50 protein-coding genes, 1 tRNA gene and 1 other RNA gene are annotated in these 48,827 nt (G+C 63.8%); 33 read left to right on the plus strand and 19 right to left on the minus strand.

Features of this window, described 5'->3' with window-relative positions; translation table 11 throughout:
- Window positions 1-348 precede the first annotated feature (348 nt).
- Complete coding sequence (locus PVW51_RS21705; RefSeq protein ID WP_269365490.1) at window positions 349-840, plus strand: hypothetical protein; 492 nt, start codon at window positions 349-351, stop codon at window positions 838-840.
- Between the two features lie 139 nt (window positions 841-979).
- Here PVW51_RS21705 and PVW51_RS21710 read toward each other — a convergent pair whose 3' ends face one another.
- Genes PVW51_RS21710 through PVW51_RS21720 form a run of 3 tightly spaced genes read right to left on the minus strand, consistent with a single transcriptional unit; the run spans window position 980 to window position 3,503 of the window.
- The gene (locus tag PVW51_RS21710) at window positions 980-1,555 is read right to left on the minus strand and encodes a TadE/TadG family type IV pilus assembly protein (RefSeq protein WP_269365488.1); all 576 of its coding nucleotides are present in this window, start codon (window positions 1,553-1,555) and stop codon (window positions 980-982) included.
- Window positions 1,552-2,091: a TadE/TadG family type IV pilus assembly protein gene (locus PVW51_RS21715; RefSeq protein WP_274577446.1), complete on the minus strand. Its 540-nt coding sequence runs from the start codon at window positions 2,089-2,091 to the stop codon at window positions 1,552-1,554. The genes PVW51_RS21710 and PVW51_RS21715 overlap by 4 nt, the downstream gene beginning before the upstream one ends.
- Window positions 2,088-3,503, minus strand: coding sequence for a pilus assembly protein TadG-related protein (locus tag PVW51_RS21720; protein WP_269365484.1), 1,416 nt, complete (start codon window positions 3,501-3,503; stop codon window positions 2,088-2,090). The genes PVW51_RS21715 and PVW51_RS21720 overlap by 4 nt, the downstream gene beginning before the upstream one ends.
- Before the next feature lie 344 nt (window positions 3,504-3,847).
- Between PVW51_RS21720 and PVW51_RS21725 the strand changes: the two genes are divergently transcribed.
- The 8 genes from PVW51_RS21725 (at window position 3,848) to rpoD (ending at window position 15,038) form a co-directional block, all read left to right on the plus strand.
- Window positions 3,848-5,278 (plus strand): Glu/Leu/Phe/Val family dehydrogenase, encoded by a 1,431-nt coding sequence (locus PVW51_RS21725; RefSeq protein ID WP_269365481.1) that lies wholly within the window; start codon window positions 3,848-3,850, stop codon window positions 5,276-5,278.
- A gap of 157 nt (window positions 5,279-5,435) precedes the next feature.
- Window positions 5,436-6,689: a sarcosine oxidase subunit beta family protein gene (locus PVW51_RS21730; protein WP_269365480.1), complete on the plus strand. Its 1,254-nt coding sequence runs from the start codon at window positions 5,436-5,438 to the stop codon at window positions 6,687-6,689.
- A gap of 93 nt (window positions 6,690-6,782) precedes the next feature.
- Window positions 6,783-7,055 carry a sarcosine oxidase subunit delta gene (locus tag PVW51_RS21735; protein WP_269365478.1) on the plus strand — a complete coding sequence of 91 codons (273 nt, stop codon included), beginning with the start codon at window positions 6,783-6,785 and terminating at the stop codon, window positions 7,053-7,055.
- Window positions 7,052-9,985: a sarcosine oxidase subunit alpha family protein gene (locus tag PVW51_RS21740; protein ID WP_274577452.1), complete on the plus strand. Its 2,934-nt coding sequence runs from the start codon at window positions 7,052-7,054 to the stop codon at window positions 9,983-9,985. The genes PVW51_RS21735 and PVW51_RS21740 overlap by 4 nt, the downstream gene beginning before the upstream one ends.
- Window positions 9,978-10,520: a sarcosine oxidase subunit gamma gene (locus tag PVW51_RS21745; RefSeq protein ID WP_274577453.1), complete on the plus strand. Its 543-nt coding sequence runs from the start codon at window positions 9,978-9,980 to the stop codon at window positions 10,518-10,520. Before PVW51_RS21740 ends, PVW51_RS21745 begins: the two co-directional genes overlap by 8 nt.
- A gap of 31 nt (window positions 10,521-10,551) precedes the next feature.
- On the plus strand, window positions 10,552-10,854 hold the full coding sequence (locus PVW51_RS21750; RefSeq protein ID WP_269365474.1) for a hypothetical protein: 303 nt from the start codon (window positions 10,552-10,554) through the stop codon (window positions 10,852-10,854).
- A gap of 102 nt (window positions 10,855-10,956) precedes the next feature.
- On the plus strand, window positions 10,957-12,927 hold the full coding sequence (dnaG, locus tag PVW51_RS21755) for a DNA primase (RefSeq protein ID WP_274577454.1): 1,971 nt from the start codon (window positions 10,957-10,959) through the stop codon (window positions 12,925-12,927).
- A 128-nt stretch (window positions 12,928-13,055) separates the two neighbouring features.
- Window positions 13,056-15,038, plus strand: a complete 1,983-nt coding sequence (rpoD, locus tag PVW51_RS21760) for an RNA polymerase sigma factor RpoD (RefSeq protein WP_269365470.1) — start codon at window positions 13,056-13,058, stop codon at window positions 15,036-15,038.
- An 81-nt stretch (window positions 15,039-15,119) separates the two neighbouring features.
- On the opposite strand, the gene PVW51_RS21765 is transcribed toward rpoD, so the two are convergent.
- Window positions 15,120-15,989 carry an SDR family oxidoreductase gene (locus PVW51_RS21765; RefSeq protein WP_274577456.1) on the minus strand — a complete coding sequence of 290 codons (870 nt, stop codon included), beginning with the start codon at window positions 15,987-15,989 and terminating at the stop codon, window positions 15,120-15,122.
- Window positions 15,990-16,066: 77 nt separating this feature from the next.
- Between PVW51_RS21765 and PVW51_RS21770 the strand changes: the two genes are divergently transcribed.
- The 6 genes from PVW51_RS21770 to ribD all read left to right on the plus strand — a co-directional run bounded on the left by PVW51_RS21770 (window position 16,067) and on the right by ribD (window position 19,808).
- Entirely contained in the window at window positions 16,067-16,483 is a 417-nt protein-coding gene (locus PVW51_RS21770) for a winged helix-turn-helix transcriptional regulator (protein ID WP_269365467.1), read from the plus strand.
- Window positions 16,480-16,935 carry a thiol-disulfide oxidoreductase DCC family protein gene (locus PVW51_RS21775; RefSeq protein WP_274577458.1) on the plus strand — a complete coding sequence of 152 codons (456 nt, stop codon included), beginning with the start codon at window positions 16,480-16,482 and terminating at the stop codon, window positions 16,933-16,935. Before PVW51_RS21770 ends, PVW51_RS21775 begins: the two co-directional genes overlap by 4 nt.
- A 138-nt stretch (window positions 16,936-17,073) precedes the next feature.
- The gene (locus tag PVW51_RS21780; protein WP_274577460.1) at window positions 17,074-17,520 is read left to right on the plus strand and encodes a hypothetical protein; all 447 of its coding nucleotides are present in this window, start codon (window positions 17,074-17,076) and stop codon (window positions 17,518-17,520) included.
- A 62-nt stretch (window positions 17,521-17,582) separates the two neighbouring features.
- Window positions 17,583-18,005 carry a secondary thiamine-phosphate synthase enzyme YjbQ gene (locus PVW51_RS21785; RefSeq protein ID WP_274577461.1) on the plus strand — a complete coding sequence of 141 codons (423 nt, stop codon included), beginning with the start codon at window positions 17,583-17,585 and terminating at the stop codon, window positions 18,003-18,005.
- 235 nt (window positions 18,006-18,240) lie between these two features.
- Entirely contained in the window at window positions 18,241-18,708 is a 468-nt protein-coding gene (gene nrdR, locus PVW51_RS21790) for a transcriptional regulator NrdR (RefSeq protein ID WP_067289253.1), read from the plus strand.
- A 29-nt stretch (window positions 18,709-18,737) separates the two neighbouring features.
- Complete coding sequence (gene ribD / locus PVW51_RS21795; RefSeq protein ID WP_274577526.1) at window positions 18,738-19,808, plus strand: bifunctional diaminohydroxyphosphoribosylaminopyrimidine deaminase/5-amino-6-(5-phosphoribosylamino)uracil reductase RibD; 1,071 nt, start codon at window positions 18,738-18,740, stop codon at window positions 19,806-19,808.
- A 50-nt stretch (window positions 19,809-19,858) separates the two neighbouring features.
- On the opposite strand, the gene PVW51_RS21800 is transcribed toward ribD, so the two are convergent.
- The 3 genes from PVW51_RS21800 to PVW51_RS21810 form a co-directional block, all read right to left on the minus strand.
- Window positions 19,859-21,901 (minus strand): capsular polysaccharide biosynthesis protein, encoded by a 2,043-nt coding sequence (locus PVW51_RS21800; protein ID WP_274577466.1) that lies wholly within the window; start codon window positions 21,899-21,901, stop codon window positions 19,859-19,861.
- Between the two features lie 5 nt (window positions 21,902-21,906).
- On the minus strand, window positions 21,907-23,037 hold the full coding sequence (locus PVW51_RS21805) for a polysaccharide biosynthesis/export family protein (protein ID WP_269365461.1): 1,131 nt from the start codon (window positions 23,035-23,037) through the stop codon (window positions 21,907-21,909).
- A 115-nt stretch (window positions 23,038-23,152) separates the two neighbouring features.
- Complete coding sequence (locus PVW51_RS21810; RefSeq protein ID WP_274577469.1) at window positions 23,153-24,445, minus strand: capsule biosynthesis protein; 1,293 nt, start codon at window positions 24,443-24,445, stop codon at window positions 23,153-23,155.
- A 130-nt stretch (window positions 24,446-24,575) separates the two neighbouring features.
- Between PVW51_RS21810 and PVW51_RS21815 the strand changes: the two genes are divergently transcribed.
- The 6 genes from PVW51_RS21815 to PVW51_RS21840 all read left to right on the plus strand — a co-directional run bounded on the left by PVW51_RS21815 (window position 24,576) and on the right by PVW51_RS21840 (window position 28,297).
- A complete protein-coding gene (locus PVW51_RS21815; RefSeq protein ID WP_114273437.1) occupies window positions 24,576-25,169 on the plus strand; it encodes a riboflavin synthase in 594 nt (197 codons plus the stop codon).
- Window positions 25,166-25,732, plus strand: coding sequence for a hypothetical protein (locus PVW51_RS21820; protein ID WP_114273436.1), 567 nt, complete (start codon window positions 25,166-25,168; stop codon window positions 25,730-25,732). The genes PVW51_RS21815 and PVW51_RS21820 overlap by 4 nt, the downstream gene beginning before the upstream one ends.
- 164 nt (window positions 25,733-25,896) lie before the next feature.
- Window positions 25,897-27,021 (plus strand): 3,4-dihydroxy-2-butanone-4-phosphate synthase, encoded by a 1,125-nt coding sequence (gene ribB / locus PVW51_RS21825; RefSeq protein ID WP_269365454.1) that lies wholly within the window; start codon window positions 25,897-25,899, stop codon window positions 27,019-27,021.
- Window positions 27,022-27,024: 3 nt separating this feature from the next.
- Window positions 27,025-27,576, plus strand: a complete 552-nt coding sequence (locus PVW51_RS21830) for a 6,7-dimethyl-8-ribityllumazine synthase (protein ID WP_274577481.1) — start codon at window positions 27,025-27,027, stop codon at window positions 27,574-27,576.
- Entirely contained in the window at window positions 27,573-28,046 is a 474-nt protein-coding gene (nusB, locus tag PVW51_RS21835; RefSeq protein ID WP_274577483.1) for a transcription antitermination factor NusB, read from the plus strand. The genes PVW51_RS21830 and nusB overlap by 4 nt, the downstream gene beginning before the upstream one ends.
- A 113-nt stretch (window positions 28,047-28,159) precedes the next feature.
- Window positions 28,160-28,297: a hypothetical protein gene (locus PVW51_RS21840; protein ID WP_274577486.1), complete on the plus strand. Its 138-nt coding sequence runs from the start codon at window positions 28,160-28,162 to the stop codon at window positions 28,295-28,297.
- Between the two features lie 41 nt (window positions 28,298-28,338).
- Here the strand turns inward: PVW51_RS21840 and ssrS are convergent.
- From ssrS to PVW51_RS21850, 3 genes are all read right to left on the minus strand, one after another.
- Window positions 28,339-28,492: non-coding RNA, 6S RNA (ssrS, locus tag PVW51_RS24335), on the minus strand.
- A gap of 50 nt (window positions 28,493-28,542) precedes the next feature.
- A complete protein-coding gene (locus tag PVW51_RS21845; protein WP_274577488.1) occupies window positions 28,543-29,298 on the minus strand; it encodes a hypothetical protein in 756 nt (251 codons plus the stop codon).
- Complete coding sequence (locus PVW51_RS21850) at window positions 29,295-30,602, minus strand: hypothetical protein (RefSeq protein WP_274577490.1); 1,308 nt, start codon at window positions 30,600-30,602, stop codon at window positions 29,295-29,297. Before PVW51_RS21850 ends, PVW51_RS21845 begins: the two co-directional genes overlap by 4 nt.
- Before the next feature lie 115 nt (window positions 30,603-30,717).
- Here PVW51_RS21850 and PVW51_RS21855 point away from each other — a divergent pair, with 115 nt between their 5' ends.
- A complete protein-coding gene (locus tag PVW51_RS21855; RefSeq protein ID WP_269365444.1) occupies window positions 30,718-31,188 on the plus strand; it encodes an MmcB family DNA repair protein in 471 nt (156 codons plus the stop codon).
- A 30-nt stretch (window positions 31,189-31,218) separates the two neighbouring features.
- On the opposite strand, the gene PVW51_RS21860 is transcribed toward PVW51_RS21855, so the two are convergent.
- Window positions 31,219-31,416: a DUF6324 family protein gene (locus PVW51_RS21860; protein ID WP_274577495.1), complete on the minus strand. Its 198-nt coding sequence runs from the start codon at window positions 31,414-31,416 to the stop codon at window positions 31,219-31,221.
- A gap of 81 nt (window positions 31,417-31,497) precedes the next feature.
- Here PVW51_RS21860 and PVW51_RS21865 point away from each other — a divergent pair, with 81 nt between their 5' ends.
- Window positions 31,498-31,980, plus strand: a complete 483-nt coding sequence (locus PVW51_RS21865) for a GNAT family N-acetyltransferase (RefSeq protein ID WP_274577496.1) — start codon at window positions 31,498-31,500, stop codon at window positions 31,978-31,980.
- A gap of 68 nt (window positions 31,981-32,048) precedes the next feature.
- Window positions 32,049-32,125: transfer RNA gene (locus tag PVW51_RS21870), tRNA-His, on the plus strand.
- 123 nt (window positions 32,126-32,248) lie between these two features.
- On the opposite strand, the gene PVW51_RS21875 is transcribed toward PVW51_RS21870, so the two are convergent.
- The gene (locus PVW51_RS21875) at window positions 32,249-32,551 is read right to left on the minus strand and encodes a DUF6476 family protein (RefSeq protein ID WP_274577497.1); all 303 of its coding nucleotides are present in this window, start codon (window positions 32,549-32,551) and stop codon (window positions 32,249-32,251) included.
- On the opposite strand from PVW51_RS21875, the gene PVW51_RS21880 reads away from it, so the two are divergent.
- The 3 genes from PVW51_RS21880 (at window position 32,550) to PVW51_RS21890 (ending at window position 35,761) form a co-directional block, all read left to right on the plus strand.
- The gene (locus PVW51_RS21880; protein ID WP_274577500.1) at window positions 32,550-33,581 is read left to right on the plus strand and encodes an RluA family pseudouridine synthase; all 1,032 of its coding nucleotides are present in this window, start codon (window positions 32,550-32,552) and stop codon (window positions 33,579-33,581) included. The two genes, PVW51_RS21875 and PVW51_RS21880, sit on opposite strands and share 2 nt — an antisense overlap.
- A gap of 197 nt (window positions 33,582-33,778) precedes the next feature.
- Window positions 33,779-34,675 (plus strand): RNA polymerase sigma factor RpoH, encoded by an 897-nt coding sequence (gene rpoH, locus PVW51_RS21885; protein ID WP_114273427.1) that lies wholly within the window; start codon window positions 33,779-33,781, stop codon window positions 34,673-34,675.
- A 117-nt stretch (window positions 34,676-34,792) separates the two neighbouring features.
- Window positions 34,793-35,761, plus strand: a complete 969-nt coding sequence (locus PVW51_RS21890) for a Gfo/Idh/MocA family protein (protein ID WP_274577505.1) — start codon at window positions 34,793-34,795, stop codon at window positions 35,759-35,761.
- On the opposite strand, the gene PVW51_RS21895 is transcribed toward PVW51_RS21890, so the two are convergent.
- Complete coding sequence (locus PVW51_RS21895; protein ID WP_274577506.1) at window positions 35,762-36,937, minus strand: dipeptidase; 1,176 nt, start codon at window positions 36,935-36,937, stop codon at window positions 35,762-35,764.
- Between the two features lie 109 nt (window positions 36,938-37,046).
- Here PVW51_RS21895 and PVW51_RS21900 point away from each other — a divergent pair, with 109 nt between their 5' ends.
- Entirely contained in the window at window positions 37,047-37,316 is a 270-nt protein-coding gene (locus tag PVW51_RS21900) for a DksA/TraR family C4-type zinc finger protein (RefSeq protein ID WP_274577508.1), read from the plus strand.
- Here PVW51_RS21900 and PVW51_RS21905 read toward each other — a convergent pair.
- From PVW51_RS21905 to PVW51_RS21930, 6 genes are all read right to left on the minus strand, one after another.
- The gene (locus PVW51_RS21905) at window positions 37,219-37,560 is read right to left on the minus strand and encodes a hypothetical protein (protein WP_274577510.1); all 342 of its coding nucleotides are present in this window, start codon (window positions 37,558-37,560) and stop codon (window positions 37,219-37,221) included. The genes PVW51_RS21900 and PVW51_RS21905 overlap by 98 nt on opposite strands.
- A 19-nt stretch (window positions 37,561-37,579) precedes the next feature.
- A complete protein-coding gene (locus PVW51_RS21910) occupies window positions 37,580-39,400 on the minus strand; it encodes a M3 family oligoendopeptidase (protein WP_274577513.1) in 1,821 nt (606 codons plus the stop codon).
- 224 nt (window positions 39,401-39,624) lie between these two features.
- Window positions 39,625-41,223, minus strand: coding sequence for an ATP-dependent DNA ligase (locus tag PVW51_RS21915; protein WP_274577515.1), 1,599 nt, complete (start codon window positions 41,221-41,223; stop codon window positions 39,625-39,627).
- A complete protein-coding gene (locus PVW51_RS21920; protein ID WP_274577518.1) occupies window positions 41,220-42,233 on the minus strand; it encodes a ligase-associated DNA damage response exonuclease in 1,014 nt (337 codons plus the stop codon). The genes PVW51_RS21915 and PVW51_RS21920 overlap by 4 nt, the downstream gene beginning before the upstream one ends.
- Before the next feature lie 28 nt (window positions 42,234-42,261).
- A complete protein-coding gene (locus tag PVW51_RS21925; RefSeq protein ID WP_269365423.1) occupies window positions 42,262-43,209 on the minus strand; it encodes an alpha/beta fold hydrolase in 948 nt (315 codons plus the stop codon).
- Window positions 43,209-43,499, minus strand: a complete 291-nt coding sequence (locus PVW51_RS21930) for an SCP2 sterol-binding domain-containing protein (protein WP_269365422.1) — start codon at window positions 43,497-43,499, stop codon at window positions 43,209-43,211. The genes PVW51_RS21925 and PVW51_RS21930 overlap by 1 nt, the downstream gene beginning before the upstream one ends.
- Before the next feature lie 143 nt (window positions 43,500-43,642).
- Between PVW51_RS21930 and PVW51_RS21935 the strand changes: the two genes are divergently transcribed.
- From PVW51_RS21935 to PVW51_RS21955, 5 genes are all read left to right on the plus strand, one after another.
- Window positions 43,643-44,131, plus strand: a complete 489-nt coding sequence (locus PVW51_RS21935) for a tetratricopeptide repeat protein (RefSeq protein ID WP_274577522.1) — start codon at window positions 43,643-43,645, stop codon at window positions 44,129-44,131.
- A 13-nt stretch (window positions 44,132-44,144) separates the two neighbouring features.
- Window positions 44,145-47,066: a helicase-related protein gene (locus PVW51_RS21940; RefSeq protein ID WP_274577524.1), complete on the plus strand. Its 2,922-nt coding sequence runs from the start codon at window positions 44,145-44,147 to the stop codon at window positions 47,064-47,066.
- Complete coding sequence (locus PVW51_RS21945) at window positions 47,067-47,453, plus strand: RNA-binding S4 domain-containing protein (protein ID WP_269365415.1); 387 nt, start codon at window positions 47,067-47,069, stop codon at window positions 47,451-47,453.
- A 52-nt stretch (window positions 47,454-47,505) separates the two neighbouring features.
- Window positions 47,506-47,844 (plus strand): ferredoxin FdxA, encoded by a 339-nt coding sequence (gene fdxA, locus PVW51_RS21950; protein ID WP_269365413.1) that lies wholly within the window; start codon window positions 47,506-47,508, stop codon window positions 47,842-47,844.
- Between the two features lie 318 nt (window positions 47,845-48,162).
- Window positions 48,163-48,675 carry a CarD family transcriptional regulator gene (locus PVW51_RS21955; protein ID WP_067289183.1) on the plus strand — a complete coding sequence of 171 codons (513 nt, stop codon included), beginning with the start codon at window positions 48,163-48,165 and terminating at the stop codon, window positions 48,673-48,675.
- Window positions 48,676-48,827 lie beyond the last annotated feature (152 nt).

Below are 48,827 nucleotides of genomic sequence, written 5' to 3' on the forward strand. Positions count from 1 at the left end.
GTGCAAAATCGCCCTCCGGGGGGAGGTCGGGCGATGCCCGGCTGACGCCGGGCGGAGGCGCTTGGGGGTATGCACCGCGCCAATGGCACGGCAGTTTCGTCCGCTCACCTAACCTTGCCCCATACCACGCCCAAGGTCCGGTCTGGGTCGGAAATGCCTGGCATTCGTGTCGGAATTGCCTGGCACGGCCCACTGACAAGATTCAGAAAATTCGCAGTCAGGGGTCGGAGTTGATGTCGATGGGCGTACAAATGGGCCACCGGGGCTCAGGCCCGGGCCGCCGCTTTCGCTTTCCGTTTGCAACGCGCCGCAAATGCCTTAGGCAGAACCAAAGCCGAAGGAGCGCCCATGAAATTTGACGACAGCACCGAAGTACTGGCCACCGTGCAGGCCTCTGCCGGGCGGCGCGCCATGGGGATCTGCTGCCTGGGGCTGCTGGGCCTCCTGCTGATCTACATGGCTTTCATGCGTGCGCCGGCCCTGCACTGGCAGCTGTTTCTCATCCTTGTCGGCGCGGGGTCGCTGTGGGTTGCGGATGCCATGCGGCGCGCCACTGCAAGCAAGCTGGAGCTGACGCCGCTGGTCCTGCGCGATGCGGATGGCACCGTGATTGCCCGGGTCGATCAGATCACCGGGATCGACCGGGGATTCTTTGCCTTCAAACCGTCCAATGGCTTCCTGCTCAAACTGGGCGAGGGCGGGGCCCGCCACTGGCGGCCCGGGCTGTGGTGGCGCATGGGCCGCCGGGTCGGGATTGGCGGTATGACACCGGGCAGCCAGACCAAGTTCATGGCAGATGTGCTGGCCGCTCTGCTGGCACAAAAGGACCCGCAGGACTGAGGGTCCGGCGGGTCTGATGTAGCGCTGCGGCGCGGGGCCTGTGGCCTTTCAGTTCAAGTTGTATCGCCGATAGGTGCCGCGCCTTCGGCGTTCCCGGGACATTCCTGTCACAGGATGATTCAGTATAGGGTCGGGCGCCTTAGTTGCAGTATTCCCAGCAGACGCGGGGCGCATAGCGCGGGCGCGTGAAAACGAAGTTCTGGATCTCGCGCTCTTCCAGGCCGGTGGCGAAGGGCGGTACGTAATCGCTCCAGGTTTCGACCAGCAGGACACGTTCATTGTCCGGCATCACCGGCAGGCGGTTGTGCCAGTTCTGCACTTCGGCGTTGGTCAATGCAACAGCATTGCCGCGCGTCTGGGACCAGTCGGTGCGGTAGCTGTTGTTGTCCTCGTCGAACCAGATCGAAGTGACCCGCATCGCGGATTTGCCCTCGCTGAGGGAAAGGTACTCGAACAGGTTGTGCACACCGTCAAGGTAATCGTCATCCAGCGGCAGTGTCTCGCGGGAAATCGCGTCGCCCACGGTGAAAGCCGCCTTCTGGTTGATCCCGTACATGCGGAAGGCATCAAAGATCGAAAATGCGGCGAGGAAGGCCCAGAACATCACCGGCAGGACGATCATCGCCTCGATGGAGATCGACCCGTCCTGCTTGCGCAGGAAATCGCAACGCAGCAGGGCGTTCAGACGGAATTTGAGCAAGGTGGCACGCATCATTTCGGCTCCTGTACAAAGGCGGAGACCGCGATCAGCCGGGCCCGTCCGCTGCCGTCTGTCTCAAGCTCCTTGCCCAGGCCGGTGGTGGCGAAGACAGGCTTGAACTTCACGCAGGCCCGCAGGATCATGATCTCGTGTTCGCGGCCCAGGACAAACCCCCGGACCGGTGTGGCCGGTGCAGAGGTGTCCACGCAGTCCGGCGTCTGGTCAAAGGTGGCGAAGGCGCGGGGCAGCAGCGGGATCATCTCCAGCCGCAGCGTGCTGTCGCAATCCTCGATGAAGCCCGCATTGGCGCAGACGATCTGCTTGATCTGGTTGTGCGCGATCGGTGTGTTCGTGCTCAGCCGGATATAGCGGACGGCGATGTCCACACCCCGGTCGAGATACATCTGGCGCATGGAATAGAGGCCCATTTCGACCGCCATCATGAAGGCACCGAACAGGATTGGCACCAGGATGCAGAACTCGATCAGGAAGATCCCGCCCTCTTCGTCCCGGCGGAACCGGAACAGGCGTCTGAAGAAGGGCGTCTTCATTGTGTGAGCCTCAGCTGGTTGATCTGGCGTGCGATGGCTTCAAAGGCATCCTCGATCTCCACGCCTTCCACCCGGAAGAAGTGGCTGGGCGAGGAGGCGCAGTCGCGCATTACATTGGCACCGTGGTCGGTCACTTCGAACCCGATGGACCAGACAACGATCTTTGCGTCCTTGGCCGCGCCGCAGATTTTGCTGAGAAGCAAATCGCCCTGGTAATCGGAGTACTTCTGGGTGCGGAAGTTTTGGCGGTAGTAGTAGCTGACGTAGCGATTGACGTACCAGCCGAGGTTGTAGCGGGACCAGTGCACGATTTCGGAGTCCGAATTGTAGTACCAGCTTGGGATGCGGTAGGTCGTGACGTTCTGGCCATCCGTCATGAGGATCACGGTTTTCAGGGTTTCCGGATCGTCATAGCTAGCGGGACGGGACGAGAAGGCCGGGTCGGTCAGCCCGGCGCTGGCCATGCTCTGGTTGATCGGGCGGAAAGAAGGGTCAAGCAGCGCGGTGCCCCATTTCATGCCAAGGAAGATAGAGGTGTTGGCACGGGGTTCAAGCTGGTCGATCTGTGCCTTCAGGGCGCTTGCGTTCTGGCTCAGCGGCTGGATCCGCTCAAAGTCATAGCGCGGACAGACCGTTTCGCTCATCTGGTTCCAGCCCGGATCGTGGTTCTGAAAGTGCTGCATGTGGCTGTAGTGGCTGCCCGATGCATGGAGGAAGGTCTCGTCGAAGTCCGAGTCGGGAAATTCAACGCAATGTGAATAATTGTGGACAGGTTGCACGCCCATCCGATCAAAGATCTCGGGGCCGGCATTCACATGGGCCGAGTAGGGCACGACGGAAACGGAGATCAGATCTTCCGTCTCGTCCCGGATTACGGTGTCGACAAAGACCTTGGCCGCGTTCCGCATGTTCTGGATCTTGTTGTTGGATCCCATCGACCCGGAGATGTCCAGGACCATCGAGATCTCTACTTTTGCGACTTTCTCTTCCGCCTTGGAGCGGGCGGGGACCGACAGGTCGTCAACCCCGAGGGTGTTCATGAACTGCGTCTTGATCGTATTGGTGGCATCCACCGTCACGGTGCGGTAGTTCAGGCCCTCGTCGACATTCACCGCCGAGACGTATTCGGCCATGCCGGATTTGGCGAAGTAATCCCGCACCACCGCTTCGGGGTCCAGGGTCTGGTCCAGGTCGGCGGCCGCCAGAACGGCGCGGTCCGACACGGCCTGAAGGCGCGTGCGTTCCATTTCGTGGCGCATCATGTCCACACCGATGCCGCAGATCGTCATCATGATCAGGATCATGAAGCAGGCGAAGATGGTGATTGAGCCGTCTTCCGACTTTGAGAAATGGCGGGAGAGTGCCAACAGGTCCCCGGCTGTCAGGCGATTTTCACGTTTACAACGTTTCATATTTGTTAACCTTTCCTACCGAGACACTTTTTGCATGCCGGATTTCGGGCAGTCTTTGCCGTTGGTCCCTTGTGATCGGGCAACATGGCGTAAATTGGGCGGAAAAGTGCCTAAAAACCGCGTTTTATCTGCGTTTTTAGCGCCAATTTCAGGTTTCCGGGGTGGTTGTTTCGGAACTGTAAACTTTAGCCCTCCTATGCTCGGGAATCGAAAATCCTGCCCGGGATTCGGGCGGATGTGCTCAATCTGGTCGCACTTTGAAAAAACCCGCCTTAGGGTGGGTTTGCCGGGATGCGGCCCGATGAGTCGCTCCTGAGGCCGGACCGAAATGACTGGAGAAGACGATGACCCCATCCAATGAGCCGAGCTTTCGCGAAAGCGTCGATCTGATGTACACCCGCGCAGTCGCGCTGATGGACCTGTCACCGGGGCTGGAGGAAAAGATCAGGGTCTGCAACGCGACCTATACCGTCCGCTTCGGCGTGCGGCTGCGGGGCAAGATCCATACTTTCACCGGCTACCGCTCCGTTCATTCGGAACATATGGAGCCGGTCAAGGGCGGCATCCGCTATGCGCCGGGCGTCAACCAGGACGAGGTCGAGGCGCTGGCGGCGCTGATGACCTATAAATGCGCGCTGGTCGAGGCGCCCTTTGGCGGATCGAAGGGCGGGTTGTGCATCGACCCGCGCGATTACGACGAACACGAGCTGGAACTGATCACGCGCCGCTTTGCCTATGAGCTGATCAAGCGCGATCTGATCAACCCGGCACAGAACGTGCCCGCCCCCGACATGGGCACGGGCGAGCGTGAAATGGCCTGGATCGCGGATCAGTACAAGCGCATGAACACCACCGATATCAACGGCGTGGCCTGTGTGACCGGCAAGCCGACCCATGCGGGCGGTATCCAGGGCCGGACAGAGGCCACCGGGCGGGGCGTGCAATATGCCCTGCATGCGTTCTTCCGCGATCCCAAGGGGATGGAACTGGCCGGTCTGACCGGCGAGCTGGATGGCAAGCGGCTGGTGGTACAGGGCCTGGGCAACGTGGGATACCACGCCGCCAAGTTCTTGAGCGAGGAAGACGGCTGTCTGGTGACCGCGATCATCGAGCGCGACGGCGCGCTGTTCGACGACAAGGGGCTGGATGTGGAGCAGGTGCATCAGTGGATCGTCAAGCATGGCACCATCAAGGGCTATCCCAAAGCGCCGCTTGAACCGGATGGTGCCAAGCTGCTGGAGGCGGAATGCGACGTGCTGATCCCGGCGGCGCTGGAAGGGGTGATCAACCTGTCCAACGCGGACCGGATCAAGGCCCCGCTGATCGTGGAGGCCGCGAACGGCCCGGTCACGGCGGGCGCGGATGAGATCCTGCGCAAGAAGGGGACGGTCATCATTCCCGACATGTATGCCAACGCGGGCGGTGTGACGGTCTCTTATTTCGAATGGGTCAAGAACCTCAGCCACATCCGCTTTGGCCGGATGCAGCGCCGCCAGGAGGAAGCGCGCCACCAGCTGGTCGTGGACGAGCTGGAGCGGCTGAGTGCGGACAGCGGGATCGGCTGGCAGTTGAGCCCGAATTTCAAGGACAAGTACCTGCGCGGCGCGGGTGAGCTTGAGCTGGTCCGTTCCGGTCTCGATGACACGATGCAGACCGCCTATCAATCCATGGCCGAGGTCTGGCACGGCCGCAACGATGTGGATGACCTGCGCACGGCGGCCTATATCTGTGCAATCGGCAAGGTTGCGGCCAGCTACCGGGCAAAGGGCATCTGACAGCCGCATGCGCCACGCGGCGACCATATGGCCGGTAATTTGGCGATATGGTCGCCCATGATAAACTTTCTGTCGAAAAGCACCGTGCATCTGGCCGGCGGGCATTGCACCTCTGGGCGGGACTTGGTTCACTTGGTCCAGTCGAGGGGAGTTTCGAATGCGGTTTTCAGGGTGGCGCGTGCTGCGCGAAGGGCTGACCGGCAACAAGGGCTGGACGCAGCATTGGCGCGATCCGGAACCGAAGCCGGAATATGATGCCGTGATCATCGGCGGCGGCGGGCATGGGTTGTCCACCGCCTATTACCTGGCCAGGAACCACGGCATGACCAATATCGCGGTGCTCGAAAAGGGCTACCTCGGTGGGGGCAACGTGGGGCGCAACACGACGATCGTGCGCGCCAATTACTTTCTGCAGGGCAATTCGGAGTTCTATTCCCACTCGCTGAAGCTGTGGGAAGGGATGGAGAAAGACCTGAACTACAACGCGATGCATTCGCAGCGCGGGCTGATCAACCTGTTTCATTCCGACGGCCAGCGCGATGCCTTTGCCCGGCGCGGCAATGCGATGATCAACCAGGGCGACGATGCGGTGCTGCTGGACCGTGAGGGGGTGCGCCGGTATCTGCCCTATCTCGACTTCGACAATGGCCGCTTTCCGATCTACGGCGGGCTGCTGCATCCGCGCGGCGGCACCGCGCGGCATGATGCGGTGGCCTGGGGCTATGCGCGCGGCGCGGACCAGCGCGGTGTGGACCTGATCCAGCAATGCGAAGTGACCGGCATCGACATCGAAAACGGCAAGGTGCGCGGGGTGCAGACCACCCGCGGCCCGATCCGGGCCAGGAAGGTCGGCATCGTGGTGGCGGGCCGCTCGGGCCAGGTGGCCGCCATGGCCGGCATGCGCCTGCCGATCGAAAGCCACATCCTGCAGGCCTTCGTCAGCGAGGGCGTGAAGCCGGTGATCGACCATGTGGTCAGCTTTGGCATGGGGCACTTCTATATCAGCCAGTCCGACAAGGGCGGGCTGGTCTTTGGCGGCGATCTGGATTTCTACGCCTCCTACGCGCAGCGCGGCAACATGCCGATGATGGAACATGTGATGGAGGCCGGCATGACCCTGATGCCGATGATCGGCAAGGCCAGGGTGCTGCGCAGCTGGGGCGGGATCATGGACATGACACCCGATGGCAGCCCGATCATCGACAAGACCGATACCGAGGGTTTGTTCATTGACTGCGGCTGGTGTTACGGCGGCTTCAAGGCGGTGCCTGGGTCGGGCTTTTCCTTTGCCCATCTGATGGCGACGGGGGAACATCACGCCCCGGCGGCGAAGTTCCGGCTGGACCGGTTCCGCACCGGCAGGGGGTTGATGGACGAGGAGGGCACCGGTGCGCAGCATAACCTTCACTGAGCCCTACGCCGGCCGCGCGCCTGTGGCGGGCGTCGTGGTGTGTATTTCGGGAACAATGAAACGGGGTGTTGGCGCCCTGTCGGAGAGGACCACATGAGGATCGACTGCCCCCTATGCGGATCGCGCGACCGGCGCGAATTCTATTATCAGGGCGCTGCGGTGGCTTTGGCGCGGCCGGCGCCGGATGCCGGTGAGGCCGCCTGGGACGATTACCTGCATCTGCGCGACAATCCGGCGGGGCAGACCCGCGAGCTGTGGCATCACGAGGGAGGCTGTTCGGCCTGGCTGGTGGTGACGCGGGACACGGTCAGCCATGCGATCTCCCGGGTGGTGCTGGCCACTGACGCTGAGGAGGCCGGGGCATGAGGATCGCGGGCAAGGGTCTGATCGACCGCAGCAAAGCTGTCACTTTCCGGTTCGACGGGCGGTCTTACCAGGGGTTCCAGGGCGATACCGTCGCCTCCGCGCTTCTGGCCAATGGTCAAAAGCTGATGGGGCGGTCGTTCAAGTATCACCGTCCGCGTGGCGTGCTGACCGCAGGTTCGGAGGAGCCGAACGCGCTGGTCACGGTCGGCAGGGGCGCAGAGGCGGATCCCAATGTGCGTGCAACCGTGCAGGAGATTTACGACGGGCTGGAGGTGCGCAGCCAGAATGCCTGGCCCTCGCTGGATTTCGACGTGATGGCGGTGAACGACCTGGCCGCGCCCTTTCTGGGGGCGGGGTTCTATTACAAGACCTTCATGTGGCCCGCGAAGTTCTGGGAAGCGGTCTATGAGCCGATCATCCGGCGCGCGGCCGGTCTGGGGGCGCTCAGCGGCAAGCATGATCAGGACCGCTACGAACGCGCCTATGCCTTCTGCGATCTGCTGGTGATCGGTGCCGGGCCCACGGGTTTGATGGCGGCGCTGACGGCGGCACGGGCCGGGGCGGATGTGATCCTGGCCGATGAGGATGCGCGGATGGGCGGGCGGCTGAATGCCGAGACCGGGGTCATCGGCCATCAGCCGGGCCATGCCTGGGCGGCGGAGCTGGTGGCAGAGCTTGCGGCCATGCCGAATGTGCGGCTGATGACGCGCACCACCGTGACCGGGGCCTATGACGGCGGCATGTATGGCGCGCTGGAGCGGGTGAACCACCATGGCGCGCGTCGCGCGGACCTGCCGCTGGAGACCTTCTGGCGCATCCATGCGCGCCGCAGCATCCTGGCGGCCGGGGCGCTGGAACGGCCGGTTGCCTTCCAGAACAACGACCGGCCCGGCGTGATGACAGCCGGGGCGGTGCGGGCCTATCTGAACCGCTGGGGGGTGAGCCCCGGCAAACATGTGACGGTATTCGGCAACAACGACGATGCCCATCGCACTGCGCGCGATCTGGCGGCGGCGGGGGTCCATGTGGCGGCGCTGATCGACAGCCGCGCCGATGTGACGGTCGAGGGGGCGGATTTCCCGGTCCATACCGGTGCGCAGGTCTGCAACGCGGCGGGCCGCAAGGAGCTGGAAGCGATCACCATCCGGACCGCCTCGGGCGAACAGGCGATCCAGACCGATTGCCTGGCGATGTCGGGGGGCTGGAACCCCACGGTGCATCTGACCTGCCATATGAACGGGCGGCCCCGGTGGGACGCCGGTATTCAGGCATTTGTGCCGAGGCCCGATGCGGTGCCGGGGATGGTTGCGGCAGGGGCCTGCAACGGTGTCTTCCCGACCCGGGCCTGCCTGCAGGCCGGGGTTGATGCGGCGGCAGAAGTGGTCGCCGCGCTGGGCATGAAGGCGGGTGCCATGGAGGTGCCCCGGGCAGAGGATGACACCTATGCGATGGAACCGCTTTGGGCGGTGCCGGGCAAGGGGAGGGCCTGGCTCGATTTCCAGAACGATGTCTCGGTCAAGGATGTGAAACAGGCGGCGGTGGAGAACTTCCGCTCGGTCGAACATATGAAGCGTTACACGACGCAGGGCATGGCGACGGATCAGGGCAAGAATTCCAACGTGGCCGCGCTGGCGATCCTGGCGGATGCCACCGGGCGGGGCATTCCGGAGACCGGAACCACCACCTTCCGCCCGCCCTATGTGCCGGTGGCGATTGCCGCGATGGGGGCAGGGGCGCAGGGCAAGGGCTTTGCGCCGCAGCGTTTCACCACCTCGCACCAGGCGTCAATCGCGATGGGGGCGCCGATGATCGAAGCGGGGCTTTGGTATCGTCCCAGCTATTTCCCCAGGACGGGGGAGAGCGGCTGGCGACAATCCTGTGACCGGGAAGTGGGTCATGTGCGCAAGGCGGTGGGGGTTTGCGATGTCTCCACCCTGGGCAAGATCGACATTCAGGGGCCGGACGCGGCGAAGCTGCTGGATTTCGTCTATACCAACATGTTTTCGACGCTGCCGGTCGGGCGGGTGCGCTATGGTCTGATGCTGCGCGAGGATGGCCATGTGATGGATGACGGCACCACCGCACGGCTGGGGGAGGCGCATTACGTGATGACCACCACCACCGCCGCCGCGGGGCAGGTGATGCGGCATCTGGAATTCGTGACCCAATGTCTGCATCCCGAATGGCAGGTGGCCTTTGCCTCGGTCACCGAACAATGGGCGCAGTTTGCCGTGGCCGGGCCAAAGTCGCGCGAGCTGCTGAATGGCCTGCTGGACGCCGAAATCGACGGCGAAAGCTGGCCCTTCATGGCCTGCGGTGCGGTGGAGGTCTGCGGGGTGCAGGGGCGGCTCTTCCGGATCTCATTTTCGGGCGAACATGCCTATGAGGTGGCGGTGCCTGCGCGCTTCGGGGCCAGCCTGTTTGACCTGCTGGTCAGCCGCGCCGAGGCGCTGGGCGGCGGGGCCTATGGGATGGAGGCGCTGAACGTGCTCAGGATCGAAAAGGGCTTCATCACCCACGCCGAGATTCACGGGCGCACAACCGCCTTTGACATCGGCATGGGGCGGATGGTCTCGGCCAGGAAGGATTGCATCGGCAAGACCCTGGCGGCGCGGCCCGGTCTGGTGGAGGAGACGCGTGAACAGCTTGTGGGGCTGAAACCTGTGGGCGCGGTCCGGCAGATCAGCGCGGGCGCGCATCTGTTCGACGCGGGCGCAGAGGCGGTGCGCGAGAACGATCAGGGTTATGTCACCTCGGTCGGGTTCTCGCCCGATCTGGGGCATATGATCGGGCTGGGTTTCGTCAGGCGCGGCATGGCCCGCGAGGGCGAAGTGATCCGCATGGTGGACCATCTGCGCGGGCTGGAGGCGGATGTCGAGATCTGCCATCCGGTGTTTCTGGATCGTGAAGGGGAGCGGGTGCGTGGTTGAACTGACAGCGAAAACCCCCTGTGACGGGCTGCTGCCGCTGACCATCGGGGATGCGGAGCTGGTGGAAGTGGCGGCCGGGGCGCTGACCTCTCTTGCGCCTCTGGGCGATGCGGCGGGCTTGGGTGCAGCTTTGGAAAAGGCCCATGGGCTGCGCTGGCCCGGCCCCCTGCGCGCGACCGGCAAGCAGGGTGCGCGTTGCATCTGGTTCGGACGCGGCGAGGCTCTGCTGATGGGTCCCGTGCCCGATCCGGCACTTGCCGATCATGGCGCGGTTGTGGATCAATCCGATGCCTGGGCCGTGGTGCAGCTGAAGGGGCCTGCCGCCGTGGATGTGCTGGCGCGGCTGGTCCCGGTGGACCTGCGCGAAACATCGTTCAAGCGCGGGCACAGCCTGCGCACACAGCTTTACCACATGTCCGCGTCGATCACGAAAACCGGGGCGGACAGCTTCATGATCCTTGTCTTTCGGTCGATGGCAGCCACATTGGTGCATGATATGAAAACAGCGATGGAAGCTGTGGCCGCGCGCGGTTAAGGCGGTGTCAGCACATGAGTGGAGTGACCCAATGGTAAAGTATTTCGTGGTTTCGGCGGTTGTTGCAGCGTTTTGCGGCCCGGCAATGGCAGCCAGCAAGAAGGAAACCGATTGCGGGCATCAGGCGGCTGTGGTTGCCGCCGTTCAGCAGGCGCGGATCGACCGGATCGGCGAACGCAAGGTGCCTGCGCATGTGGCCGCCAAGGCGACATGGCCGGACCGCTACAACACCGCGATCACGCTGGTGACCCCCTGGGTCTACGAGATGAAGATGCGAGACGTGAAATCCCAGGACCTGTCTGCGGCCTGGAAAGAGATGTGCCTGTCACAGTGACCCTCGACCGGGCGGCCTGACCGGGCCGCCGGAACACCAACCCGTTGATGTGCTGACGCGGCACCCGCTGGACGATGGCGGGCGCGGGGCGTAAGATATGGTATGAGCCTGCCACCCGGATTCCTGGACGAATTGCGCAGCCGAGCGAGCCTGTCTCAGGTCGTCGGCCGCAAAGTCATGTGGGATCAGCGCAAGTCCAATCAGGGCAAGGGCGACATGTGGGCGCCTTGCCCCTTCCATCAGGAAAAATCCGCCAGCTTCCATGTCGATGACCGCAAGGGATTCTATTACTGCTTTGGCTGTCACGCCAAGGGGGATGCGATCTCATTCGTGCGCGAGACGGAGAATGTCGGCTTCATGGAGGCGGTGGAGATCCTTGCGCGCGAGGCGGGCATGCCGATGCCCGCACGCGACCCCAGGGCCGCCGAGAAGGCGGACAAGCGCAGCGATCTGGCCGAGGTGATGGAACTGGCGGTGCGCTGGTTCCGCCTGCAACTGCAGACCGGGGCGGCGGCGGAGGCGCGGGCCTATCTGGCGCGGCGGGGGCTGGAGGAAAAGGCGCTCGACCATTGGGAAATCGGCTTTGCGCCGGACAGCTGGCAGGGGCTGTGGGACGCGCTGACCGGCAAGGGCGTGTCGGAGCAGATGATCCTGGATGCGGGGCTGGCCAAGCCTTCGTCCAAGGGCGGCAAACCCTATGACACCTTTCGCGGGCGGATCATGTTCCCGATCCGCGATGCGCGGGGGCGGGCGATTGCCTTTGGTGGCCGGGCGATGGACCCGAACGACAATGCCAAATACCTCAATTCGCCCGAGACCGAATTGTTCGACAAGGGCCGCAGCCTTTACAACGTGCGCGACGCGCGCACGGCGGCGGGCAAGGGGCAACCGCTGCTGGTGGCCGAAGGTTATATGGATGTGATTGCCCTGCATGGCGCGGGGTTCGAGGCGGCGGTGGCCCCCCTGGGCACGGCGATCACCGAAAACCAGTTGCAGATGCTCTGGCGGATCGACCCCGAACCGATCATCACGCTGGATGGCGACACCGCAGGCCAGCGCGCCGCGCTGCGCCTGATCGACCTTGCGCTGCCCCTGCTTGAGGCGGGCCAGTCGCTCCGCTTTGCCATGATGCCAGAGGGGCAGGACCCGGACGATCTGCTGAAATCGGCGGGACCGGGGGCCTTTCAGAAGCTGATAGATCAGGCGATCCCGATGGTGCGGTTGCTGTGGCAGCGCGAAACCGAAGGCCGGGTGTTCGACAGCCCCGAACGCAAGGCGGCGCTGGACAAATCCCTGCGCGAGAAGATCAAGCTGATCCGGGATCCGTCGATCCGCAGCCACTATGGCCAGGAGATCAAGGATCTGCGCTGGCAGCTGTTCCGCCCGGGCCCCGGCGCGCGGACCGGCTCTGCCAACCGGGGGGCGCGGCCTGGCGGCAAGTGGCAGGCCCCGCCGCTGGCCCCTTTGCCCAGCACGAAGGCCTCGGTGCTGGCGGGGGGCGACAACCATGTGACCCATCACCTGCGCGAGGCGGTGATCCTGGCCGCCGTGCTGGGCTGCCCGGAGATTGCCGAGGATTTTGAAAGCGGCCTGGAAAGCATGGCCTGTCAGGACCGCACCCATGCGGTGATCCGCGACATGATTCTGCGCCATGCGCCGCAGGGCGCTGCAGTGTTGCGCGAAAAAATTTCCAGCGCGCTGGGGCCGGATGCCCTTGAAAACCTGACCGCACAGCGCCATGTCGCGATCACCCCCTGTATCCGCAACCCGGGCAACACCGAGATGGCCACCATGACCGTGGCCGAGGAACTGGCCAAGCTGGAGGCGGCGCGGGGGCTGAGCGCGGAAATTGCCGAGGCCGAGGAAGACATGGCAGGCACCGCCGACGAAGGGCTGACCTGGCGGTTGAGCGAGGCTGTTCGCAGCGCGGATCAGGCCACGAGGTCGGGGCAGGAAGACAAGGCGGAATATGAGGTGGGCGAGAATGGCGCACGCATGTCCCGCGATGAACGCAGCGCGCTGGACGCGCTGCTTGAGAACATTACCTATGAAAAACCCAAGGGCCGCAGTTGAAAAGTGACCTTTTCGCAGGCTCTTGGGGAAAAAGCAGTACAACGGGTTTAAGAATCACCGCAAACCCCGCATGATTCGCGACAACCGAATCACCACACTGATTCGCGCAACCGCGCTGGAGGACGTTCATGGCCGCTAAGGACACCAACGAAGATACCAAACGGGACGACTCCGACAGCGGTCATTCGCTGGATATGAGCCAGGCCGCCGTCAAGAAGATGATCTCCGAGGCGCGGGAACGGGGCTATATCACCTATGACCAGCTGAACACCGTTCTGCCCCCTGATCAGGTCTCTTCCGAACAGATCGAGGATGTGATGTCGATGCTGTCCGAAATGGGCATCAACGTCATCGAGGATGAAGACGCCGAGGAGGAAGACGCCAAGGGGTCCACCGAACTGGCCACCACCGACAGCGCCAAGGAAGTTGCGCTGTCCTCCGGCACCGCCGAGAAACTGGACCGCACCGATGACCCGGTGCGCATGTACCTGCGCGAGATGGGCAGCGTCGAACTGCTGTCCCGCGAAGGCGAAATCGCCATCGCCAAGCGGATCGAGGCCGGCCGCAACACGATGATTGCGGGCCTGTGTGAAAGCCCGCTGACCTTTCAGGCGATCACCATCTGGCGCGACGAACTGCTGTCCGAGGACATCCTGCTGCGCGATGTGATCGACCTTGAGGCGACATTCGGCAACCAGCTGGGCGACGAGGAGGTAACTGCGCCCGTGGTGGCCCCCGGGGGTGCTGCGGACTCCAAGTCGGACGATGACAAGCAGGAGTTGGACGCAGACGGCAACCCGATTGCCAGCGATGACGACGATGACGAGGACGAACAGGCCAACATGAGCCTGGCGGCCATGGAAGCGGCGCTGAAACCGCAGGTCCTGGAAGCGCTGGACATCATCGCCGACGATTACGCCAAGCTGAGCGAAATGCAGGACAGCCGGATTTCCGCCACGCTGAACGAGGATGGATCGTTCTCCAGCAAGCAGGAAGACAAATATCAGAAACTGCGCTCCGAGATCGTGTTGCTGGTCAACGAGCTGCATCTGCACAACAACCGTATCGAGGCGCTGATCGACCAGCTTTACGGCATCAACCGCCGGATCATGCAGATCGACTCCGCCATGGTCAAACTCGCCGACCAGGCCCGCATCAACCGCAAGGAATTTGTCGACGCCTATCGCGGCTACGAGCTGGATCCCAACTGGATGGAGCGGATGGCCGACAAATCCGGTCGCGGCTGGCAGATGTTCATCGAACGCTCTGCCGACAAGGTCGAAGAGCTGCGCGCCGACATGGCGCAGGTCGGTCAATATGTGGGTCTCGACATCTCTGAATTCCGCCGCATCGTGCAGCAGGTTCAGAAGGGCGAGAAAGAAGCCCGTCAGGCCAAGAAGGAAATGGTCGAGGCGAACCTGCGTCTGGTGATCTCGATTGCCAAGAAATACACCAACCGCGGTTTGCAGTTCCTTGATCTCATTCAGGAAGGCAACATCGGCCTGATGAAGGCGGTGGACAAGTTCGAATACCGCCGCGGCTACAAGTTCTCCACCTATGCGACATGGTGGATCCGGCAGGCGATCACCCGGTCCATCGCGGATCAGGCGCGCACCATCCGTATCCCGGTCCATATGATCGAGACGATCAACAAGCTGGTGCGCACCGGTCGCCAGATGCTGCATGAAATCGGCCGCGAGCCGACGCCGGAAGAACTGGCCGAAAAGCTGCAAATGCCGCTGGAGAAGGTCCGCAAGGTGATGAAGATCGCCAAGGAGCCGATCTCCCTTGAAACGCCCATCGGCGACGAGGAAGACAGCCAGCTTGGCGATTTCATCGAGGACAAGAATGCCGTGCTGCCGCTCGACAGCGCCATTCAGGAGAACCTCAAGGAGACCACGACCCGCGTTCTGGCCTCGCTCACCCCGCGCGAGGAACGGGTGCTGCGGATGCGCTTTGGCATCGGCATGAACACCGACCACACGCTGGAAGAAGTCGGCCAGCAGTTCAGCGTGACCCGCGAACGTATCCGCCAGATCGAAGCCAAGGCGCTGCGCAAGCTCAAGCACCCGAGCCGGAGCCGGAAGCTGCGGTCGTTCTTGGATCAATAGGCAGGCCTCGACCCGAAAGGGTAGTGTCAGAGATACAAAGGACCGGCGCTGTGCCGGTCCTTTTCTTTTTGACGCAGCGCGTTACCGGGCTGCCAGTGCTGCCCTGATCGCATCCTTCAGCGGCGTTGCAGGCCGCCCGATCAGGGTTTCAAGGTCCGTGCTGTCAGTCTCTAGCGCGCCCTTGGCCGCCTGGGCGTCGCTGTCCGCCAGCACGCCTGCGAAACCTTCCGGCAGCCCGGCAGCGACCAGCGCCTGGGCGAAGGCTTCCTGCGGCATGTCCACGTAGGCGACCTCGCTGCCCGCCTCCGCGCTTAAGGCCTCAGCGAATTCTGACAGGGTAAACGCGGGCTGCCCGGCCAGTTCATAGACCTTTCCGGCGGCGTCGTCGCGCAGCAGCGCGACAGCGGCGGCTTCGGCGTAATCGTTGCGGGTGGCGGTTGTGAACCTGCCGTCACCGGCAGCGCCGAAATGCTGACCCAGCTTCAGGTCGCTGTCCAGCGCGCCCAGCAGGTTCTCCGTATACCAGCCATTGCGCAACAGCGTGACGGGCAGGCCGGAACTGCGCAGCGCGGCCTCGGTCTCCTTGTGCTCCTGGGCAAGGATCATGGGCGAGCTGTCAGCCCGCAGGATGGAGGTATAGGCGATCAGGCCGACATCTGCGTCCCTGGCGGCGTCGATCACGTTCTGATGCTGGGCGACGCGTTGCCCCACCGCGCTGGAGGAGATCAGCAAGACCTTGTGAACCCCCGCCATCGCGCTGCGCAGGCTGGCGGGATCGGTGTAATCCCCGATCCTCGGCTCAACGCCCCGGGCCCTGAGGGCGGCGGCATCCGCTTCCTTGCGCACAAGGCCCGCGATGGCGGCCTCCGGGGCCAGACGTTGCAGATGATCAAGCACGAGCTGGCCCAGCTGGCCGCTCGCGCCGGTGACAAGAATGCTGTTCGAAGACATTTGGTTTTCCTTTCGTTCCGAATCGAGTGTAAGTCTCATTTAGAGACCGCCAGGCCATCCCGAAAGGAGGCATCTTCATGTCACAAGGTAACACCGAAGGAACCGCGACCCGGCAAGACCCTGCGTCGCTGAGCGCGCTGCACCCCTCTCCCGACGGGGTCTGCCCGGTGCGCGACCTGCTTGACCATATCGCAGCCAAGTGGACGACCCTCGTGCTTCTGGCGCTGGAGCAGGAGCCGCGACGCTTCAACACCCTGCTGCGGATGCTGCCGGATATTTCGCGGCGGATGCTGACCCAAAGCCTGCGTGACCTAGAGCGCGGCGGGTTCATCGACCGGACCGTATTCCCGACCAAGCCACCGGCCGTTCAATATGCTCTGACCCCGATGGGCCATTCGCTGATGGGACCGATCCGGTCGCTGATCGGCTGGGCCGAGGCCAATGAAACCGCCCTCAACGCGGCCCGCGCCCGTTACGATGCGGCGCAGGCATGATTGGACGGGTTTCGCAGCTTGATGCGGCATTGCAGGCCAAGCTGGAGCAGCGCGACCTGATCGTCTTTGATGGCGAATGTGTTTTGTGCTCCGGCTTCTTTCGTTTCATGCTGCGCCGCGACCGTTCCCGGCGCTTTGCCTTTGCTACGGCGCAATCGCCATTGGGGCAATCGCTCTATCAGGCATTGGGGCTGCCGACAGATGATTTTGAGACAAACCTCGTGGTGACGGAAGTGCGGATCCATGGACATCTTGATGCATTCGCGGCAGCGATGGGGGCGTCGGGCTGGCCCTGGCGGCTGCTTGGCGGGGTGAAATTCCTGCCGCGCGCCATCAAGATGCCGTTTTACCGGCTGATCGCGCGCAACCGGTTCCGCATCTTCGGCCGCTACGATCAATGCATGATCCCGGATGCCCCGCTGCGCGCCCGTTTCGCGCCGGATGGCTTTTGAGGTCCGCTTTTGTCCGGGACATTCCCGGATCCGGGTTGTTGTCGGCGACCGGGGGGCGCAAAAGGTGACACAGCTGTGATTAGACTTGCCCCCAGTTCAGCCTAATTCTGATGGGGTCAGCTAAGCAAAGGATACGACATGCGAAGATTGAGCTTTGCCGCAGTGTCAGTGGCGATATTGACGGGTGGTCTGTCGGCGGCATCGGCTGCCCCGTCCTATGAAGCGGTCAATCACCTGAAGGTTCATGGCATTTCAGCGACCTCATTTGAGGTCATTGAATCGCAGGGCGAAGGTGCGCGCGGCATCTGGTGCGCAGCGGCGGATTACGCGATCCACCGGCTTGGCGTGGCGGCGACCCAGCGGCTTTACGTCAAATCCCCCCGCGGCAGGTCGCAAAGCCACGGCGGGCGGGTGGGTGTGGTTTTCACCACCGATGCATCCAGTTTGCCGACCGAACCCTCCCGCTCCTTCTCCGTGGGTGTGAACACGCCCGGTCTGGGCCTGCCGGTCCATCACGCCAACCAGTTCTGCAGGGACTTCTTGCTGGAGTTCGAGACCATCCGCTTCCGGCGCGGTCTGAACTGAGGCGATTGTCGGCGTATGAAGGAACGCGTTCAATCAGGGGGCCAGCGGGGCTGATCGGAACCATGCAGACCAATTTTACCTTATCCACTGCGGGCCAGGGGCTATACCCGCTTACCGACAAGGTCGCGCATTGGGTTGCCGGTCAGGGCGACGGGTTGCTGACGCTTTTGATCTGCCACACCTCGGCCTCTCTTCTGATACAGGAAAACGCCGACCCGGATGTGCAGACCGATCTGCTGGCCTTCTACCAACGGCTGGTGCCGCCTGCGGATGCTCCCGCCATGAGCTATCTGCGGCACCGCATGGAAGGGCCCGATGACATGCCCGCCCATATCAAGGCGGCGATGCTGCCGGTGAACCTGTCCATTCCCGTGGCAGGCGGTCGGCTGCAACTGGGGACCTGGCAGGGGATCTATCTGTTCGAACATCGCGATGCGCCGCACCGGCGCAGGGTCGCGGCACATTTCAGCGCCGACAGGGGCTGAAGCCCTGCGGTTCCGGTGGCACCTGCGGCAAATTTCGTCCCGGTGACCTGCATTTGCCCCACCTGTTGCCTGCATGGCGCGGCATCGGCGACCGTTGGCTTCAGGTCACATCTGGACACACAACATGTTGCGGCGCATTTCGCCCCTACCCAAAACCTCGCGTAGACCCTATAAGTTTCGGCAAGAGGGCGTATAGCCCCACAAGCGAGGCAGGTTAGAAAAAGGGGGATGGCCGATGCGGTGCCCATTCTGCGGAAATATCGATACCCAAGTTAAGGACAGTCGCCCGGCGGAGGATCACGTTTCCATCCGGCGCAGGCGTTTTTGCCCGGCCTGTGGCGGGCGGTTCACCACCTATGAGCGTGTGCAGCTGCGCGACCTCGTTGTGATCAAGACCAATGGCAAACGCGAGGATTTCGACCGCGACAAGCTGGAACGCTCGATCCGGATCTCGATGCAGAAACGCCCGATAGAGCCCGAGCGGATCGACCAGATGATCAGCGGCATCGTGCGGCGGCTGGAAAGCATGGGCGAAACCGACATCGGTTCCAAGCAGATCGGCGAGATCGTGATGGAAGCGTTGAACCGGATCGACACCGTGGCCTACGTGCGCTTTGCCAGTGTTTACAAGAACTTCCAGGCTGCAGACGATTTCGACAAATTCGTCGCTGAGCTGCGGCCCGACCTGCCCAAGGAAGAGTGACCGGGCAGGCGGGCATCGACGCGCGCTTCATGGCGCATGCGCTGACGCTGGGGCGTCGCGGCCAGGGGCGTGTCTGGCCGAACCCGGCGGTGGGCTGCGTGATCGTGGCGGCAGGCCGGATCGTCGGGCGCGGCTGGACCCAGCCCGGCGGCAGACCCCATGCAGAGACCGAGGCGCTGGCGCAGGCCGGTGCCGCCGCCAGGGGGGCGGATGTCTATGTGACACTGGAACCCTGTGCGCATCACGGGCAGACCCCGCCCTGTGCCAGGGCGCTGATCGAGGCGGGCGTGGCCCGCGTTGTCATCGCGGTTCAGGATCAGGATGCCCGTGTCGACGGGCGCGGTGTGGCCATGCTGCGCGCGGCGGGCATCGAGGTGGTGCAGGGTGTCTGCGAGGCTGAGGCCCGGCGGGATCATGAAGGGTTTTTCAGACGTGTGAGCCAGGGCCAGCCCGTCGTGACATTGAAACTGGCCCAGACATTCGATGGCCGCATTGCCACCGGCACCGGGGAAAGCCAGTGGATCACCGGGCCCGAGGCACGCCGCACCGTCCACGCCATGCGCGCGCGCCACGATGCGGTGATGGTGGGCGGTGGCACCGCCCGCAAGGACGATCCCAGCCTCACGGTGCGCGATCTGGGGGTCACATGGCAGCCCGCCCGGGTGGTTGTGTCACGCCGCCTTGACCTGCCGCTGATGGGCAAACTGGCCCGCAGCGCCGCCGAGGTGCCGCTGATCCTGTGCCATGGCAGGGACGCCGACCCGACCCTTGCGCGCACATGGCGCGATCTTGGGGCCACCCTGCTGCCCTGCGCTGCACGGGGCGGGCAGCTCGACCCGGTCGATGTGCTGCGGCAGCTCGGCGCACATGGGCTGACGCGGATCTTCTGCGAAGGGGGCAGCGCGCTTGCCGCATCGCTGATCGAGGCGGATCTGGTGGACCAGCTCATCGGTTTCAACGCAGGGCTGATCATCGGGGCAGAGGGGTTGCCGGGCATCGGCGCCATGGGCCTGTCCCGGCTCGCCGCTGCACCACGCTACACCCTGGGCGAAACCCGCCGCATCGGGGCAGACGCCCTGCACATCTGGCACCGCGCCTGAGGGGACCACCCCCGCCCTTTCTTTTTGGCTGTAAATATCCAATCCCGCAGTCACCGCCCGCGCCACAGATGGCTCTGGCTCGCCAGCAGCCCCTGCAGTTTGGACAGCGCCCGGTTGCCCAGACCCGGCGTCGGAACATTGCCCGAGGCCAGCCGCGCCACCACCACCTCAACCGGGCAGGGCATGCCGGTTACCGGATCCAGGTAGCGCGGGTAGTCGATCAGCGTGGCATGGACCAACCCCTCCAGCCCCGGTTCCGCCCGCCTGCGCGGCGGCACATCGCCGAGATCGCGGGTCAGCCCCCAGCCTGCATAAAAAGGCACGCCCAGCGTGGTGACCGGCACGTCGCGCAGCAGGGCCTCGAACCCCAGAAGCGATGTCATGGTCCAGACCTCATCAACCTGTCCCAGCAGCGCGATCGGATCGGCGCGGGTCAGCACGTGATCGGCCAGGGCTGCCGCGGTGTCGCCGCCGGTCCGCAGCCCGGCCTCCACGTCCGGGTGCGGCTTGTAGAGGATCACCGCCTCCGGATGGGCGGCGCGGGCGGCACGCAGCAGATCCGCATTTGTCCGCACCGCATCGGCACCCGTCCTGATGGAGGCGTCATCCTCCACCTGTCCGGGCACAAGGATGCGCCGCCCCCTGGGCAGGGCACCAAGATCGGCACTGCCGGCAAGGTTGTATTTGCTCAGCCCGGCCTGCCGGATTGCCGCGATCAGGTCCTGGGCGCGCCTGCGTTGATCGGGGCGCAGATCGGCGCGGCGTTCGATCCATTTTTCCAGCCGGCTGGGCCGGGACGGATCGTAATAGATGCCCAGATCGTCACAGACCAGCGACAGGGGCGGCACCAGTTCCGCCCCCAGCCCGCGCGAACGCAGGAACCCGTCCTCGATCCGGCAGGCGTCGCCATGGCCCACATCGGCCTTGCCCGCCCAGACCATCCAGCGGCGCGGGGCGGCGGCGCGGGCACGGGCCGGGTCATCTTCAAAGATCATCGGCCTGGTCCGGCCAAAGAAGCCTTGCAGGGGTTTGCGTTTCCACAGGCTGATCTTTGATCCGGTCCAGCCCAGGTGATCTTCGCGCCAGGCGCGGGTCTGCGCCGCCAGCGCCTCCATCGCGTCTTCAAGCGGGCAAAGGCGGTCCCGGTAGGGGTCATACCACTTTGGATAGAGGATCATCGCCGCCGCGAAAAGCTGCGCGCGGGTCAGCACGCGCTGGCGGCGCGGCACTGGGAATTCATCCGTGGTCAGCCCCCAGCCCGCATAGAACGGCTGGCCGAAGACGCGGGGCTTATGCCCGGCAAAGATCGCCTCGAACCCCAGCTGCGAGGACACGGTATAGACGCCAACCGCCCCTTCGAAGAGCTTCCAGGGGCTGACCGCATCCTCCAGCAGGCGCACCCGGTCACTGGTGTCTTCGGGGCCGAAATAGCCGGCGCGCTGACCTTGCGTCGTCTCGGGATGGCATTTGATCACCACCGGGCAGCCGGGGTGTTCTTCCTGGGCAAAGACCAGCATTTCCAGAAACCGGGCCCGGTCGGCGTTTGAGGCGGTCACCGAGGCATCACCTCGGGTCTGGTCGATCACCAGCACATAGCCGGGGGCAGGGACCCCGGCCTCCGGTTCAAAGCCGGTGTATTTGGTCAGATGCGCCTCCTGCATCCGGGCGATGGCACCGCGCGCGCGGTTCAGCAGATTGGTGTCGTCCAGCGGATGGCTGGCCAGAAGGTCTTCCAGCTCAGAGGGTTGGGCGGGGTCGAAATGCAGCCCCTTGTGGTCGATCAGCAGGCCCAGCGGCGGCTCACCGCCGGTGCGGCCCGGATGGATCGAGCGCAGCAGCGCGTCTTCGACGCGGACCAGTGGCACGCCCCGTTTCGAGGCGACCGCAAGGCCCCGGTGCGCAGTGGGCGAATTGCCCCAGACCGCCACGTGGTCGCCCGCGCGCGGCAGGCCAAGGTGCAGCGAATAGCCCGACAGGCGCAGGATGCGCCGCACCCGGCGCTGGGTCAGGAAACCGCCGTTGTAGACAAAAAGCCGCCGGTCCTTTTCAGGACCGGCGGCGGTTGTGTCGTGGATTTCCGGCCCGAGAGCCATTCAGATCATTCCGTGAGCGAGGTCAGGCTCGCTGCCGATCCGGCGGTGCCGGTAATGGCCGAGATCACCTTGCTCCACTGGGCGAAGGGGGCTTCGGTCACATAGATGGTATCGCCGTCGCGGATGACGAAGTCGCGGGCCATGAACATGCCGTTGGGCTGCGTGAGGTCCAGAACATAGACCATGCGCTGCACGCCGGACAGGTCGTTGCGGCCCAGCACCTGTTCTGCAACTTCCTGCGGTTCGTTGCGGAAGACAAAGACGCCGGTGGGGTCGGCAAGACCGGCGTTCAGGCCGCCGACCTGGGCGATGCCCTCAAGCGCCGAGAGGTTCTGCGTTTCAAAGGGCACACGGGCCTGCCCTCCGGTCGCGCCAAGCGCGGTAAAGGAGCGGGTATCGGCCTCGACCAGGATACGGTCGCCCGCGCGCAGCGCGATGTCGAGTTCGGGATGCTCATAGAGGTCCTGGAACCAGATCTTGCCACGTTTGGAACCGCGAATGATGGTGATCTGCGCGATTTCAGGTTCAATCGCGACGCCGCCTGCGCGGGCCAGCATGGTCGACAGGGTGCGGGTGGGCCGCTCGATCGGGTAGACGCCCTGCGCCCCGATGCCGCCGACCAGCGACACGGTGGAGCCGTCGCCCGCCGCGCGGCGGACCTCGACCTGCGGATCGGGGGTCTGTTCACCCAGCCGGTTGGTGATGATGCGGCGGATCGCGTCGGGGGTGTTGCCCGCCGCCTTGATGCGGCCCGCATATGGGATAAAGATGAAGCCAGCGCCATCGACCTGCACTTCTTCCAGCAGGGTGGCCGGGGCGCCTTCGACACCCAGCAGCGGATCATCGACGTTTTCATAGACGGTGATGCCCAGCACGTCGCCGGGACGGATGGTGTCGGACCCCAGCTGCGAGGCGTTCTTGAATTCTTCGGAGAAGCCAAGTGCGGGGACCACGGCGGTGGCGCGGGTGACACGGTCATTGACCGAGACGATGAAGGCATCGCCTTCCTTCTGCACCGATCCGGAAAAAATCTGTCTTTTGTTCGGGCCCGCCTGTGGCAAGCCGCAGGATGAGATCACGGCCAATGCCGCAAGCACTGCGATGGGCCGCGCCCACCGAAATTTTCTGGTTTTCACTGCCCGGTCTCCTCGACCTGTTCAATCTGCCTCGGGTTTCGCCGATTTTTTCGACGTATTTGGGCGCAGGCTACGTCAGGTAGAATTGAAAATCCAGACAAGTGAGCAGCTTAGGTCAGGTAACGACCCGCAACTGTTGCCTTGGGGCCGCGGTTCCATGTTCCAGCGCGTCATAGGGATCTTCTTCGGCCAGCATCATATCGACCACCTGCCGCAGCAATTGCCGCCGTCCGCGGGCGGCATAGAAACCGCCGGGAATTTGCGAAGTTTCAAGCAGATAGCGCCGGAAATCCTTGTAGGCCTTGTTGTCGGGGCGGCTGGCACGGGCAAAAAACTCGGGCAGCGGCTGGTCCGAGACGAATTCGGGCTGGGCATAGACCGCGCGGCCAAAGACCTTGAGCGGAATTCCGCGCCAGAGCACCTGCTGTCCGGCGGTGGAATTCACGGTCACCGCACTGCGTGCATCGTTGAGCAGCTGTGCGAGTTTGCCGCCGCGCACGTAATGCACCCGGTCGGAGACGCCCAGCTTGCGCGCAAGGCGCTTCAGGTCGCGGCGCACCGGCACGCGGCCGTCTTCCAGCGGGTGGGCCTTGACCACCAGGTGGTGATGTTTCGGCGCGCCCTTGGCAAAGCCGTCGATCACCAGCTCCAGAAAATCACCCATGGTGTCGAAGGGTGAATGCATCTGGAACGAACTGTCATGCTCCAGCTGCAGCAGCGCCAGGTGATAAGGAAAGCCGCCCAGCCGGATGCGCAGGGTGGCGATCAGACGGTCCGCCGCCAGCGCGGGCATCAGCAACAACCGCTTGAGGTAAAGCTGGAATTCCTTGGTCACCGGCAGGCTGCGATGGGGGCGGAAATTGCGGTAGTCGCCGTTCCGGAACATCACGAACCAATGGTAGAGCGCGCCATAGAAAATATGGTGCCGCATGTCGCCCCAATGACCGGGGGGCAGGGGCGCCTCCATGTCCGAATTGGCCAGCGCCGCCTGCATCTGCGGAATCGTCATCTCCATCAGGCGGGAGTTGCCGTTGGAGCCGCCGCGTTCGTAGGTCACCCAATAGGGCCGCATATAGCCTTCTTCAAAGACATGTATCGTCACGCCGCGCGCCCGGGCTTCGGCCACGGCCTGGGCGTGGATCGGGCGGGTGTCGCCGTAAAGCACGATGTCGGTGATCCGCTTTTCCGCAATCAGCGATTTGAAGGTCTCGGGCCAGTCCTGCGCCGTGCCGTGATAGGGGATATAGCTGCGCGGATGGAACCAGAAGGCCCGGTCGCCCGCGTTGAACCCCACGCGCCAGACCTCTGCCCCCGTCAACCGCAGCATCTTGCCCAGGCGGTTGAAGAAGGGGCCATGCGGCCCCTGCAGGAACAGGAATACCCTTTTTTCGGGCGCGGCGTGGGTCATGTGTATCCTCTGGCAGCTCGGGTCGGCACAGTCCTGCCATGCAATGGGGGCGAAAATGTGGCGCAAGCGGCTCTTGCCGTCTGGTTGGCGTGGGGTTACCTCGGTGGACAGGATAGTCAAGGAGCAGCCCATGTTCACAGGGATCATCACCGATATCGGAACCGTTGTCGCGCTGGCGCAGGAAGGCGACCTGCGCGCGCGGATCAAGACCGGCTATGCGACCGACCGGATCGACATGGGGGCTTCGATTGCCAGCGACGGGGTCTGCCTGACGGTGGTGGGCCTTGGCCCGGATTGGTACGAGGTCCAGATCAGCGCCGAGACCGTGGACAAGACCAATATCGGCCATAATGGCTGGCACGTCGGCAAACGCGTGAACCTGGAGCGCGCCCTGAAGGTGGGTGATGAACTGGGCGGGCATATCGTTTCGGGCCATGTGGACGGTGTGGCCGAAGTGGTGGCGATGGCGGATGAGGGCGACAGCACCCGCGTGACCCTGCGCGCGCCGAAGGCGCTGGCGCGCTTTATCGCGCCCAAAGGGTCGGTGGCGCTGAACGGCACATCGCTGACCGTGAACGAGGTCGACGGCTGCGATTTCGGCATCAACTTTATCCCCCATACCAAAGAGGCGACGACCTGGGGCGATGTGGCACTGGGCGACCGCGTGAACCTGGAGATCGACACCCTGGCGCGTTATGTCGCGCGGCTGGGGGAAATGTCATGAAGCCGGGCATCGGGCATAATCAGGGGCCGACCATGGAGCGCGGCCAGAAATGGCGGACTTTCCAGTGGCAAAAGGCGCGCAATGCCGCCATGCCCAAGGCGATCCCGCTGATGGTGGTCAAGATGCATGTGGCGCGCGCCCGTGCGCTGGGGCTGGACTATCCGACCTATGCGGCAGTGCGCAAGGCGACGGGGCGTGATGTCATGGGGCTGCTGTTCTCCTCCAATGCCCTGAGGGTGGTGCGGATGGAGGCGCCGCAGATGCCGGTGGGCCGCGAGGGCAAGCTGGCGGCGCTGGAAGGCGCGCAAAAGCTGGCACTGGTCCATCGCCCGTTGAGCCCGACGCTGGTGGCGGCGGCCAATCCGGTGCTGGATGCAACCGCAGCGGCGCCGAAGTTTACCGACAGCTGGGGTGAGATGCGGGCGCATCTGGGCGAGGTGATCACCGCCCAGGGCCTGCTGCGCGATCAGGTGCTGATCATCGGGGACACCGCGCTGGAGCGCGACTGGACCGGTGCAGCGCGGGCGGCAGGCTACCTTGAGGCGGGGCGGTACTTTTCCTGAACCCGGTTGGTTGCGGGCCCTGGGCCTGGGGGGTGAACGCGGGCTGCCGTGCGCTTTGCAGGCGGCTGCTTGGCGTATTTCCGGCATAACGACGCGGCGGCGCGTGCTCTGGTCAAGGGGCGGTGGCTGGGCTATGTGAAGCGTGCCAGACGTGAGGACATGCGATGAATTACGAGACACCGGGACCCGTGGAAGAAGGGCTGTCTTCGGCCATTTCCCCGATTGAAGAGATCATCGAGGAGGCGCGTCAGGGGCGCATGTTCATCCTGGTCGATCACGAGGACCGCGAGAATGAAGGCGATCTGGTGATCCCGGCGGTCCATGCCGATGCGGATGCGATCAATTTCATGGCAACCCACGGGCGCGGGCTGATCTGCCTGCCGATGACGGCGCAGCGGGTTGCGACACTTGGGCTGCCGATGATGGCGGTCAACAATTCCTCCCGCCACGAGACGGCCTTTACCGTCAGCATCGAGGCGCGCGAGGGGGTCACGACGGGCATTTCCGCCGCCGACCGCGCGCGCACGGTTGCCGTGGCGATCGACGAACAGGCAGGCGAGGCGGATATCGCCACGCCGGGCCATATCTTTCCCTTGCGCGCCCGCGATGGCGGCGTGCTGGTGCGCGCGGGCCATACGGAGGCGGCGGTGGACATCAGCCGCCTTGCGGGGCTGCATCCCTCCGGCGTGATCTGCGAGATCATGAAGGATGACGGCACCATGGCGCGGCTGCCCGACATGGTCGAATTCGCGGCCAGACATAACCTCAAGATCGGCACCATCAGCGATCTGATTGCCTATCGTCACAAGCATGACAACCTGCTGGTGGAACGCGACGTGCGGCAGGTGACCTCCGCCTATGGCGGCGACTGGCAGATGCGCATCTTCGCCGACAAGATCACCGGCACGGATCATGTGGTGCTGGTCAAGGGCGACATCACCACGCCGGAGCCGGTGCTGGTGCGGACCCATGCGATCAACGCACTGGAAGACATTCTGGGCCTTGGCCCCAGCCCCGCCGACGAACTGCCCCGCGCGATGCAGATCATCGCCGAGGAGGGGCGCGGCGCGGTGATCCTGTTCCGGGACCCCTTTCCGCGGCTGCGGCTGGACGAGGATGACGAGGACAGCCCCCGCACGATCAAGCGCACCGGGCTTGGCGCGCAGATCCTGTCGGAGCTGGGATTGCACCAGCTGGTCCTGCTGACCGACAACCCCGAAACCCGGTATCTGGGCCTTGATGCCTATGCCATCGAAATCGTGGGCACGCGCCCCATCACGGAAGGGTAGAACATGGCTTCTTCGCAGCAACATACGGTCCTGCCGCGCCCCACATTCGATGCACCGGTCAAGGTGCTGATCGTCGTGTCGCCCTATTACAGCGAGATTGCCCAGGGGCTGCTGGACGGCGCCAAGGCAGAGCTGGAGGCGGCGGGTGCCGCCTATGAGGTGGTCGAAATGCCCGGCGCGCTGGAAATTCCCACCGCCATCGGGATCAGCGACCGGCGCAGCAACTTTGACGGATATGTGGCGCTGGGCTGCGTGATCCGGGGCGAGACGACCCATTACGAAACCGTCTGCAACGACAGCAGCCGTGCGTTGCAAATGCTGGGTTTGCAGGGGCTTTGCATCGGCAATGGCATCCTGACGGTAGAGAACAGGGCCCAGGCCGATGTGCGCGCCGACCCTGCCGGCCAGAACAAGGGCGGCGGCGCGGCGGCGGCGGCCTTGCATCTGATCGCGCTCGGCCGTAAGTGGGCGCAAACCAGCAAAGGCATCGGCTTCAAACCGCGCGGCGAAGATACGCTGATGGCGGGGGAGGCCGACGGAAACAACATCGCATGAACACGTCACTCTCCGGCAATCAGAAGCGCAAGATGAAATCGGCGGCACGGCTTTATGCCGTGCAGGCGCTGTTCCAGATGGAACATTCCAGCCAGACCGTCGAGGTGGTGCGCCGGGAATTCCTGGAACACCGCTTTGGCGCGGTTTACGAGGGCGACGAAATGCAGGATGGCGACATCGGCCATTTTGCCGAAGTCCTGGAAACGGCTGTGAACTATCAGGCGGCCATCGACCAGATGACAGACCGCGCGCTGGTGGCCAAATGGCCGATCGCGCGGATTGATCCCACCCTGCGGGCCCTGTTCCGCGCCGCCGGTGCGGAATTGCGCGATACCGGGATACCGCCACGGGTGGTGATCACCGAATATGTCGATGTGGCGCGCGCCTTCTTTCCCGAGGGCAAGGAGCCGAAGTTCGTCAACGCGGTGCTGGATCACATGGCACGCGAGGCGCGGCCCGAGGCGTTTTGATCTCGCTAACCATGCGGTTCGAAAGAGACGCGCCACTTTACCAGTTCTGAAGGTCTTGGCCCTATCAATTCTCCCATAGGCTGTGTGGGGCAGCACCATTATGGGGTGAGAAGATGACGACACTGATCAACGTAATCCGCAACCGTAGCGCAAAGATCGACCTGCATGCCGACAAACGGCCAAGACGCGCGGTCACGCGCGACGAGATCCGGCGCCTGTTCCGCGAGGAATTGGGCGTTCGGACGGTCTGAAATTCGGGTGGGACGGGCGGCGGCAGCCTTTGGTCTTGTGTGACGGGACCACATCTGCCGGTCAGTATTTATTCCCGAGGACCTGTATGTACAGGTGGGCACCAGGTAACCGGACCAGGGCCCGGACAGAGCCAGCTCCCTCGGATTTGCTTAAGGCCACTGGAATGTAACGTCTCACGAACAGGGCAGAACCCGCCACTCCCCTGAGATAGAGGTGGCGGGGTCAGTCGGCAAGGGGCCGTCTCTCAATCCCCGCCGATTTCCTGCACGAAACCGTAGGCGCGCAGTTCTTCGGGCAGCAGGACATAGATTTCGTCCGGGGGTGTCACCAGCGCGTGCTGCATGACCAACGGGTTGATGCCCATCTCTTGCAGATAGCCCATGACCTCGCCCTGGCCGCGCTGGATGTTTTCCACGGCGACAAAGGCGGGCAGGATCGTGCTTTCGCCAAAGTAATGCTGATGCACGCCGACGGAGCCGCCTTCGGGAATATCCCGGCTGACCCCGGCAGCCAGCACATAGGGGCAGGCGGAATAGCAGATGTCGCCGTCGCGCATCGCGGTATTCAGACCGGCAGCGCGCAGTTTGCGCCCCAGTTCCAGCGCATCGCGTACCGATCCGCCGGGGGAGTTCAGGATCACCCCTTCGGGGGTCTGCGCCAGCTCCTCGATCTGCCGGGCAATGCGCGCGCCGTCGCCTTCGCTGATTGTCCCTTCCAGCAGGATCGTCTTGCCCGCCTCTATCGCGGTCAGGACCAGCCGGTCGGGCAGGGGCGTGTCGGGCATCGGGCGGCCCGGTGCCGGGGCGCGGTCGGGGCGGTAGCGGCGGGTCTGGTCGCCGGGCCGGATCGGTTCGGTCAGCGATGGCGCACGCGGGCCAAAGCCGGGCAGGCTCAGCCCGTCGCGCAGATCGCCCCAGAACAGCAGCAGGCCCAGACCCAGCTGGAAGATCAGCACCCCCGTCAGGATCCGGGCGACGGGGTTGCGGCGGATGGTGCTCATGTGGATTTCAGCGGCGTCACCCGCACGGGTTCCTGCGGTTCGGCGATCTCCCGTGACGGGTCGCGGGATGGCGCTGCCGGGGCGCCTGCCGTCTCCATATCGCGCATCGCGACAAGGGCGGCGCGGATCTCGGCCAGTGTCAGCGTATCCTCGATCGCTGCCCCCTCGCGGCCCGAGCGGATGGCGGTCTGGGTGATCGCAAGGATGAAGACCAGCACCGCAGGCAAGAGGTCAATCGCTATGGCCCCGGCCCAGGAGGGCACGAAATTGCGGGCATAGAGGATCACCGCATCGGCGCTGGAGATGGGCGTATAGGTGGTTTCACTGGGCGGCGGCATCGCCAGAACGGCCTGTGCCGCGCGTTCCAGCGTGGTGGCGCGCTGCGCCAGCACTTCGAGCACGGAGGTGATTGTCGCCCCCTGTGCGCCCCGGTTCTCGGCCGTGCTGCCGTCGAGTTCGGGCAGGACGACCGAGGCGGAAAGATCCTGTGCCGCGCGTTCCACAAGCGAGGCCACGGAGAGCTGGCGCAGTTGCGTGATCAGACCGGCCAGCCGCACCGCCTGTTCGGAAAATTCAACGGAACGCGCCTCGACCGGGCCGGGTTCGACCGTCAGCGCGCGCATCCGGCTGAGGATCTGGTTGCCCTCGGCAAAAGCGGTGGCCACCAGCGGAGTCTGCGTTGCGATCTGCGATTCAAGCCCCGAGAGTTCGGCGGATTTCTGCCGCAGCACCCGGAACACCGCCCCGCGCCCTGCAAGACCCGAGAGATTGCCGGTGGCCTCCTGCTCGCTGAGATCCTCGAAGGACTGGCGCACGCGGGCCACGTCCCGCTCAAGCCCCTGTGCCGACAGGGCAATTTCATGGGCGCGTTCCAGCGACCCCTGATAATCCTGCACGGTCTTGGCCAGATGCTGTTCCACCGCCGCAGACCCGGCGAGGGCGGCGGCGTTCAGCCAGCTCGACATGGCGATGATGGCAAGCGATCCCAGCCCCATCGCCCCCAGCAGGCCAACGCGGGCGCGGGCGGTGCGCACCGCAGGAAAGAGCCGTAACATATAGGACCAAAAGACAAAAATCCCGACCGACACAGCCACTGAATAGGCAATCGCGGCAAAGGCGGCCATCGCCCCGTTGTCATCCAGCAAGGAGGATACACCGAGGTAGGTATAGATCCCCGAGGCCACCGCCAGCACGCCAAGGGCGGTGCCGGAAAACGTGTCGAGCCAGGTCAGATGCCCCTCCAGCTCGCGCGCGTAACGCACGCCGCGCGCCCGTGCCTGATCCATCGGTTCCTGATCGTCCATGTGTTGCTGCTCCCACCTGCGTCCACCAGCGCACAAGATAGGGTGTGTCAGGTGGTTTTGCCATTGCCGGGGCCGGGGGCTTGCAAATGTTCACGAAATGTTCATTATTTTCGCCATGACCCAGATCGACCTCACCCCGCCACCGCCCGCCCCGCAACCCGGCCAGCTTTTGGCACGGGGGGTGTGCAGGCACATGGCGAGCCATGGTTTTGCCTGTGTGGAGGAACTGGTGCCTGCCCGGGGGTTGCGGGTGGATGTGATGGCGCTGGGGCCCAAGGGCGAGGTCTGGGTGGTGGAATGCAAATCCTCCCGCGCCGATTTCATGACCGACCAGAAATGGGAGGGCTATCTGGAGTGGGCGGACAGGTTCTTCTGGGCCGTCGATGCGGATTTCCCCACCGAACTGCTGCCGGACGAGACCGGGCTGATCATCGGTGACGCCTATGGCGCGGAAATTGTCCGCATGGGGCCGGAAACCCGGCTGGCGCCCGCCCGGCGCAAGGTCATGGTGCAGAAATTCGCCTTTTGCGCGGCGCGCAGGCTGCAGATGCTGCGCGACCCGGATATGCTGCCGGATTGGGGGTAGAGACCGGGGGGTAGAGATCGGGGGGAGAGGTTAACGCTTCTTGCCCTTGCCGCCGCGCGCGCGATGGGCTGCGGCCATGATTTCTTCGGCAATCTCGACGGCTTCCTCGGGGGTGAAATCCATTGGCAATTCCACACCGCCACCTTCGACGAACAGCCGTACCATGCCCGCATCGGTTGGCCCGATCTGCAGGTTAGCCTCGATATCGCGTTCCGTATTGATTCCCATGGTCTTCTCCGCCGATGATGGGATGCAGGGCTATCCTGACAGGGCTTGCTTGGCAAGCGGCAGTCGCGCCATCCTGTGCGCATGACAGAGATCGAGATTCGCAGATTCACCCCCGAAGACCGGGATTGGCTGGTGGAACAGCACGAGGTCCATTACGCGCGGGACGAAGGTTTCGACGCGAGCTTTGGCGTGCTGGTTGCGCAGATCCTCGATGATTTTCTGGCTGAACATGATCCAACCCGCGAACGCGGCTGGATTGCATGGCGTGCGGGGCAACGGCTCGGCTCGATTTTTTGCGTGCGGCTGGAGGAAGATACTGCGAAGTTGCGGCTGTTTCTGCTGACGCCGGATGCACGTGGCCAGGGGTTGGGGCGCAGGATGCTTGAAACCTGCATGGGGTTTGCCCGGGACGCGGGCTATCGGCACATGCAGCTCTGGACCCATGAATCGCACCGCGCGGCGGGTGCGCTCTATGCCAGGAACGGCTGGACGCTGAACAGCAGCAGACCGGTTGTCTCCTTCGGGAAAGAGAATGTGGAGCAGGATTGGTCGATCACCCTTTAGGAATGGACCGGCAATCTGGGACCAAGGGTCTTGCATTCCCCGACCTGCTTGGCTAAATCGGCGCCAGTGCCGCCTTAGCTCAGTTGGTTAGAGCGCTTGATTGTGGATCAAGAGGTCCCTGGTTCGAGACCAGGAGGTGGTACCACCCCCAAATTCCGCCAGACGTGATCCGTTAGACCCTTTGGTCTGTTGTGACCTTAACGGAACACCGGGTTGAGAGGCTTGGGGCTTCGCCCCAAACCCCGGAGGTCTTTCAGGTATAAAGAAATCAGGGCGAGGTGATCTGCACCGTCTGGGTGATTTTGCCGGTCAGCCGGTCGAAGATCAGGATCTGATCCTGATCGGTCACCACCGCGTACCAATGGTCGCCTTGGGTGAAGGCGCGGGCGGCGGCTCCGCCCGGCAGGCTGATCTGATCGGGCAGGTCGGGGGCCCTGTTGCCAAGGCGGGTGACAAGCAGGCCGATCACCACTAGAACGCCGCAGATCATCACCACGGTCAACACCGTCACCAGCCGCCGCAGGAACCGCAGGTTGGCCGGTTCTGTCATATCGTCATCGGAATCACTCATGTCGCACCGGACCATCACCTTTATCCTGGCGGACAGCCCGCCACCGCGCCTTGATAAGGCGCTGGCCCGCGATGTGCCAGAGCAAGCGGCGCTGTCGCGCACCCGGCTGTCGCGGCTGATCGAACAGGGGGCGGTGCGGGTGGATGGCCAGGTGATGCGCGACCCGCGCGCCCAGGTGCAGGCCGGCGCACAGGTGGAGATCGGGGTGGAAGAGGCGGAGGAAAGCCACATCCGGCCCGAGGCGATCCCGCTGGAGATCCTCTTCGAGGATGCCGATCTGGTGGTGGTGAACAAGCCCGCAGGCATGGTGGTGCATCCCGCACCGGGCACCCCGTCAGGCACGCTGGTGAATGCGCTGATGGCCCATTGCGGTGACAATCTGTCCGGTGTGGGGGGCATGAAGCGGCCCGGAATCGTCCACCGGATCGACAAGGACACCAGCGGCTTGCTGGTGGTGGCCAAATCGGATGCCGCACATCACGGGCTGGCCGCGCAATTCGAAAAACATACGGTAGAGCGGTATTATCAGGCGCTGGTCTACGGTGTGCCGGAGGCCAGCGATCCGCGTCTGCGCGGGGTGAGGGGGGCATCCTTCGAGCCGGGGAACATCCTGAAACTGACCACCCAGCTTGCCCGCCACCGCACCGACCGGCAGCGGCAGGCGGTGCTGTTCCAGGGCGGGCGCCATGCGGTGACCCGTGCCCGCACGGTAGAACGCTTTGGCACCCCGCCGGTGCTGGCGCTGATGGAATGCTGGCTTGAGACCGGGCGGACGCATCAGATCAGGGTGCATATGACCCATGCCGGTCACGCGCTGGTGGGCGATCCGACCTATGGCGGCAAGCGCAAGCTGCCCAAGGCGGCGCTGCCCGAAAGCACCGCGGAAGCGGTGCGCGGCTTTGCCCGGCAGGCGTTACATGCCGCCGTGCTGGGGTTTGACCATCCGGTCACGGGCGAGGCGGTCCGCTTTGAAGCGCCGCTGCCTGCGGATATGGCCGATCTGCTGGACCTGCTGCGCCCGGCGGGATGACGCGCACAAGCGCGTGACCGGGTTGAAAGATTCCTTTTTCTTTACCTTTCTTGTGGCAATCTAAAGAAAACCGGCGCTGGTTTGGGAAAAACCGGCGCGGGCCGACTTGAAACACCTGTTAGCGCTGACCATATGGATGTTAAGGCCTTAAACATAACTGTAGAACAGGCCCCCCGAGACTGGGAAAGGGACAATTGATGGCAAATTATGCAAATCTGCCGGCACCGACACCTGAAGGCGGGTTGAACCGCTACATGCAGGAAATCCGCAAGTTCCCCCTGTTGGAACCTGAAGAGGAATACATGCTCGCCAAGCGGTGGGTGGAGGAACAGGACACCGAAGCCGCGCATAAGATGGTCACCAGCCATCTGCGTCTGGCCGCAAAGATCGCTATGGGCTATCGCGGCTATGGCCTGCCGCAGGCTGAGGTGATTTCCGAGGCGAATGTGGGCCTGATGCAGGCGGTGAAACGCTTTGACCCCGAAAAGGGCTTCCGCCTTGCCACCTATGCGATGTGGTGGATCCGGGCGTCGATCCAGGAATATATCCTGCGGTCCTGGTCGCTGGTAAAGCTGGGCACGACCTCGGGTCAGAAAAAGCTGTTTTTCAACCTGCGCAAGGCCAAGAACAAGATTGGCGCGCTGGAGGAGGGCGACCTGCGCCCCGAGAACGTCAAGACCATCGCGACCCAGCTGGGCGTGACCGAGGCCGAGGTGATTTCGATGAACCGGCGGATGTCGGGCGGTGACGCCTCGCTGAATGCCACCGTCGGCTCCGAAGGCGAAGGCACCATGCAGTGGCAGGACTGGCTGGAGGACGAAGACGCCGACCAGGCGGGCGATTATGCCGAGCGGGACGAGCTGGAAACCCGGCGCGAAATGCTGGGCGAGGCGTTGGAAGTGCTGAACGACCGCGAAAAGGACATCCTGACCCAGCGCCGGTTGAGCGATGAGACGGTGACGCTTGAGGACCTTTCGGCGCAATATGATGTCAGCCGGGAGCGGATTCGCCAGATCGAGGTGCGCGCCTTTGAAAAGCTGCAAAAGCGGATGCGTGACCTGGCCCGCGAAAAGGGCATGATGGCCGACGCCTGAGCGCTGCCTGAACAGTAACAGACCCCCGCAGTACCCGCTGCGGGGGTTTTTTCTTGTCTGAACTTGTGGTGACAGGCCAATGCGGTAGGCTCCCCCGAAACAAGGATCGGAGAAGACATGACCCATTTGCGTTGGGGCGTCCTGGGGGCGTCGAATTTTGCAAGGCAGCACATGGCCCCCGCCATTCACGCCGCCAGGGGCGCGGAGTTTTCGGCACTCGCCACCTCTTCGGCGGCAAAGGCGGAGGGGTTTCGCGATTTTGCGCCCGGGTTGCGGGTGCATGACAGCTATGAGGCCTTGCTGGCGGATGCGCAGGTGGACGCCGTCTATATCCCGCTGCCGAACCACCTGCATGTGGCATGGACGATCAAGGCGCTGGAGGCGGGCAAACATGTGTTGTGTGAAAAGCCGTTGGGGTTGAAAGCGGCGGATTTCGAGCCTGTCATCGCCGCACGGGACCGGATCGGGCTGTTCTGCGCCGAAGCCTTCATGATTACACATCACCCGCAGATGCGGCGGGCACGGGACCTTCTGAAGGAGGGCGCGCTGGGGAACCTGCGCCATGTCAACGTGACATTTTCCTACTACAACGACGATCTGGGCAACATCCGCAACCAGCCTGATGCGGGCGGTGGCGCCTTGCCCGATATCGGTGTCTATGCCTGCGGTGCGGCGCGCTTCATCACCGGGGCGGAGCCCAGGGAAATTTCCTATGCCGGGATCGAATTCCAGCATGGCGTCGATACCACCGCGCGGATCGCGGGTGATTTTGGCGATTTCACCTATGGCGCCATCGTCTCCACCCGCATGGCCCCGCGGCAAGAGATCGTCTTGCATGGTGACAAGGGCATCCTGCGGCTGTCCTGCCCCTTCAACGCGGGCGTTTTCAATCAGGCGGAACTGCACCTGGAAACCTCGGCCAGCAGCATCACCGTGGAACGCTTTCCGGCGGTCAATCACTACGTCCTGCAGGTCGAGGCCTTTGGCCGCAGCGTGCTGGAGGGGGCAGAGTACCCCTGTTCGCTGGAGTTCAGCCAGGGCACGCAGCGGATGATCGACATGATCTATGCCGCGCGCAGGGCCTGATCACTTCAACCGGGCGCGCAGCACGCGGATCATGTTGCCGCCCATGACCTTGGCGATCTGATCCTCGCTGAGCCCTTCATCCAGAAAGGCCTGGGTCAGCGCTGCCAGTTCCGATGTGTCGAAGGCGGTGGTGACCGAGCCGTCAAAGTCCGACCCAAGGGCGACGTGATCCTCGCCCAGCAGGTCGATGGCGGTTCGCGTCATCCTGGCGACCCCGGCGGGGGTGAAATCGCCGCAGGTGACCTCATCCCAATAGCCCATGCCGATCACCCCACCGGTGGCGGCAATCTCGCGCATTAGCTCATCCGGAAAGTTGCGCGGCGTTTCGCAATGGGCGGTCACGCCGCTGTGGCTGACGATCAGGGGGATGTCGGTGATTTCAAGCACGTCGCGGGCAACCGCCGGGCTGGAATGGGCGAGGTCCAGCACGAGGCCGCGCTGCGCCACCTGTTCGACAACCGCGCGGCCAAAGTCTGTCAGCCCCTGATTGCCCTTGCCATGCAAGGACCCGCCCAGGGCGTTGTCAAAGAAATGTTGCAGCGCGATGACCCGGTGGCCCGCCGCTTCGAGCTTGTCGAGGTTGGCAATCTCACCCTCCAGCGGATGCGCCCCTTCGATCCCCAGAATGCCGCCAACGACCTGTTGGCCTGCGGCACGGTCCGCCAGCAGGCTGTCCAGATCGGCGCGCGTGCGGATGATGCGGAACTGGTCGGGCATTGCGGCTTCGACCGCTTCCAGCTTTTCCGCCTGATACAGCGCGCGTTCCAGCAGGCTGTTCCAGGTGCGCGGCGGCCAGAGCTGGCCGATGGCCAGCGCGGTCACATTGTCAAAGGCTTCCGCCGAATTCTCCTCGTAATTCTGACCGGCGGGGGATTTGGTCACGGCGGTAAAGACCTGCACCGCCACATTGCCTTCCAGCAGGCGGGGGATGTCGACCTGGCCGTAATCGCTGCGCCGGCTCAGGTCGCGGTTCCACAGCAGCGGGTCCGCGTGCAGGTCACCGATGACCAGCCTGTCGTGCAGGGCGCGTGCGACGTCGGACACGGGGTAGGGGTCATGCGGCACAACGGCATTGCGGGATTTCTCGACATAGGCGGGGGCGAAGGCGAAAAAGCCGATCAGGCCCACCGCCACCAGCACCAGGATGACGACAAGAAGTCTTTTGACGATACGCATGGGGGCCTCCGGCTGTTGTTCCTGACAGGTTAACATCCTTCGGCCCGACGCATAGGGGTGACGTGGCGCGACGGGGTGCTATTCTGTGCAGGACATCGGAGGAATGAACATGGCCGGAGGATGGGCGCGCGACGGCGCGGTATCGGAACAGATCGAAGCCTCGATCAATGACGAACTGGCACGGCTCAGGGCGCGGAAGGTGCCGCAGGGCGAGAGCCTGACGCATTGCGCGGAATGTGAAGAAGAAATTCCCCAGCGGCGCCGCGAGGCGCTGCCGGGTGTCAAACTTTGTGTGGATTGCGCCCGGGAACGGGCGGCACGCACGGCGGTGCGGGGCGGGATAAACCGGCGGGGCTCGAAGGATTCGCAGTTGAAGTGACCGGTCTGCGGCGCCCCCGCAGCCGTCGCCACAGCGGCACGACATCAAGCGCCGCGATGTAAAAGCCGGCGGGCAGCATCCACAGGCCCAGAAACGGCAGGATGCTGAACACGCCGCCGATCATCAGCAGGATGCCAAGGACCAGGCGCAATCCGGGCGGCACATGCAGGCGCACCCAGATCAGCACCCGCAGGATGCGCCGTCTGACCTGTTTCCTGTAAAACTGTCGCAGCCCGCCGGGCATATTCTGCGCCTTTTCCCGATCAGTCTTCCATGGCTTCCAATTCGTCGATGAACCCTTCGATCATCGACAGGCCCTTGTCCCAGAACGCCGGGTCCGAGGCATCCAGCCCGAAGGGGGCCAGAAGCTCCTTGTGGTGTTTGGACCCGCCTGCCTTGAGCATGTCGAAGTATTTCTCTTCGAAACCTTCCTCGCCCTCGGCGTAGACGGCGTAAAGCGCGTTCACCAGACCGTCGCCAAAGGCATAGGCATAGACGTAGAAGGGCGAATGCACGAAATGCGGGATATAGGCCCAGAAGGTTTCATACCCTTCCATGAATTCAAAGGCCGGTCCCAGGCTTTCCGCCTGCACCGACATCCACAGCGCGTTGATGTCATCGGGCGTCAGCTCCCCGCCGCGCCGGGCGGCGTGCAGCTTGCATTCGAAATCGTAAAAGGCGATCTGGCGCACAACCGTGTTGATCATGTCCTCGACCTTGCCCGCCAGCAGCACCTTGCGTTCGGCCTGTGATTTCGCCCCGTCCAGCATCTTGCGGAAGGTCAGCATCTCGCCAAAGACGCTTGCGGTTTCGGCCAGTGTCAGCGGGGTGGAGGACAGCATCTCGCCTTGTCCCGCCGCCAGCACCTGATGCACGCCATGGCCCAGTTCATGCGCCAGGGTCATCACGTCGCGCGGTTTGCCAAGATAGTTCAGCATCACATAGGGGTGCACATCGGTCACCGTGGGATGCGCAAAGGCCCCCGGCGCCTTGCCCGGCTTCACGCCGGCATCGATCCAGCCCTTGCGGAAGAACGGCTCGGCCAGGTCGCCCATGCGCGGATCGAAGGCATTATAGGCCTCCATCACCATCTTTTCGGCCTGCGCCCAATTGACGATGCGGGGGTCTTCCATCGGCAGGGGCGCGTTGCGGTCCCAGACCTGCATCTTGTCCAGACCCAGCCATTTGCGTTTCAGCTCATAGTACCGGTGGCTGAGGCGCGGATAGGCATCGACCACGGCATTGCGCAGAGCCTCCACCACTTCCGGCTCCACATGGTTGCTGAGGTGGCGGCCGGTCTGGGCTGTCTCCATGCCGCGCCAGCGGTCGATGACTTCCTTTTCCTTGGCCTGGGTGTTGTGTACCCGGGCAAAGGTCTTGATCCGGTCGGCAAACACTTCTGCCAGCGCGCGGGCCGCCGCCTCGCGGGTGTCGCGGTCGGGGTCGGTCAGCAGGTTCAGCGTGCCCTCGATGCCCAATGTCTCGCCCATCACCTCGAATTCCAGGCCCGCGATGGTCTCGTCAAAGATCCGCTCCCAGGCGTCGCCGACGACACCGAGGTCGTGCAGGAAACGCTCCAGCTCGTCCGACAGCTGATAGGGTTTCATCGCGCGGATGCGGTCGAAAACGGGTTTGTAGCGCGCCAGATCGGCATTCTGCGCCAGCAGCCCGTCCAGGTGGTCGTCGGGCAGCTTGTTCAGTTCCAGCGTGAAGAACACCAGCGGCGTGGTGAAATTGGTGATCTTCTCCTGCAGGTCGGACATGAACTTGGCCCGGCCCGCATCGGTGGTCAGCTGGTAGTAGCGCAGCCCGGCAAAGGACATGATGCGCCCGGCGATCTGGTTGATCTTTTCATTGCGCAGCACGCAGTCCAGCAGCCCGGCGGCGTCGAGATCCGCCAGCTTGCCCTCGTAATCGCCGGCAAAGCTGGCGCAGGCCCCTTCCAGCCAGTCGAGATCGCGTTTCAGTTCCGGCGCATCCTCGCCGGTATAGAGGTCGCTCAGGTCCCATTCCGGCAGATCGCCCAGGTTCTTGTTGCCGCCGGTGGCGTTTGCGTCATGGACGGGGAAGGGAAGCTGGAACATGTGAGTGACCTTGTGTTGATTTGCCCATTACCTAAGACGGGTGAGGCGCGGGGACAAGGCGGGGGAGGCTGTCTGCCTCCCCCGAACCCCCACCGAGGAATATTTGAGGCCAAAAAGAGAGCCTACAGCGTCCCGCCTTTAACCTGATACATCCGGTATCGTCGATGTCCCGAGAGCGCGAAGCGCGGCACGGTATCGGCGATTCAAGTTTAAGGCGGGGCGCCTTAGCCATATTGCCGCAGCATTTCGTTCAGATCGTCGAGCGTATTCGCCTCTTGCAGGGGTTTGTCCTGCCGCCAGCGCTTTATCCGGGGAAAGCGCAGGGCGACGCCTGACTTGTGGCGCGGGCTGGGCTGGATGCCTTCAAAGGCGATCTCGAAGACATGATGCGGGGTCACCTTGCGGACCGGGCCGAAACGTTCCAGCGTGTTCTTGCGGACCCAGGCGGTGATCTGGCGGAATTCCGCGTCGGTCAGGCCGGAATAGGCCTTGGTGAAGGGTACGAGTTCATTGCCGTTCCAGACCGCAAAGGTGAAGTCCGTGAACAGATTGGCGCGCCGCCCCGACCCCGATTGCGCATAGATCATCACCGCGTCGATGGTCAGCGGGTCCAGCTTCCATTTCCACCAATCGCCCTTCTTGCGCCCCGCCAGATAGGGGCTGTCGGCCCGTTTGAGCATCAGCCCCTCGGCCTGCGCCGCCCGTGCGGCGGACCGCTGTGCGGCAAGCGCGTCCCATGCGTGGAAGGGGATCTGCGGCGACAGGCGGATCGGGGCATCAGCGGGCAGGGTGGCGCAGGCCGCCTCCAGCAAGGCGCGGCGGTCGGCAAAGGGGCGGTGGCGGATGTCCGTGCCCTGCCACTCCAGCAGGTCGTAGGCGTGCAGGATAACGGGCGCCTCGGCCAGCAGCTTTTTTGGCACCGTCTTGCGCCCGATCCGGGCCTGCAAGGCGTTGAAGGAGGCGGGTGCCGCGGCACCGGGCAGCCAGACCAGCAATTCACCGTCCAGCACCGTGCCGGAAGGCATATGGTCGATGGCGCGGGCAAGTTCGGGAAAGCGGTCCGTCATCAGCTCTTCGCCGCGCGACCAGACGTAATATTCGCCGTCGCGCAGGATCAACTGGCCGCGGATCCCGTCCCATTTCCATTCCGCGCGCCAGGCGCCGGTAGCGCCCAGCCCCTCCGGTCCCTCCTCCAGCGCATAGGCGAGGTAGAAGGGATAGGGGCGCGAGGCATCGGCAGAGGCATCTGCCGCCTCGATCAGCGCGTGCCAGGTGGTGTCATCGGGGTGCCAGTTGCCCATCAGCCGATGGGCCAGCTCGGTCTCGGGCTTGCCGGTGGCCCGGGCCAGGGCGCGGGTCATCAGTTTCTGGCTGATGCCGACGCGGAAACCGCCGGTGATCAGCTTGTTGAACAGGAACCGCTCGGTGCCGCCGAGGGCCGCCCATGCGGCAAGGACAAAGGCCTTGCGCTCCGGTTCCGACGCATCGGCAAGACCGCGCAATTCGGTGATCCAATGGGTCAGGGAACGGTCATCGTCAGAGGGGTTCGGCGGCAGCACCAGCGCGATGGTTTCGGCCAGATCGCCGACAACGGCATAGCTGTCCTCGAACAGCCACAGGGGGATGCCTGCCAGCTCGGCCGCCCATTCGCGCAGGCGGGTGGTGGTGACCGCGCGTTTGGGTCTGCGGCCGGAGAACAGGGCGATTGTCCACAGGCGGTCCGCATCTGTCGCATCGCCAAAGTAATCGGCCAGTGCCGCGACCTTCACATTTGTTTTGGTGCTTTGGTCGATGGTGTTGAAGAGCTGCGCGAACCGCTTCATGTCGCCTCTCCGGCGTCGAGAGTCTCGCCTTCGAACTGTGTCGGGATGACCTGAGCCTGCCAGCCGTTTTCGTTCAGGTAACGGGTGAAGACATCCGTGTAACCATGCGTTACATATATATTTTCAGCGCCGGTTTCCGTGATGGCCGACAGCAGCCCGGGCCAATCGGCATGGTCCGAAATCACAAAGCCACGGTCGCCCGCGCGCCGGCGGCGCACACCGCGCAGGGCCATCCAGCCGGAGGCAAAGGCGCTTTCCTGCGGGCCGAACCGCCGCGCCCATTTGCTGCCAAGCGCCGAGGGCGGTGACACCACAATCGCACCCGGATGCTGTTTCGGATCGACCGCATCGGTGGCATGGATGGTGGCAGGCAGGCGCAGCCCCTGATCGCGCAACACGGCATTGGTCGCCTCCACCGCGCCATGGGTCAGGATCGGGCCGATCTCAGGGTCCAGCATCGACAGCAGGCGCTGCGCCTTGCCCAGGGCATAGGCCCCGAGAAAGGCAGTCTTGCCCGCGGCGGCGCAGGACGCCCACCAGCTGTTGATCTGCCCGGCGACATCGCGCTGGGGCATCCAGCGGAACACCGGCAGGCCAAAGGTGCTTTCGGTGATGAAATGGTGGCATTTGACCGGCGCGAAGGCTTCGGAAAACCCGTCATCGACCAGCTTGTAATCGCCCGAGACCACCCAGACCTCGCCGCCCAGGGCGACCCTGATCTGTGCGGATCCCGGCACATGCCCGGCGGGGTGAAAGGACACATCCGCGCCGCCGATCCGGCGGGTCTCGCCAAATGCGATGCCTTCGGCGCGGATGTCACCCAGACGATGGCGCATGACGGGCAGGGCGGCATGGGTGGCCAGATAGGACCCCATGCCGCTGCGGGCGTGGTCGGCGTGGCCATGGGTGATCAGCGCACGCTCCACCGGCCGCCAGGGGTCGATGTAGAAATCGCCAGCGGGGCAATAGATGCCTTTTTCGGTGAATGTCAGAACCTTTGTGCGTGCCATGCCAGCCAATATAGCTGGCACCTGCGCCTTAGCGAGTCACCGTGCCCAGAAACAGCTTTTCCATACCGTCCATGATGGCGCTGCGCTGGCTGTCGGAGCCCATCAGGATCTCGTGTTCGGCGCCCTCGACCATTTCCAGCCGTCCGCCCTTCCAGCTTGCCATCCTTGCATGCACATGGGGGGTATTCACGATACGTTCGTTGGTGCCCAGCCAGGTGACGGCGGGCAGGCTGGGGGCGGCGCGGCCCGCCAGATGCTCGGTCTCGGCCAGGGCCTCGCGCAGCCAGATGTAGCTGGGCCCGCCGAGGGAGAGTTCGGGATGCGCGCGCAGCTGGTCGCGCATCATGTCGTACATCTGCGCGTCGGTGGTCAGCATGTTGTCGTCGAAAGGCGCGGTCAGCACATAGGGCTCCTTGACCGTGCCGGGGGGCAGGCCGTGGCCCAGCCCGAAACGCGGCATGTTGCGGGCAAGGATCCCGGCGAGAAAGCGCAGCTGCGGCTTGATGTAGATGCCCCACATCGGCCCGGTAAAGGCGGCGGCCTGAACCCCCAGCCCCTCCATCACGGCGCGCAGCCCGATGCAGCCGCCCATCGAATGGGCCAGCAGGAAGTAAGGCCGGGGCAGGCCAAGTTCGCGCGCCGCGCGCATCATTGCCGCCACGTCCTTCTGATAGTCGGAAAAGACCTCGACATGGCCCACCAGCGGGTCGTCGATCAACCGGTCGGCCAGCCCCTGACCGCGCCAGTCGACGCTCATCGTGGCCAGGCCGCGCGCGGCGAATTCGCGGGCGGTCACGCCGTATTTTTCGATATATTCGGTCCGGCCGGGGAACAGCAGCACGGTGCCCCGCGCATGGTCCAATGGCCAGGAACCCACCCTGATCCGCTTCCCGTCGGAGGTCATGGCCCAATGGGCCTGACCGCCGTCAGGTCCCGGCATCACATCCGTAAAAAGGGGGGCGGGTTCCAGCTGCATCAGGCCAGGACAGAGGCCAGTTTCATTGCCATGCCCATGTCGCCGTCAACGGCCAGCTTGCCGGACATGAAGGCGGCGGTGGGGTTGGTATCCCCTTCGAGAATCGACTGGAAGGTGTCGGCATCCGCGCTGAGGGTCACATCCGCTTCTTCATCCCCTGCGCGCGCGCCGGTGCTGTCCATCATGATCGCGCCTTCACCCTGGATGTCGAACTTCGCGGTGCCGTCAAAATCAGCCGCGCTCAGCTTTTCGTTCAGGATCGCAACGGCTTGGTTCACAATATCGCTCATTTCGGGCCCTTTTTGGCAAATTGGCTCCGACACGTCTGGATTTGCGGCGGCAGCCTGTTACATTCACTTTTGTTATGCGTATGTTCAGCGTCAACCTCAAACGTCACCTTACGGCACTTGGCACACTAGTGTTGCTTAGTGGCATGACTGTGGCAGATACCGTGCCCCCCGAACTGCTGGAGAAACTGCGCACCGCGCCCGAAGGCGAGGCACCACGGGTTGCCCGCGAGGTGGAAACCACCTGGGGGCGGTCCGGATCTGCGGCAATGGACCTGTTGCTCAAGCGGGGCCGCGACGCGATGGAGCAAGGAGACTACCTTCTGGCGATTGATCATTTCACCGCGCTGACCGATCATGCGCCGGATTTTGCCGAAGGCTATCACGCGCGGGCAGAGGCGTTTTTCAGGGCCGAACGTTACGGCCCCGCCCTGGACGATCTGGAACGGACCCTGGCCCTGAACCCCCAGCATTTCGAGGCAATTTTCGGTTTTGCCGTCATGGTTCAGGAGTTCGGCGACCTGCGCCGCGCGGCTGACCTGTATCGCCGTGTGCTGGCCATTTATCCCCACCATCCTCATGCGGGCGAGGCCTTGACACGGCTGCAGCGCGACGGGATCGGGCGCGAACTCTGATCGGAGACTTCTCGTGGCGAGCGATGCGCGGATCGTGGCCGTTCTGGGCCCGACCAATACCGGCAAGACGACCTATGCCATCGAGCGGATGCTGGCGCACCGGACCGGGGTGATCGGCCTGCCGCTGCGCCTGCTGGCGCGCGAGGTTTATGACCGTATCGTGGCACTTCGCGGCCCTTCGGTGGTGGCGCTGGTCACCGGTGAGGAACGCATCGTGCCGCCCCGCACCCAGTATTGGGTCTGCACGGTCGAGGCGATGCCGGAGGGCATGGGAGCCGATTTTGCCGCTGTGGACGAGATCCAGCTTTGTGCCGATCCCGAGCGGGGCCATGTCTTTACCGACCGTCTGCTGCGGATGCGCGGGCTGCACGAGACGCTGTTCATGGGCTCGGATACCATGCGCGGCACCATCGCGGCGCTGGTGCCCAAGGTGCAGTTCATGCACCGCGAGCGTATGTCAGAATTGGTCTATTCAGGTCAGAAAAAGATAAGTCGCATGCGTCCGCGAAGCGCGATTGTCGGGTTTTCGGTTGAGAATGTATATGCGATTGCCGAGCTGATCCGCCGCCAGAAGGGCGGTGCGGCAGTGGTGATGGGCGCGCTTTCCCCCCGCACGCGCAACGCGCAGGTGGACATGTATCAGAACGGCGAGGTCGATTTCCTGGTGGCGACCGATGCCATCGGGATGGGGCTGAACCTGGATGTGGACCATGTCGCCTTCTCCAGCCTGACCAAGTTCGATGGCCGCCGGATGCGCCAGCTGGCCCCCAATGAACTGGCACAGATCGCGGGCCGTGCCGGGCGTGGGTTCAAATCCGGCACATTCGGCACCACCGGCGATGCGCCGGCACTGGATGATGCGGTGGCGCGGGCGATCATGGATCACCAGTTCACCCCGCAGAACAAGATCAACTGGCGCAACCACGCGCTGCAGTTCGGCTCCATCGACCGGCTGATCGAAACGCTGGAGGCAAAGCCCGAGGACGAACGCCTGGTCCGCGCGCGCGAAGCGGATGATCTGCGCGCGCTCAAGGCGCTGGGGCAGGTGACCGAAGTGTTCGCCCGCGCCAGTGACGGGCCATCAGTGAAATTGCTGTGGGATGTCTGCCGCATTCCCGACTTTCGCGGCATCAGCCATGCCGAACATGCCGACCTTCTGGAACGCATTTTCTGCGACCTGCACCAGTCGGGCCGCATCCCCGATGACTGGCTCGCGCGACAAATCAAACGCATAGATCGAACCGATGGCGACATTGATGCGTTGTCAAAGCGACTGGCGTTTATCCGCACATGGACCTATGTGGCGCAACGCAAAGGGTGGACCGGAGACGAAAGTCATTGGCGCGGGGCAACCCGTGTCGTAGAAGACCGACTGTCGGACGCCTTGCACGAACGTCTGACCCAGAGATTTGTAGATCGGCGCACATCCGTGCTTTTGCGCCGGCTAGGACAGAAGGAAGCCATGGTGGCCGATGTAAACGAGACCGGTGAAGTTACTGTTGAAGGTGAATACGTAGGCAAGCTGGACGGGTTCCGTTTCCGCGCCGACAAGGGTGCCGGCGGGGCGGAGGAAAAGACCATCAAGTCTGCCGCCCTTCAGGCGCTGGCACCGCAGTTTCACCTGCGGGCGGATCGGTTCTACAACGCCCCTGACACGGAAATCGACTTTACCGAGCAGGGCGGCCTCATGTGGGGGTCTTCTGCCGTGGGCAAATTGGTGCCGGGCAGCGATGCGCTCAAGCCGCAGGTCGAGGTTTTTGTCGATGACGTGGCCGGACCCGAGGTTGTGCAGAAAGTGCAGCGCCGGTTGCAACATTTCATCGACCGCAAGATTGCGGCATTGTTCGAGCCGCTGTTGTCGCTTGCACGGGACGAGGCGCTGGCAGGGCTTGCCAAGGGCTTTGCCTTTCAGCTGGTCGAGAATTTCGGCATCCTCCCCCGTGCCCAGGTTGCCGAAGATGTGAAGGCCCTGGATCAGGATGCCCGTGGCGCGCTGCGCAAACATGGCATCCGCTTTGGCCAGTTCACCATTTTCATGCCGCTGCTGCTGAAACCCGCGCCGACACGGCTGCGGCTGGTGCTGTGGTCCCTGGCGAAGGGATTGAACGAATTTCCTGAATCGCCCCCGCCCGGCCTGGTCACGATCCCGGTCGAGGCGGATGCGCCGCAGGGGGCCGACACGATGTCGGGGTATCGCAACGCCGGGGCGCGTGCGATCCGCATCGACATGCTGGAACGGCTGGCCGACATGCTGCGCGGCGAGGATTCGCGCGGCGGCTTCGAGGCCAAGGCAGACATGCTGTCGATCACCGGCATGACACTGGAGCAATTTGCAGAGCTGATGCAGGGTCTGGGCTACAAGGCCGAAAAGGGCGAGCGGGAAAAGGTAAAACCGGTCGATTTGACAACGCCGAAGGATGGCGCGCCCAAGGTCGCGGAGGCGCCTGCCGAAACACCCGACACGCCGGTGATGGATGTGGCGGCGGAAGAACCCGCAGGCGGGATCACAGCAGAGCCCGCAGCAGAGGCGCCGGCCGATGAGCCGGAACCCGTGGCCGACATGCCTGATGAGGGCATCGCCCCGGTGGCGGCGGATGTGCCCGAGACGCCGAAGGCGGAAGAGCAGATCCCCCAGGTCTCCGAAGGCGAGACACCGCAGGGAACCGCCGCCGATGCAGGCATCGCGGCACCGGAAACCGAAGTCTTCTATACCTTCACCTGGGGCCGCGCACCGCGTGCCAACACCAACCAGCGCCGCGGCGGGGCCGGGGGCGACCGGCCCAAGGGCAAGGGCAAACCCCGCAAGGGTGCGCCGCGCGGTGACAAGGGGGCAAAGGCGCAGAACTTCTCGGCGCGTCCCCCCAGGAAGGAAAAGCAGATCGACCCGGACAATCCCTTTGCCGCAGCCCTGATGGGGCTGAAGGACAACAAGTAAATGTCAGAACCCGCGCCGAAACTGCGCGTGGACAAATGGCTGTGGCAGGCGCGGTTCTTCAAGACCCGCTCGCTGGCTGCGGCGCGGGTCTCTGACGGGGCGGTGCGGATCAACGGGGTGGTGACGACCAAACGGGCCAGCATGGTCGGCGCAGGCGACGTGCTGACCTTTGCCACCGGCGATCATGTGCGCGTGATCCGGGTGGAGGCGCTGGGGACAAGACGCGGCCCGGCGCCCGAGGCGCAGGGGCTTTACACCGACATGTCCCCGCCAGCCCCCCGATCAGAGGACAAACTGCCTGAAAATCCGGCCTTTGACGGAAAAGGTCGCCCGACAAAGAAGGACCGGCGCATGCTTGATCTTTCTAAGTCCCGGCACCTTGAATGATCCCTTGCGCTGATTTACTCAGACCCTCAGCGACCCTGACAGAGATCCCCGCATGACCTATATCGTCAACGATGCCTGCATTGCCTGTAAATACACCGACTGCGTCGAAGTCTGTCCGGTGGATTGCTTCTATGAGGGTGAGAACATGCTGGTCATCCACCCCGATGAATGCATTGACTGCGGCGTCTGCGAACCGGAATGCCCCGCCGATGCGATCCGCCCGGACACAGAGCCGGACATGGAAAAATGGGTGGAGTTTAACCGAAAGTATTCAGAGCTTTGGCCGGTGATCATCACCAAGAAGGATCCGCTGCCCGAAGCCGAGGAACGCGACGGCGAGACCGGCAAGCTGGAGAAGTATTTCTCCGAAAGACCCGGCGAGGGCGGGTGATTCGCAAAGTTTCTTCACCTGCAACATGAAGAAATGCCCGTAATCCGTTGTTATTTAAAGGCGCGCGTCAATGTTACCAAGGGTCATCTTTCGGATGCCCCTTTTTTGTGCTATGATGCAGCAACGCTGACAATGACGGTCAATCTCTTCGGATGCGGACGTTCAAATATTATGCCGCCATCAGGGGTTTAAAACACCATTCCACGATCAAGCGCAGCCGGATGTGGCAGGAAACAGCCGCAAGCCGGATGCGCGTTTGACCGTCGGTTCAGCACTGCAATCAACAGCGGGAGATCCCCGCGCTTCAGGAGCCGCCACATGACCAAATCGAAAAAGCTTGATTTCCGCCCCAATGAGTTTGTTGTCTACCCCGCCCATGGCGTCGGGCAGATCATCTCGATCGAGGAGCAGGAAGTCGCCGGCATCTCGCTGGAGCTCTTCGTGATTTCATTCGAGAAAGACAAGATGACCCTGCGTGTGCCGACTCACAAGGCAACCGAGATCGGGATGCGTGCGCTGTCCTCGCCTGACGTGATCACCCATGCCATGAAGACCCTCAAGGGTAAGGCCAAGGTCAAGCGCGCCATGTGGTCCCGCCGGGCGCAGGAATACGAGCAAAAGATCAACTCCGGCGATCTGATCGCGATTGCCGAGGTCGTGCGCGACCTGCACCGGACCGACGACCAGCGCGAGCAGAGCTATTCCGAGCGCCAGCTTTATGAAGCGGCGCTTGAGCGTCTGACCCGTGAAGTGGCCGCCGTCAGCGGTGGCGATGAAAACGCCGCAGCCAAGCAGGTTGGCGACGTGCTGGACAGCCGCGTCGCGGCCTGATCCGGTTCCAGTGCAATAATAGCGCCGGGTCCCATCAGGGGCGCGGCGTGAGGCTGCTGAAAAAACACGTTCCTGCACCCGCTCCCCCCGAAACAACGAAATCGTTCTTCCACGACGCCAGCCACAAGCCTTGGCCCGGGTGTCAGCCCGGG

It is taken from the genome of Sulfitobacter sp. PR48, assembly GCF_028807335.1.
In the GTDB taxonomy this organism is placed as follows: Bacteria; Pseudomonadota; Alphaproteobacteria; order Rhodobacterales; family Rhodobacteraceae; genus Sulfitobacter.

What these genes read in the sequence shown, in the direction of transcription:
- PVW51_RS21705 (WP_269365490.1), top strand. Translation starts at nt 349, where the DNA reads ATGAAATTTGACGACAGCACCGAAGTACTGGCCACCGTGCAGGCCTCT.
- PVW51_RS21710 (WP_269365488.1), bottom strand. Translation starts at nt 1,555, where the DNA reads ATGATGCGTGCCACCTTGCTCAAATTCCGTCTGAACGCCCTGCTGCGT.
- PVW51_RS21715 (WP_274577446.1), bottom strand. Translation starts at nt 2,091, where the DNA reads ATGAAGACGCCCTTCTTCAGACGCCTGTTCCGGTTCCGCCGGGACGAA.
- PVW51_RS21720 (WP_269365484.1), bottom strand. Translation starts at nt 3,503, where the DNA reads ATGAAACGTTGTAAACGTGAAAATCGCCTGACAGCCGGGGACCTGTTG.
- PVW51_RS21725 (WP_269365481.1), top strand. Translation starts at nt 3,848, where the DNA reads ATGACCCCATCCAATGAGCCGAGCTTTCGCGAAAGCGTCGATCTGATG.
- PVW51_RS21730 (WP_269365480.1), top strand. Translation starts at nt 5,436, where the DNA reads ATGCGGTTTTCAGGGTGGCGCGTGCTGCGCGAAGGGCTGACCGGCAAC.
- PVW51_RS21735 (WP_269365478.1), top strand. Translation starts at nt 6,783, where the DNA reads ATGAGGATCGACTGCCCCCTATGCGGATCGCGCGACCGGCGCGAATTC.
- PVW51_RS21740 (WP_274577452.1), top strand. Translation starts at nt 7,052, where the DNA reads ATGAGGATCGCGGGCAAGGGTCTGATCGACCGCAGCAAAGCTGTCACT.
- PVW51_RS21750 (WP_269365474.1), top strand. Translation starts at nt 10,552, where the DNA reads ATGGTAAAGTATTTCGTGGTTTCGGCGGTTGTTGCAGCGTTTTGCGGC.
- dnaG (WP_274577454.1), top strand. Translation starts at nt 10,957, where the DNA reads ATGAGCCTGCCACCCGGATTCCTGGACGAATTGCGCAGCCGAGCGAGC.
- rpoD (WP_269365470.1), top strand. Translation starts at nt 13,056, where the DNA reads ATGGCCGCTAAGGACACCAACGAAGATACCAAACGGGACGACTCCGAC.
- PVW51_RS21765 (WP_274577456.1), bottom strand. Translation starts at nt 15,989, where the DNA reads ATGTCTTCGAACAGCATTCTTGTCACCGGCGCGAGCGGCCAGCTGGGC.
- PVW51_RS21770 (WP_269365467.1), top strand. Translation starts at nt 16,067, where the DNA reads ATGTCACAAGGTAACACCGAAGGAACCGCGACCCGGCAAGACCCTGCG.
- PVW51_RS21775 (WP_274577458.1), top strand. Translation starts at nt 16,480, where the DNA reads ATGATTGGACGGGTTTCGCAGCTTGATGCGGCATTGCAGGCCAAGCTG.
- PVW51_RS21780 (WP_274577460.1), top strand. Translation starts at nt 17,074, where the DNA reads ATGCGAAGATTGAGCTTTGCCGCAGTGTCAGTGGCGATATTGACGGGT.
- PVW51_RS21785 (WP_274577461.1), top strand. Translation starts at nt 17,583, where the DNA reads ATGCAGACCAATTTTACCTTATCCACTGCGGGCCAGGGGCTATACCCG.
- nrdR (WP_067289253.1), top strand. Translation starts at nt 18,241, where the DNA reads ATGCGGTGCCCATTCTGCGGAAATATCGATACCCAAGTTAAGGACAGT.
- ribD (WP_274577526.1), top strand. Translation starts at nt 18,738, where the DNA reads ATGGCGCATGCGCTGACGCTGGGGCGTCGCGGCCAGGGGCGTGTCTGG.
- PVW51_RS21800 (WP_274577466.1), bottom strand. Translation starts at nt 21,901, where the DNA reads ATGGCTCTCGGGCCGGAAATCCACGACACAACCGCCGCCGGTCCTGAA.
- PVW51_RS21810 (WP_274577469.1), bottom strand. Translation starts at nt 24,445, where the DNA reads ATGACCCACGCCGCGCCCGAAAAAAGGGTATTCCTGTTCCTGCAGGGG.
- PVW51_RS21815 (WP_114273437.1), top strand. Translation starts at nt 24,576, where the DNA reads ATGTTCACAGGGATCATCACCGATATCGGAACCGTTGTCGCGCTGGCG.
- PVW51_RS21820 (WP_114273436.1), top strand. Translation starts at nt 25,166, where the DNA reads ATGAAGCCGGGCATCGGGCATAATCAGGGGCCGACCATGGAGCGCGGC.
- ribB (WP_269365454.1), top strand. Translation starts at nt 25,897, where the DNA reads ATGAATTACGAGACACCGGGACCCGTGGAAGAAGGGCTGTCTTCGGCC.
- PVW51_RS21830 (WP_274577481.1), top strand. Translation starts at nt 27,025, where the DNA reads ATGGCTTCTTCGCAGCAACATACGGTCCTGCCGCGCCCCACATTCGAT.
- nusB (WP_274577483.1), top strand. Translation starts at nt 27,573, where the DNA reads ATGAACACGTCACTCTCCGGCAATCAGAAGCGCAAGATGAAATCGGCG.
- PVW51_RS21840 (WP_274577486.1), top strand. Translation starts at nt 28,160, where the DNA reads ATGACGACACTGATCAACGTAATCCGCAACCGTAGCGCAAAGATCGAC.
- PVW51_RS21845 (WP_274577488.1), bottom strand. Translation starts at nt 29,298, where the DNA reads ATGAGCACCATCCGCCGCAACCCCGTCGCCCGGATCCTGACGGGGGTG.
- PVW51_RS21850 (WP_274577490.1), bottom strand. Translation starts at nt 30,602, where the DNA reads ATGGACGATCAGGAACCGATGGATCAGGCACGGGCGCGCGGCGTGCGT.
- PVW51_RS21855 (WP_269365444.1), top strand. Translation starts at nt 30,718, where the DNA reads ATGACCCAGATCGACCTCACCCCGCCACCGCCCGCCCCGCAACCCGGC.
- PVW51_RS21860 (WP_274577495.1), bottom strand. Translation starts at nt 31,416, where the DNA reads ATGGGAATCAATACGGAACGCGATATCGAGGCTAACCTGCAGATCGGG.
- PVW51_RS21865 (WP_274577496.1), top strand. Translation starts at nt 31,498, where the DNA reads ATGACAGAGATCGAGATTCGCAGATTCACCCCCGAAGACCGGGATTGG.
- PVW51_RS21880 (WP_274577500.1), top strand. Translation starts at nt 32,550, where the DNA reads ATGTCGCACCGGACCATCACCTTTATCCTGGCGGACAGCCCGCCACCG.
- PVW51_RS21875 (WP_274577497.1), bottom strand. Translation starts at nt 32,551, where the DNA reads ATGAGTGATTCCGATGACGATATGACAGAACCGGCCAACCTGCGGTTC.
- rpoH (WP_114273427.1), top strand. Translation starts at nt 33,779, where the DNA reads ATGGCAAATTATGCAAATCTGCCGGCACCGACACCTGAAGGCGGGTTG.
- PVW51_RS21890 (WP_274577505.1), top strand. Translation starts at nt 34,793, where the DNA reads ATGACCCATTTGCGTTGGGGCGTCCTGGGGGCGTCGAATTTTGCAAGG.
- PVW51_RS21895 (WP_274577506.1), bottom strand. Translation starts at nt 36,937, where the DNA reads ATGCGTATCGTCAAAAGACTTCTTGTCGTCATCCTGGTGCTGGTGGCG.
- PVW51_RS21900 (WP_274577508.1), top strand. Translation starts at nt 37,047, where the DNA reads ATGGCCGGAGGATGGGCGCGCGACGGCGCGGTATCGGAACAGATCGAA.
- PVW51_RS21905 (WP_274577510.1), bottom strand. Translation starts at nt 37,560, where the DNA reads ATGCCCGGCGGGCTGCGACAGTTTTACAGGAAACAGGTCAGACGGCGC.
- PVW51_RS21910 (WP_274577513.1), bottom strand. Translation starts at nt 39,400, where the DNA reads ATGTTCCAGCTTCCCTTCCCCGTCCATGACGCAAACGCCACCGGCGGC.
- PVW51_RS21915 (WP_274577515.1), bottom strand. Translation starts at nt 41,223, where the DNA reads ATGAAGCGGTTCGCGCAGCTCTTCAACACCATCGACCAAAGCACCAAA.
- PVW51_RS21920 (WP_274577518.1), bottom strand. Translation starts at nt 42,233, where the DNA reads ATGGCACGCACAAAGGTTCTGACATTCACCGAAAAAGGCATCTATTGC.
- PVW51_RS21925 (WP_269365423.1), bottom strand. Translation starts at nt 43,209, where the DNA reads ATGCAGCTGGAACCCGCCCCCCTTTTTACGGATGTGATGCCGGGACCT.
- PVW51_RS21930 (WP_269365422.1), bottom strand. Translation starts at nt 43,499, where the DNA reads ATGAGCGATATTGTGAACCAAGCCGTTGCGATCCTGAACGAAAAGCTG.
- PVW51_RS21935 (WP_274577522.1), top strand. Translation starts at nt 43,643, where the DNA reads ATGACTGTGGCAGATACCGTGCCCCCCGAACTGCTGGAGAAACTGCGC.
- PVW51_RS21945 (WP_269365415.1), top strand. Translation starts at nt 47,067, where the DNA reads ATGTCAGAACCCGCGCCGAAACTGCGCGTGGACAAATGGCTGTGGCAG.
- fdxA (WP_269365413.1), top strand. Translation starts at nt 47,506, where the DNA reads ATGACCTATATCGTCAACGATGCCTGCATTGCCTGTAAATACACCGAC.
- PVW51_RS21955 (WP_067289183.1), top strand. Translation starts at nt 48,163, where the DNA reads ATGACCAAATCGAAAAAGCTTGATTTCCGCCCCAATGAGTTTGTTGTC.